The organism is Streptomyces sp. NPDC093544 (assembly GCF_040683495.1).
Classification (GTDB): domain Bacteria; phylum Actinomycetota; class Actinomycetes; order Streptomycetales; family Streptomycetaceae; genus Streptomyces.
Window position 1 is genome coordinate 55,321 of record NZ_JBFBEA010000029.1, and the last position, 53,328, is coordinate 108,648.

Annotated in this window: 50 protein-coding genes (1 of these 50 only partly in view); 33 read left to right on the forward strand and 17 right to left on the reverse strand. The window is 69.0% G+C overall.

Going from position 1 to position 53,328, the window contains the following annotated elements; translation table 11 throughout:
- Positions 1-468, reverse strand: partial view of an AIM24 family protein gene (locus AB0N66_RS34560; RefSeq protein WP_365442487.1) — the 5' portion only. Its footprint begins 210 nt before the window's first position; 468 of the gene's 678 nt are visible here — the first part of the coding sequence; the start codon lies at positions 466-468; the stop codon falls past the left edge of the window.
- 119 nt (positions 469-587) lie between these two features.
- The gene (locus AB0N66_RS34565; RefSeq protein ID WP_365442489.1) at positions 588-1,151 is read right to left on the reverse strand and encodes an NAD(P)H-dependent oxidoreductase; all 564 of its coding nucleotides are present in this window, start codon (positions 1,149-1,151) and stop codon (positions 588-590) included.
- A 116-nt stretch (positions 1,152-1,267) separates the two neighbouring features.
- On the opposite strand from AB0N66_RS34565, the gene AB0N66_RS34570 reads away from it, so the two are divergent.
- Complete coding sequence (locus tag AB0N66_RS34570) at positions 1,268-1,921, forward strand: helix-turn-helix domain-containing protein (protein WP_365442491.1); 654 nt, start codon at positions 1,268-1,270, stop codon at positions 1,919-1,921.
- A gap of 61 nt (positions 1,922-1,982) precedes the next feature.
- On the opposite strand, the gene AB0N66_RS34575 is transcribed toward AB0N66_RS34570, so the two are convergent.
- Positions 1,983-3,146 (reverse strand): glycoside hydrolase family 64 protein, encoded by a 1,164-nt coding sequence (locus tag AB0N66_RS34575; protein WP_365442593.1) that lies wholly within the window; start codon positions 3,144-3,146, stop codon positions 1,983-1,985.
- A 256-nt stretch (positions 3,147-3,402) separates the two neighbouring features.
- Here AB0N66_RS34575 and AB0N66_RS34580 point away from each other — a divergent pair, with 256 nt between their 5' ends.
- Positions 3,403-4,041: a hypothetical protein gene (locus tag AB0N66_RS34580; RefSeq protein WP_365442493.1), complete on the forward strand. Its 639-nt coding sequence runs from the start codon at positions 3,403-3,405 to the stop codon at positions 4,039-4,041.
- Positions 4,042-4,075: 34 nt separating this feature from the next.
- Complete coding sequence (locus AB0N66_RS34585; RefSeq protein ID WP_365442495.1) at positions 4,076-4,198, forward strand: hypothetical protein; 123 nt, start codon at positions 4,076-4,078, stop codon at positions 4,196-4,198.
- A 6-nt stretch (positions 4,199-4,204) separates the two neighbouring features.
- Here the strand turns inward: AB0N66_RS34585 and AB0N66_RS34590 are convergent, their stop codons facing one another.
- Positions 4,205-6,313 carry an alpha-galactosidase gene (locus tag AB0N66_RS34590; protein WP_365442497.1) on the reverse strand — a complete coding sequence of 703 codons (2,109 nt, stop codon included), beginning with the start codon at positions 6,311-6,313 and terminating at the stop codon, positions 4,205-4,207.
- A gap of 184 nt (positions 6,314-6,497) precedes the next feature.
- Between AB0N66_RS34590 and AB0N66_RS34595 the strand changes: the two genes are divergently transcribed.
- From AB0N66_RS34595 to AB0N66_RS34625, 7 genes are all read left to right on the forward strand, one after another.
- On the forward strand, positions 6,498-7,676 hold the full coding sequence (locus AB0N66_RS34595; RefSeq protein WP_365442499.1) for an ROK family transcriptional regulator: 1,179 nt from the start codon (positions 6,498-6,500) through the stop codon (positions 7,674-7,676).
- A gap of 66 nt (positions 7,677-7,742) precedes the next feature.
- A complete protein-coding gene (locus AB0N66_RS34600; protein WP_365442501.1) occupies positions 7,743-9,056 on the forward strand; it encodes an ABC transporter substrate-binding protein in 1,314 nt (437 codons plus the stop codon).
- 26 nt (positions 9,057-9,082) lie between these two features.
- Positions 9,083-10,018, forward strand: a complete 936-nt coding sequence (locus AB0N66_RS34605) for a sugar ABC transporter permease (RefSeq protein WP_365442503.1) — start codon at positions 9,083-9,085, stop codon at positions 10,016-10,018.
- A 29-nt stretch (positions 10,019-10,047) separates the two neighbouring features.
- The gene (locus AB0N66_RS34610; RefSeq protein ID WP_365442595.1) at positions 10,048-10,941 is read left to right on the forward strand and encodes a carbohydrate ABC transporter permease; all 894 of its coding nucleotides are present in this window, start codon (positions 10,048-10,050) and stop codon (positions 10,939-10,941) included.
- A 78-nt stretch (positions 10,942-11,019) separates the two neighbouring features.
- Positions 11,020-12,861 (forward strand): carbohydrate-binding protein, encoded by a 1,842-nt coding sequence (locus AB0N66_RS34615; RefSeq protein WP_365442505.1) that lies wholly within the window; start codon positions 11,020-11,022, stop codon positions 12,859-12,861.
- A 182-nt stretch (positions 12,862-13,043) separates the two neighbouring features.
- Positions 13,044-15,476, forward strand: coding sequence for a glycoside hydrolase N-terminal domain-containing protein (locus AB0N66_RS34620; protein WP_365442507.1), 2,433 nt, complete (start codon positions 13,044-13,046; stop codon positions 15,474-15,476).
- On the forward strand, positions 15,473-16,729 hold the full coding sequence (locus AB0N66_RS34625) for an SGNH/GDSL hydrolase family protein (protein WP_365442509.1): 1,257 nt from the start codon (positions 15,473-15,475) through the stop codon (positions 16,727-16,729). Before AB0N66_RS34620 ends, AB0N66_RS34625 begins: the two co-directional genes overlap by 4 nt.
- Before the next feature lie 25 nt (positions 16,730-16,754).
- Here the strand turns inward: AB0N66_RS34625 and AB0N66_RS34630 are convergent, their stop codons facing one another.
- Positions 16,755-18,551 (reverse strand): coagulation factor 5/8 type domain-containing protein, encoded by a 1,797-nt coding sequence (locus AB0N66_RS34630; protein ID WP_365442511.1) that lies wholly within the window; start codon positions 18,549-18,551, stop codon positions 16,755-16,757.
- A 437-nt stretch (positions 18,552-18,988) separates the two neighbouring features.
- Here AB0N66_RS34630 and AB0N66_RS34635 point away from each other — a divergent pair, with 437 nt between their 5' ends.
- Positions 18,989-19,861 (forward strand): universal stress protein, encoded by an 873-nt coding sequence (locus tag AB0N66_RS34635; RefSeq protein WP_365442513.1) that lies wholly within the window; start codon positions 18,989-18,991, stop codon positions 19,859-19,861.
- Between the two features lie 82 nt (positions 19,862-19,943).
- Here AB0N66_RS34635 and AB0N66_RS34640 read toward each other — a convergent pair whose 3' ends face one another.
- Entirely contained in the window at positions 19,944-20,498 is a 555-nt protein-coding gene (locus AB0N66_RS34640; protein ID WP_365442515.1) for a DinB family protein, read from the reverse strand.
- A gap of 215 nt (positions 20,499-20,713) precedes the next feature.
- Here AB0N66_RS34640 and AB0N66_RS34645 point away from each other — a divergent pair, with 215 nt between their 5' ends.
- Positions 20,714-21,709: a LacI family DNA-binding transcriptional regulator gene (locus AB0N66_RS34645; protein ID WP_365442517.1), complete on the forward strand. Its 996-nt coding sequence runs from the start codon at positions 20,714-20,716 to the stop codon at positions 21,707-21,709.
- Positions 21,710-21,869: 160 nt separating this feature from the next.
- Here AB0N66_RS34645 and AB0N66_RS34650 read toward each other — a convergent pair whose 3' ends face one another.
- Positions 21,870-22,007, reverse strand: coding sequence for a hypothetical protein (locus AB0N66_RS34650; protein WP_365442519.1), 138 nt, complete (start codon positions 22,005-22,007; stop codon positions 21,870-21,872).
- 24 nt (positions 22,008-22,031) lie between these two features.
- On the opposite strand from AB0N66_RS34650, the gene AB0N66_RS34655 reads away from it, so the two are divergent.
- The 3 genes from AB0N66_RS34655 (at position 22,032) to AB0N66_RS34665 (ending at position 25,429) form a co-directional block, all read left to right on the forward strand.
- Positions 22,032-23,924, forward strand: coding sequence for a discoidin domain-containing protein (locus tag AB0N66_RS34655; RefSeq protein WP_365442521.1), 1,893 nt, complete (start codon positions 22,032-22,034; stop codon positions 23,922-23,924).
- A gap of 148 nt (positions 23,925-24,072) precedes the next feature.
- On the forward strand, positions 24,073-24,675 hold the full coding sequence (locus tag AB0N66_RS34660; RefSeq protein WP_365442523.1) for a hypothetical protein: 603 nt from the start codon (positions 24,073-24,075) through the stop codon (positions 24,673-24,675).
- Positions 24,676-24,727: 52 nt separating this feature from the next.
- The gene (locus AB0N66_RS34665) at positions 24,728-25,429 is read left to right on the forward strand and encodes a fibronectin type III domain-containing protein (RefSeq protein WP_365442525.1); all 702 of its coding nucleotides are present in this window, start codon (positions 24,728-24,730) and stop codon (positions 25,427-25,429) included.
- Positions 25,430-25,432: 3 nt separating this feature from the next.
- On the opposite strand, the gene AB0N66_RS34670 is transcribed toward AB0N66_RS34665, so the two are convergent.
- A complete protein-coding gene (locus tag AB0N66_RS34670; protein ID WP_365442527.1) occupies positions 25,433-25,792 on the reverse strand; it encodes a hypothetical protein in 360 nt (119 codons plus the stop codon).
- A gap of 107 nt (positions 25,793-25,899) precedes the next feature.
- On the opposite strand from AB0N66_RS34670, the gene AB0N66_RS34675 reads away from it, so the two are divergent.
- On the forward strand, positions 25,900-26,571 hold the full coding sequence (locus tag AB0N66_RS34675; protein WP_365442529.1) for an NUDIX domain-containing protein: 672 nt from the start codon (positions 25,900-25,902) through the stop codon (positions 26,569-26,571).
- Positions 26,572-26,678: 107 nt separating this feature from the next.
- Here AB0N66_RS34675 and AB0N66_RS34680 read toward each other — a convergent pair whose 3' ends face one another.
- Together AB0N66_RS34680 and AB0N66_RS34685 are read right to left on the reverse strand one after the other, a co-directional pair.
- Entirely contained in the window at positions 26,679-29,207 is a 2,529-nt protein-coding gene (locus AB0N66_RS34680; RefSeq protein WP_365442531.1) for a SpoIIE family protein phosphatase, read from the reverse strand.
- Positions 29,208-29,397: 190 nt separating this feature from the next.
- Complete coding sequence (locus tag AB0N66_RS34685; protein ID WP_365442533.1) at positions 29,398-30,333, reverse strand: LysR family transcriptional regulator ArgP; 936 nt, start codon at positions 30,331-30,333, stop codon at positions 29,398-29,400.
- Between the two features lie 66 nt (positions 30,334-30,399).
- Between AB0N66_RS34685 and AB0N66_RS34690 the strand changes: the two genes are divergently transcribed.
- The 4 genes from AB0N66_RS34690 (at position 30,400) to AB0N66_RS34705 (ending at position 33,821) form a co-directional block, all read left to right on the forward strand.
- Positions 30,400-31,011, forward strand: coding sequence for a LysE/ArgO family amino acid transporter (locus AB0N66_RS34690; RefSeq protein ID WP_365442535.1), 612 nt, complete (start codon positions 30,400-30,402; stop codon positions 31,009-31,011).
- A gap of 114 nt (positions 31,012-31,125) precedes the next feature.
- A complete protein-coding gene (locus AB0N66_RS34695) occupies positions 31,126-32,436 on the forward strand; it encodes an MFS transporter (RefSeq protein WP_365442537.1) in 1,311 nt (436 codons plus the stop codon).
- 38 nt (positions 32,437-32,474) lie between these two features.
- The gene (locus AB0N66_RS34700; protein WP_365442539.1) at positions 32,475-33,290 is read left to right on the forward strand and encodes a methyltransferase domain-containing protein; all 816 of its coding nucleotides are present in this window, start codon (positions 32,475-32,477) and stop codon (positions 33,288-33,290) included.
- Positions 33,291-33,452: 162 nt separating this feature from the next.
- A complete protein-coding gene (locus AB0N66_RS34705; protein ID WP_365442541.1) occupies positions 33,453-33,821 on the forward strand; it encodes a DUF6479 family protein in 369 nt (122 codons plus the stop codon).
- Between the two features lie 63 nt (positions 33,822-33,884).
- Here the strand turns inward: AB0N66_RS34705 and ligD are convergent, their stop codons facing one another.
- From ligD to AB0N66_RS34725, 4 genes are all read right to left on the reverse strand, one after another.
- Positions 33,885-34,826 (reverse strand): non-homologous end-joining DNA ligase, encoded by a 942-nt coding sequence (gene ligD / locus AB0N66_RS34710; RefSeq protein WP_365442543.1) that lies wholly within the window; start codon positions 34,824-34,826, stop codon positions 33,885-33,887.
- A 314-nt stretch (positions 34,827-35,140) separates the two neighbouring features.
- The gene (locus AB0N66_RS34715; RefSeq protein ID WP_365442545.1) at positions 35,141-36,124 is read right to left on the reverse strand and encodes an NADPH:quinone oxidoreductase family protein; all 984 of its coding nucleotides are present in this window, start codon (positions 36,122-36,124) and stop codon (positions 35,141-35,143) included.
- A 25-nt stretch (positions 36,125-36,149) separates the two neighbouring features.
- Positions 36,150-37,043 carry a Gfo/Idh/MocA family oxidoreductase gene (locus tag AB0N66_RS34720; RefSeq protein ID WP_365442547.1) on the reverse strand — a complete coding sequence of 298 codons (894 nt, stop codon included), beginning with the start codon at positions 37,041-37,043 and terminating at the stop codon, positions 36,150-36,152.
- Between the two features lie 126 nt (positions 37,044-37,169).
- Complete coding sequence (locus tag AB0N66_RS34725) at positions 37,170-37,973, reverse strand: response regulator transcription factor (RefSeq protein WP_365442549.1); 804 nt, start codon at positions 37,971-37,973, stop codon at positions 37,170-37,172.
- A gap of 349 nt (positions 37,974-38,322) precedes the next feature.
- Between AB0N66_RS34725 and AB0N66_RS34730 the strand changes: the two genes are divergently transcribed.
- The 13 genes from AB0N66_RS34730 to AB0N66_RS34790 all read left to right on the forward strand — a co-directional run bounded on the left by AB0N66_RS34730 (position 38,323) and on the right by AB0N66_RS34790 (position 49,183).
- Positions 38,323-39,453, forward strand: a complete 1,131-nt coding sequence (locus tag AB0N66_RS34730; RefSeq protein ID WP_365442551.1) for a histidine kinase — start codon at positions 38,323-38,325, stop codon at positions 39,451-39,453.
- Between the two features lie 101 nt (positions 39,454-39,554).
- Positions 39,555-40,457 carry an ABC transporter ATP-binding protein gene (locus AB0N66_RS34735; protein ID WP_365442553.1) on the forward strand — a complete coding sequence of 301 codons (903 nt, stop codon included), beginning with the start codon at positions 39,555-39,557 and terminating at the stop codon, positions 40,455-40,457.
- A complete protein-coding gene (locus AB0N66_RS34740; RefSeq protein WP_365442555.1) occupies positions 40,450-41,202 on the forward strand; it encodes an ABC transporter permease in 753 nt (250 codons plus the stop codon). The genes AB0N66_RS34735 and AB0N66_RS34740 overlap by 8 nt, the downstream gene beginning before the upstream one ends.
- Positions 41,203-41,321: 119 nt before the next feature.
- Positions 41,322-41,453 (forward strand): aborycin family tricyclic lasso peptide, encoded by a 132-nt coding sequence (locus AB0N66_RS34745; protein ID WP_266822533.1) that lies wholly within the window; start codon positions 41,322-41,324, stop codon positions 41,451-41,453.
- A gap of 60 nt (positions 41,454-41,513) precedes the next feature.
- Positions 41,514-43,325, forward strand: coding sequence for a lasso peptide isopeptide bond-forming cyclase (locus tag AB0N66_RS34750; RefSeq protein WP_365442557.1), 1,812 nt, complete (start codon positions 41,514-41,516; stop codon positions 43,323-43,325).
- The gene (locus AB0N66_RS34755) at positions 43,322-43,585 is read left to right on the forward strand and encodes a lasso peptide biosynthesis PqqD family chaperone (RefSeq protein WP_365442559.1); all 264 of its coding nucleotides are present in this window, start codon (positions 43,322-43,324) and stop codon (positions 43,583-43,585) included. Before AB0N66_RS34750 ends, AB0N66_RS34755 begins: the two co-directional genes overlap by 4 nt.
- Positions 43,582-44,010, forward strand: coding sequence for a lasso peptide biosynthesis B2 protein (locus tag AB0N66_RS34760; RefSeq protein ID WP_365442561.1), 429 nt, complete (start codon positions 43,582-43,584; stop codon positions 44,008-44,010). Before AB0N66_RS34755 ends, AB0N66_RS34760 begins: the two co-directional genes overlap by 4 nt.
- Positions 44,007-44,972 carry an ATP-binding cassette domain-containing protein gene (locus AB0N66_RS34765; RefSeq protein WP_365442563.1) on the forward strand — a complete coding sequence of 322 codons (966 nt, stop codon included), beginning with the start codon at positions 44,007-44,009 and terminating at the stop codon, positions 44,970-44,972. The genes AB0N66_RS34760 and AB0N66_RS34765 overlap by 4 nt, the downstream gene beginning before the upstream one ends.
- Entirely contained in the window at positions 44,969-45,844 is an 876-nt protein-coding gene (locus tag AB0N66_RS34770) for an ABC transporter permease (RefSeq protein ID WP_365442565.1), read from the forward strand. The genes AB0N66_RS34765 and AB0N66_RS34770 overlap by 4 nt, the downstream gene beginning before the upstream one ends.
- 20 nt (positions 45,845-45,864) lie before the next feature.
- A complete protein-coding gene (locus AB0N66_RS34775) occupies positions 45,865-46,338 on the forward strand; it encodes a MauE/DoxX family redox-associated membrane protein (protein ID WP_365442567.1) in 474 nt (157 codons plus the stop codon).
- A 2-nt stretch (positions 46,339-46,340) separates the two neighbouring features.
- Positions 46,341-47,090, forward strand: a complete 750-nt coding sequence (locus AB0N66_RS34780) for a thioredoxin domain-containing protein (RefSeq protein WP_365442569.1) — start codon at positions 46,341-46,343, stop codon at positions 47,088-47,090.
- Positions 47,087-48,409, forward strand: coding sequence for a lasso peptide C-terminal Trp epimerase (gene mslH / locus AB0N66_RS34785; protein WP_365442571.1), 1,323 nt, complete (start codon positions 47,087-47,089; stop codon positions 48,407-48,409). The genes AB0N66_RS34780 and mslH overlap by 4 nt, the downstream gene beginning before the upstream one ends.
- A gap of 99 nt (positions 48,410-48,508) precedes the next feature.
- Complete coding sequence (locus AB0N66_RS34790; protein ID WP_365442573.1) at positions 48,509-49,183, forward strand: response regulator transcription factor; 675 nt, start codon at positions 48,509-48,511, stop codon at positions 49,181-49,183.
- A 15-nt stretch (positions 49,184-49,198) separates the two neighbouring features.
- Here the strand turns inward: AB0N66_RS34790 and glgB are convergent, their stop codons facing one another.
- The 3 genes from glgB to AB0N66_RS34805 form a co-directional block, all read right to left on the reverse strand.
- The gene (glgB, locus tag AB0N66_RS34795) at positions 49,199-51,382 is read right to left on the reverse strand and encodes a 1,4-alpha-glucan branching enzyme (RefSeq protein ID WP_365442597.1); all 2,184 of its coding nucleotides are present in this window, start codon (positions 51,380-51,382) and stop codon (positions 49,199-49,201) included.
- A gap of 103 nt (positions 51,383-51,485) precedes the next feature.
- Positions 51,486-52,859: a maltokinase gene (locus AB0N66_RS34800; RefSeq protein WP_365442575.1), complete on the reverse strand. Its 1,374-nt coding sequence runs from the start codon at positions 52,857-52,859 to the stop codon at positions 51,486-51,488.
- A gap of 103 nt (positions 52,860-52,962) precedes the next feature.
- Positions 52,963-53,328 (reverse strand): alpha-glucosidase C-terminal domain-containing protein (locus tag AB0N66_RS34805; RefSeq protein WP_365442577.1); only part of this gene is annotated, 366 nt, incomplete at its 5' end.

Sequence of the window (53,328 nt, forward strand, 5' to 3'; positions counted from 1 at the left end):
GATGACCAGCGGACTTCCCTCGCAGACCAGGCCGAGTCTGCCGTGGCCGGTGAAGACGCTGTTGAAGAGGCCGCCGCCCGTGATGCCCGCACCCTTCACGGTCTTTATCTCGTACGACACCGTGGCGTCGAAGCACAGCACATTGCGCCCGTTGACGGTGAACACGTCGCCCGGCTCGATGTCGACGATGAAACAGTTCTGCGCCTCGTGCGCGAACCAGGCCTCGCCCAGCCCGCGGACGGTCATCAGTGGCAGCCCCTCGCCGGTGACGGCCCGCTTGAGCATGCCGCCGACGCCCTGGCCCTTGCGCTCGAACTGCAGATTCCCCCGGTAGGCGATCATCGCCCCCTGGCGCGCAAGCATGTCGCCGTTGACGGCGTACTTGATCGACTTGGCGTTCTGGATGGTCATGCCCGGCGCGACGGCGGGCTGCACCATGTGGTCACTGGAAAAGAGATCACCCTTCATGCGGGCATCTTGGCCCAGAGGGTGGCGTTCCGCCAGGATCTCGGTGACCGGGAAAGAGGTGACCGGGAAAGACATGAGGGGCCGGCCCGGGTGAACCGGACCGGCCCCGCACGGAGTTGTCAGACGGCGCTGGGCGTACCGGCGTGACCGAAGAGGGTGTGGATGACCTCGGTGAGCTGAGCGGCGACCTCGGCGTCGTCGACCGGGTGGGTCTCGGCGAAGCGGGTCACGGAGCCCGGGATGGACAGCTTGACGTCCTCCAGGACGGTGCCGCCGGCGATGCCCACGGCCTTGCGGGCCTCGTCCTGCGCCCACACGCCGCCGAACTGGCCGTACGCGGTGCCGACCACAGCGGTGGGCTTGCCGGCGAGGGCACTGGCGCCGTAGGGGCGGGACAGCCAGTCGATGGCGTTCTTCAGCACGGCCGGAATGGTGCCGTTGTACTCCGGCGAGAAGAGGAGGAACGCGTCGGCGCGGGCGGCGGCCTCACGCAGACGGACGGCGGCGGCGGGCAGGCTGCCCGCGACGTCGATGTCCTCGTTGTAGAAGGGGATCTCGGCGAGGCCCTCGAAAAGCTCCACCTCCGCGCCCTCGGGCGCGAGCTTGACGGCCGCCTCGGCGAGCTGGCGGTTGTGGGAGCCGGCGCGAAGGCTGCCGACGAGCGCGAGGATTTGTACGGACATGGATGACTCCCGAAGCTGAAACATTGCTGCAACAAAGCGGTCCAAGGTCCGTTTAAAGTTGTATCACCGAAGTGGACCGCAGTCCAGTTGTCCTGGAGTGCCGTTACGCTGGCTTCATGTCCACCCCACTGCCGCCCTTTCCGAAGCGACAGGAACCGACCGACGAGCCGGTCCTGATGGAACTCGCACCCCGGGGCGACGCGCCGCAACTGCGCGCCGACGCGGCGCGCAACCGTGCACGTCTGCTGGAGGCCGCCGCCCGCCTGGTGGAGGAGCGCGGGGTGGCCAATGTGACGATGGAGGCCGTCGCCTGCGCGGCATCGGTGGGCAAGGGGACCGTCTTCCGGCGGTTCGGCGACCGCACCGGCCTCCTGATGGCGCTCCTCGATCACACCGAACAGCGGTTCCAGACCGGCTTCTTCAGCGGCCCGCCCCCGCTGGGCCCCGGTGCCTCACCGGTGGAGCGACTGCATGCCTTCGGCTGCGCCACCCTGCGTCAGGCGTCCGAGCGGCTCGACCTCTACCTCGCCGCTGAACCGGACGCCTCGCGCCGCTTCAGCTCCGCCCCGTACCGCGTCCGCCTCATGCACGTCACCATGCTGCTCCGCCAGGCCGTCCCGGCCGCGGACACCGACCTCATCGCACAGACCTTGATGGGGTACCTGGAGCCAGCCCTGATCAACCACCTGACCCGCCAGTGCGGCATGCCCCTGGAGCGACTGGAGTCGGGCTGGCACGACCTCGTGAACCGGAGCACCTGCTCGGTCTGAAGCGGCTCAGCGCCGAGCGGCCGGGCGCATGCGCACCCGGCCGCCCGAAAGTGAGGATCTGTCAGCTGAACGGATCCAGTGTGATGTAGGCCTGCTGCGGATTGCCGTCGTGCACGAGCGACTCATGGGCACCGACGTCGTCGAAGGCGAACGCGTACGCCTTGCCGTCGGCCATCTGCGAATGGATCTGGCGGGCGTAGTGGTTGGTCACCCCGTCCAGGTAGAAGTTCGCCGAGCCGGTGTCCGGCTGGTTGGGATTGACCAGGAGGGTGGAGCGGTTGAAGCCCGCGCACAGGGTGCGGGAAATGGGGCCGCGCACCAGGTCGTTGGGGGCGTCGAGGAGCTTGTGGCAGCCGAAGATGCTGTCGGCGTCCGGCTTCTGGAAGCTGGTGACGACCGCTCCTGCGCTGTTGGTGAAGTTCATGACGTTCCCCGAGACCCGGCCGTAGTACTTGGTGTTCGGCTGGTCGACGAAGGGGGTCACCGTCAGCGTCGACGAACTGTACTTCGTCCACACGCGGTTGATGTAGTCGTCCATGACGTTGGCGGGCAGCACGCCCGACCCGACCGCGTGGCCGGGGGCGAGGGCTCGCAGGACGGTCCCGTCGGACCGGGTCTGGATCAGACTCGCCCAGCCGCCGGACTGACTGCGCAGGGCGTTGAAGACCGCGTTGTAGCCACCCGACTTGAGGTGACCGGTGCTCTTCGTCGTTCCGTCGGCGAGCTGGACTCCGACGGCGTACGGGGCCGAGAACATGTCCACCTGTGTGCTGTTGAGCCACAGGCCGGAGTCGTTGAGTGTGTACTCGGACCAGTTGAAGAGGATGTTGCGATTCGGGTCGCTCGGATTCTGCACGGCCGGCTGCACCAGACCGCCGGTGGTGAGCCGGAAGTCGAGCTTCTGCCCGTAGGAGAAGTAGACCCGGCCCGAGAACTTGGGCATCCGGATCGTCTTCGACTGCCCGTTCGCGGGTCCGGCGATCGACGCGTCCGGCGCGGGCGTCGGCGGGTTGCCGCCGGCGGGCCAGGCGTGGAACGTACCGTTCGCGTCGGCCCAGCCCTGCTGTCCGGTCGTCAGCAGTGTGCCGAGGTTGTAGATGTAGACCGCGTCGCTGCGGCCCGAGTTGTTCGTGAACTTCAGCGGGATGGTCGCCGGGACGGCGGCCTCGGCCCCGGTCGGGGCTCCGAACGTGAACAGGGCTGCGGCGAGGGTGGCCGCGGCCACCGCCAGGGACCGCCACCTGAGTCTTTTGAGCACGCTCTTATCCTCCTTCGGACGGGACGCCTCCGGTTTTCCTGAGAGCGCTCTCAGAATTGCGCCGGGCTGCGTACATGTCAACGCTTCGCGCAGGGTTGGTCCGGTCCAGTCGGGACGGCCCCCATCGAGGGCGGGGTACTCCAATGGGCCCACGGCGTTCGCGGAGCCCGGCATCGGCACGGAGCATGAAGGAGCCCCGTACGGCAGGAAGAGGACGAGCCCCATGACCAGACCCATCCCCTCCGGTCCCGGCCGGTCGAACCGATCCCGCAGGATCACCGCCGTTCTCCTGGCCACGCTGGCGTGCGGTGCCCCGCTCGTCTCGTGCAGCACGGACAGTGACAACGACAGCGGTGCGTCCGTCAGCGCGCGCCCCACCGCGCCGGACGAGTCCTCCTTCACGGGGTCGGCGCCGTCCGCCCTGGCTTCGGAGGCCGCCTCGGCCCTCGACTCCGCCCAGGCCTCCGCATCGGCGGCGGCCTCCTCCGCGTCCGCCGAGGCCTCCGCTTTCGAGGCCTCGGTCTCGGCAGACACGGAACGGGCCAGTGCGGCGGCTCAGGCCGAGCTGAAGAAGGTGCGGGGGAGCGGCAACGCGACGTCCGACGTCGCCATCACCGGGTTGCCCAGGGCGCAGACCGGCGGGCTGCTCGCCGTGCTCGTCGCCATCACGAACAAGACCGACCGGGAGGCCTCGTACGCCGTACAGATCGACTTCGAGGACTCCGACGGCAAGGTCGTGGAGACCCGGTTCGTAGGCGCGGAGGATCTCGAACCCGGCAAGCGGGCCGAGCCTGTCGCCATCAGCAGGGAGCCCGTCGAGCCCAGGCTGACCCCTCGGCTGGCGAAGGCCCAGCGGTACTGACGCACCGCCCGGCTCGCAGCCCGTCATATGCGTCGTGATCGTGACGGCGACGGACACCGCCCGCCCGACCGGCCTCATCGCGGTGGACCGCACCACGATCGGAGTCACGGAAAACGCCCTGGACGCGCTCAACAGCGAGCGCGTCCAGGGTCGTTGAGAAGACTCAGGCCGACGGCTCCCGTACCAGGTGCAGGGCGGCGCTGGACCAGTCGCCCTGCGGCAGGGCGACGTGCAACCCGTACCCGTCGAGTACGGCGGCGTGGTGCACGGCACCCGTGCGGGCGTCGCGGTAGCGGGCCCCGGGGGTCAGGCCGCGCAGCCGGACCGGCAGGTGCGGGGCGCCATGGCGGGCGACACGCCGATACACCAGGAGCAAGGTCTCCGAGGCGTCCGCGGCGGTGTACTGCACCGCGGAGACGGCGTCCTCGGCCGGTGGCGCCAGCCGGTCGAGCCTGCCGTGCTGCACGAGATGGCGCACCTGCTTGTACTCGGCCACCAGGGCCGCGCCTTCCAGCAGCTCCTCCTCGGACCAGTGGGTGAGATCGCCCCCGATGCCCAGTGCGCCGGCCATCGCCACATGGAAACGGAAGCGCAGCGGAACCGTACGGCCGGTGAGCTGGTTCGGCACGTCCGTCACCCACGCGCCCATCGTGCGCGCGGGATAGATCTGGCCGTAGCCGTGCTGGATCCCCATCCGGTCGGCGGCGTCGGTGTTGTCCGATGCCCACGCCTGGTCCGTACGGGACAGGATGCCCAGGTCGATCCGGCCGCCACCGCCGCTGCACGCCTCGATCCGCAGCTCCGGATGGTCCGCGCGGAGGCGGTCGATGACGCCGTACAGATTGCGTACGTACTGGGGTCCGAGGCGGTCGGCACCGTCGGGCCGGCCGGGCCAGCCGGCCTCGCTGAACGCCCGGTTCATGTCCCATTTGAGGAAGTCGATGCCGTGGTCGCCGACCAGTCGGGTCAGCCAGTCGTACGCCCAGTCCGCGACATCGCTGCGGGCGAAGTTCAGGACCAGCTGGTTGCGCAGCTCGGAGCGGGGACGGTCGGTGAAGTGCAGGACCCAGTCCGGGTGTTCACGGTAGAGATCACTGTCCGGGTTGACCATCTCCGGCTCCACCCACAGACCGAAACTCATCCCCAGCCGGTGCACCGCGTCGACCAGCGGGGTCAGCCCGTCGGGGAAGCGGTCGGGGGTGGGTGTCCAGTCGCCGAGGCCCGCGTGGTCGCTGCGGCGCGCCCCGAACCAGCCGTCGTCGACGACGTACAGCTCGACCCCGAGCTCCGCCGCCCGTTCGGCGAGTGCCTTCTGGCTGACCTCGTCGACGTCGAAGCCCGTCGCCTCCCAGGAGTTGTAGAGCACCGGCGCGACCTCGTCCGGATGCGGCAGGACATGGGCCAGGGTGTACGCGTGCCAGGCGCGACTGGCCGCTCCGAAGCCGCCGTCGGTGAACAGACCGGCGAACGGGGGAGTGGTGAACTCCTCGCCCGGCGCGAGCGGCACGTTCATGCCGTCGTGGCCGACGCCTCCGGTGAATCCGGCCCGGCCGTCGGGGGTGCGCTGGGCGGTGATCCGCCAACTCCCGCTCCAGACAAGGGCGGCGCTCCATACCCGGCCGTGCTCCTCGGTGGCCTCGCCCGCGTCGAGCATCACCCACGGGTTGGCGTGGTGGCTGGTGATACCCCGACGGCTGGTCAACACCGTTTCGCCGTACGGCAGTTGGTCCCGGCGCAGCTGGCTCTCGGCGGACCACTGGCCGGTGACGTGGCTGAGGCGGTAGTCCCGCAGCGGCGGCAGCGTCCACGCGGCCGAGTCCGTGCGCAACAGGGTGACGGGCTCGTCACCGGCGTTGCGGACGACGGTCCAGCGTTCGATGACGTCCGTGTCGCCCTGGACGCGGTAGTGGAGCGTCACATGCAGGGGGTAGTGGCGGTCGCGGAAGGCCAGCGCCAGCTCGTCGTCGGTGACCTGCAGGCCGGTGGACTGCCACTCGAAGGCGCGCGATCCGTCCGCGAACCGGACCTGGAGCGACGGGGGTCCGTAGCGTGTACCGCCATCGACGGGAAGCTCCTCCCCGACGGGCGAGATGCCCTCGAAACTGCTGACCGCCGGAGCCTGGGGTACGACGAGGGCCTCCGCCTCCGCGAGCGTCAGCCGTGGCCCCCACGCGAGATGGCAGGGCGCCCCGGTCTCGTCGACTCTCAGCGCGTACGACGTGTTCGGTGTGGCCAGCAGCCAGACCCCGGTGTCCGGGGCGAAGGAGATCATCTACAGGGGTCCTCACGTTCCAGTGGTGCCACGAGATGGTCGAAAGCCAACCGCGACCTTCGATCATGTGTCAACACCTTGCCCAGATCTGTCTTTTGCAGGCGAAGGGTCCTTCAGGGAAGGTGCCCAAGATAATCCTGCTTCTTTTATTGACAGCAGAAAATAAGGGACTTAGGTTCCGGCCATGCGCTCGACCAGTCGAACAGAGTCGTTCCCGGGTCATACGCCGGCCGTCTCGCAGATCTTTACCACCGTGCTGTCCCACGGCCCGCTCACGCGGTCGGAGATAGCAGGGCGGACTCAGCTGTCCGCAGCAGCGGTGACCAAGGCGGTCCGGCCCCTGATCGAGGCCGGGTACCTCCAGGAGGACGTCGACGAGGACGCGCGGCAGGCGTCCCTGGGCAGGCCGGCCAACCCGGTGCTGGTCGACGGAGGCAGGGCGCTGTTCATCGGCATCAAGATGACGGGCGACGAACTCATCGCCGTACTCACGGACCTGTGCTGCCGCATCAGGGTCGCCCGGCATGTGAAGCTCACCTCTCGCGACCCGAAGGCGGTGCTGGCCTCGACCGCGGGGCTGGTGCAGGAGCTGCTGACGGAGGCCGACGGTTTCGGGGTCCAGGTACAGGGCCTGGGCATCGCCGTCTCCGGCGACGTGGACCGTGCGGCGGGCGTGGTGCGGTACTCACCCTTCCTGGAGTGGCGTGACGTTCCGCTCGCCGATCTGGCCCGGATGACGACGGGGCTGCCGGTCACCGTCGACAACGACGTCCGGGCGCTGACCGTCGCCGAGCAGTGGTTCGGCGCCGGAGTCGGCCTGTCGGACTTCGCCGTGGTGACCGTCGGCGCCGGCATCGGCTGCGGTCTCGTGGTGCACGGGCAGGTCGTGAACGGCGCGTACGGCGTGGCGGGCGAGATCGGGCATGTCGCCATCGATCCGGCCGGCCCCCTTTGCCACTGCGGCAACCGCGGCTGTGTGGAGGCGATCGCAGCGGACTCGGCGATCGTCAGCAGGGTCCGGGAGGTCACCGGCGTTCAGGTCGCCGACGCCGCCGCGGCCCTGGACCTGGCCCACGACGGGGATCCCGGAGCGCGGGAGGTGTACGCGCGAGCGGGGGAGGCGATCGGCCGCGGTATCGCGACCGTGGCCAATCTGTTCGGCCCCGAGCGGGTGATCATCTCCGGCGAGGGGCTGGCGGCGTACGACCTGTTCGCCGAGCAGATCCGCGACACGTTCGCCGCCGCCGCCTTCGGGTCGGCCGGGCGGTGCGACGTACAGACCCGCCCCCTGCCCTTCGAGGAATGGGCGCGCGGAGCCGCGGCCACCGCGATCCAGTCCTTCATCCGAGCCGACACGTACTGACCTTCAGACTCGTCAACACCCCAACCCACCAGCAGTGACAAGCACTGATACGCACGAGGAGCAACGATGACGCAGCAGAGCCGCAATCCCTTGGCTGCGCGCGGACCCAGCCGCCGCAGAGTGACCGGTGGTCTGATGGGGCTCGGGGCCGCAGCCCTGGCCGCGCCCGTTCTGACCGCGTGCGGTGGGGGACCGGGAGCCGACCCGAAGACGGTCACCTTCGGGTCCAACGGCGCCGACGCCACTCCGAAGAAGGCCTACACCACCGTCACCGACGCCTTCACCAAGGACAGCGGGTTGACGGTCAAGACGAACACCGTCGACCACGACACCTTCCAGAAGAGCATCACCACCTACCTGCAGGGCACCCCGGACGACGTTTTCACCTGGTTCGCCGGCTACCGCATGCAGTACTTCGCCAAGAAGAAGCTCGCCAGCCCGATCGACGAGGTGTGGGACAAGATAGGCGGCGGCTTCAGCGATGCCGCCAAGCAGCTCTCCAAGGGCGAGGACGGCAAGTACTACTTCGTGCCGCTGTACAACTACCCGTGGGGGGTCTTCTACCTCAAGAGCGTGTTCGCGGACCGCGGCTACGAAGTCCCGCAGAAGTGGAGCGAGTTCGTCGCGCTCGCCAAGAAGATGAAGGCCGACGGCCTCGACCCGATCACCTCCGGGTACGGCGGCGGCGACACCTGGAGCATTCTCGGCGCCTTCGACTACATCGACCTGCGGGCCAACGGCTACGACTTCCACATGTCCCTGCTGCGCGGCGAGACCTCCTGGACCGACAAGCGCGCCGTCGCGATCCTCGACACCTGGCGTGAACTGACCCCCTACTACCAGGCGAGCGGCGGCGGCCGTTCCTGGCAGGACGCCGCGCAGAGCCTGATCGACAAGAAGTCCGGCATGTCGGTCACCGGCCTCTTCATCGGGCAGCAGATCACCGACGAGGCGGTCCGCAGCGACCTCGACTTCTTCCCCTTCCCCGAGATCGACTCCGCGTACGGGCAGGACGCCGTCGAGGCCCCCACCGACGGGTTCATGCTCAGCCGCAGCCCCAAGAACGAGGACGGCGCCACCAAGTTCCTGGAGTTCCTCGGCGGCGCGCAGGCCGAAGAGCTGTACGCGGGCGTCGACCCGAGCAACCTCGGTGTCAACGAGACGACCTCCACCGCCTCGTACAACACCCTGCAGAAGAAGTCGGCCGATCTCATCGGCTCCGCGAAGAACATCAGCCAGTTCGCGGACCGCGACAGCGACCCGGGCTTCATCTCCACCGTCGTACTCCCGGGCCTGACCGAGTGGCTCAGCCACCCCGACGACGGCACCGAGACGCTGAAGAAGATCGAATCCCAGCGCTCGCGCTACTTCACGGCCTGACCAGGACCGGAAAGGTCGCACGCACCGTGTCCTCCGTACCCCCCTCACTCCGCACCATCCGCAAGCGCGCCCGCAGTCTCGGTCGCGGCGACCGGATCTTCCTGACCGTCCTCATCGGCATTCCGCTTGCCGCGCTGCTCTTCTTCGTGTGGCTCCCCGCACTGGCCTCGATCGCGCTGTCCTTCACCACCTGGGACGGCATCGAACTGACCGACATCCAGTGGATCGGTCTGGAGAACTACAAGGAGATCTTCACCAACTACCCGCCGTTCTGGCCGGCGGTGCAGCACAACGTGATCTGGCTGCTGTTCACGGCCCTGCTGCCCACGCCGTTCGGCATCTTCCTCGCCTACCAGCTGGACCGGAAGATCCGCTTCACGAGGATCTACCAGACCGCGATCTTCCTGCCGATGGTGCTCTCCCTGGCTGTCGTGGGCTTCATCTGGGAGATCATCTACAACCCGGACACGGGGCTCCTCAATGGCCTTCTGAACTCGGTCGGTTCCAGCGAGCACATCGACTGGCTCGGCAACCCCGACCTCAACCTGTGGGCGGTGCTTGTCGCTTCGGCCTGGCGGCACACCGGCTACATCATGATCCTCTACTTGGCAGGCCTGAAGGGCTTCGACCCGGCACTCAAGGAAGCCGCATCGCTCGACGGCGCCAACGGCCGCCAGACCTTCCTGCGCGTGGTATTCCCGGCCCTCAAACCGGTCAACATCATCATCCTGGTCGTCACGGTCATGGAGTCCCTGCGGGCCTTCGACATCGTGTACGTCCTCGGTGGCGGCGTCGGCAGCAAACCCGGCATGGAACTGCTCTCCCTCCTCATCACCGACAACATCATCGGCGAGTCCAGCCACATCGGTTACGGGTCCGCCCTCGCGGTCATCCTGCTCCTGGTCTCCCTTGCCGCCATCGGCACCTTCCTCTTCCAGACCGTCCGCAAGGAGGACCAGTGACCACGACCGTGCCGCGTCCGGCCTCCCGTCTGCGGGCCCGGCGCGAACCCCAGTCCCATGACGGCCCCTCCAAGCCCCGTAGCCAGGTCGGCCGCCACATCATGCTGGGCGGCATCGCCCTGCTGTGGCTGATCCCGCTGCTGTGGGCCATCTACACCTCGCTGCGTCCCTACTCGGACACCGCGAAGAACGGCTATCTCTCCTGGCCGCACAGCCTGAGCTTCGGCAACTTCACGGACGCCTGGGAACAGTCCGGGATGCCGCACTTCTTCTGGAACTCGGTCCTCATCACCGTTCCGGCGGTCCTGGGCACCCTGCTGTTCTCGGCGGCGGTCGCCTTCTTCGTCTCCCGCTTCGACTTCCGGTGGAACGTCGTCCTGCTGATGCTGTTCACCGCGGGCAACCTGCTGCCGGCCCAGGTCCTCATCACCCCGCTGTACAAGCTGTATCTCCTCGTCCCGCTGCCCTACTGGATGACTGATTCGCTGCTTCTGTACAACTCGATCTGGGGCATCATCTTCATCCACATCGCCTACCAGTGCGGGTTCTGCACCTTTGTCCTCAGTAACTACATGAAGACGATCCCCAAGGAGATCACCGAGGCGGCACTCGTCGACGGCGCTCCCATCTGGCGGCAGTTCTTCCAGATCATCCTGCCGCTGTGCCGGCCGGCCTTCGCGGCTCTCGCGACCCTCGAATCGATCTGGATCTACAACGACTTCTTCTGGCCGCTCGCCCTCATCGAGACCGGCGACAAGCGCCCGATCACCTCCGCCCTGGCCAACCTCCAGGGTGCATACTTCACCAACCCCAACCTGATCGCGGCCGGTGCGCTCATGACCGCGATCCCCACGCTGCTGGTGTACTTCGCGCTTCAGCGCCAGTTCATCAGCGGACTCACGATCGGCTCCGGCAAGGGCTGAGCCGCCGGAACGCAAGGGCTTGAGCCGCCCTGTGCCCCCAACCGTCCCGTTGACAACGTCGTCCTGGAGGTCGGACCCATGCGGTCATCCTCGTTCTTCACCATGCCCGGAGCCACTCCACGCTCCGGCCGTCGTGCCATAAGAGCCGTGCTCGTCATCGCCCTCACCGCGGGCGTGGCGACTGCCGTCCCGGCGGCTCAGGCGGAAACACCCACTCCCGCCGCGGCGCCGGCCACCACCACCGCGCTGGCGGCCAAGCCGTTCATGGGCTGGTCGAGTTGGAGCATGCAGTCGTCGAAGTACCCGGGCCTCAACCCGGACGGCGACTACAGCTACCTCACCGAGGCGAACGTCCTCAAGCAGGCGGACGCCCTCGCGGCCAAGCTGAAGCCCTACGGCTACGAGTACGTCAACATCGACGCCGGCTGGTGGATGGACAAGAACTGGAAGTCAGGGTTCGACCAGTACGGCCGCCAGACGCCGGACCCGGTCCGTTTCCCCAGTGGTATGAAGTCGGTCGCCGACCACATCCACTCCAAGGGCCTCAAGGCCGGCATCTACCTGCCGGTCGGCCTGGAGAAGGGGGCGTACAACGACGGCAAGACGCCGATCTGGAACGCCGAGGGCTGCACCACGGCCGACATCGTCTACAGCGACCTGCGCACCACCAACGGCTGGGACAGCGCGTACAAGATCGACTTCTCGAACCCGTGCGCGCAGAAGTACATCGACTCCCAGGCGCAGCAGTTCGCCGACTGGGGCTACGACTTCCTCAAGCTGGACGGCGTGGGCCCGGGCTCGTTCAAGTCCGGTGACAACTACAACAACGTCGCCGACGTCGCCGCGTGGAACAAGGCCATCACCACCGCCGGGCGCCCGATCCACCTCGAGGTCTCCTGGTCGCTCGACATCAACTACGCCGCCGACTGGAAGAAGTACAGCAACGGCTGGCGCATCGACACCGACGTCGAGTGCTACTGCAACACGCTGGTCACCTGGGAGAACTCGGTCGAGGACCGGTGGGACGACTCCCCCGCGTGGAGCAACAAGGCAGGCCCGGGCGGCTGGAACGACCTGGACGCCATCGACGTCGGCAACGGCGAGATGGACGGCCTGACCAAGGCCGAACGGCAGAGCTACATGACCCTGTGGGCCATCAACAAGTCGCCCCTCTACACCGGTGACGACATCACCAAGCTGGACAGCTACGGCGTCTCCCTGCTCACCAACAAGGAAGTCATAGCCGTCGACCAGAGCGCCTCGCCCGTCGCGCGTCCGGTCACGTCGGTCAACGACCAGCAGGTGTGGGGCAGCAAGAACGCCGACGGCAGCTACACCGTCGCCCTCTTCAACCTCGGTGACTCGCCGGCCTCCGTCACCGCCAACTGGGCGTCCTTCGGGTTCACCGGCAACGCCACCGTGCGCGACCTGTGGAACAAGTCGAACCTCGGCACCTACAAGAACAAGATCACCGCGACGCTGCCCGCGCACGGCTCGCGGCTGTTCACCGTCAAGCCCGGCGGTACCACCCTGGCGACCACGAGCTACGAGGCCGAGGCAGCGGCCAACACCCTCTCGGGCAACGCCTCCGTCGGCGGCTGCGACGCCTGCTCCGGCGGCAAGAAGGTAGGCAACCTCTACACCGGCGGCAAGCTGCAGTTCAACGACATCACGGTGAAGAAGGACGGGATCTACACCGTCAAGATCGCCTACGTCAGCGGCGACGCCCGCTCGGTGAACGTCTTCTCCAACACCGGTAACGGCACCAGCCAGAAGTTCCCCTCCACGGGCGACTGGAGCACGGCCGAGACCATCAGCGTCCAGCTGGCGCTGAAGGCGGGCACCAACACGATCACCCTGGACAGCGGCAGCGGATACGCACCGGACATCGACAGGATCGTCGTCCCGCAGTCCGTCTGAGTTCAGCAGTCTGTCCGATCTGCTTCCCCGCGGGGCCCGGTGACCTGAACCCGGGCCCCGCGGGGAACCGCCCCAACGCCGACGTCGCCTGCGGTGATTCCCCCCTCAGCCGTTCCGCAGCGGTCGTCCTCCCACCGGCTGTTCCTGCATGAGCCGTTCCCGCACGAGCCGTTCCCCCGGATATGGAGTGCACAACCGTGGACATCCAGCACACCGAACCAAGCGACAACACGCCCAGCCGCAGAGGCTTCCTCGCCCTCGCCGCAGCTGCCGGCGCGGGCACCGCACTTGGCATTCTGCCCACCTTCACCGCTTCGGCGGCCCCCCTGCGCCCCACCGAGTCGCCCATGCTCTCAGCGGCCGACGCCGCGAAGAACCAGCTGTGGTGGCAGGCTCCCGGCTCCCCCAACTCGATGATCGAGCAGGGGCTGCCGGTCGGAAACGGGCGCCTCGGTGCGCTCGCGAGCAACGACCCCTCCAGCGAGCTTCTGGTGATCAGCGACGCCACCCTGTGGACCGGCGGTCTCAACGACAAGCTGGAGAGCGACGGCCAGTTCCCCTACGGCCGCGCCGACTTCGGCTCCCTGACCCTGCTGGCCAAGCTCACCGTCGCCATCCCCGACCACGACCTGGGCAACGTCAACAACTACCGCCGCACCCTCGACGTGGCCCAGGGCCTGATCAGCACCTCCTACGAGATCTCCGGCGTGACCTACAAGCGACAGGTCTTCGCCAGCCGCCCGGACGACGCCATCGTCCTGTACTTCTCCCAGCAGGGCGGCGGTTCCTACACTGGTACCGTCGACCTCGCCGGCACCCACGGTGAGTCCACCACCGCCAACAGCGCGGGACGGTACGCCTCGTTCGGCGCCGCCTTCGCCAACGGCCTGAAGTACGGCGCCGCCGTCACCGCCTACAGCGGCACCGGCCGGGTCCGCGTCGACGGTACGTCGATCACCTTCAGCGGCTGCAAGGACCTCACCGTCGTGTTCAGCGGCGGCACCAACTACGCGCCCGACGCCGCCGCGAAGTACCGCGACCCGTCCGTGAACCCGCAGCGTCTGGCCAGGACCAAGGTCCTGGACGCGGCCGGCCAATCGGCGAGCACCCTGCTGCACACTCATGTCGCCGACTTCCGTCCCCTGTTCGGACAGCTGGACATCAACCTCGGCACCTCCTCCGCCGCGCAGCGCGAGCTCGACACATGGGAGCGGGTACAGGCACGTTACCGGGACGACGTTCCCGACCCGGAACTCGAGGCCGCATACCTGCAGTTCAGCCGCTATCTGATGATCTCCGGATCGCGGGGCAGTCTGCCGATGGGTCTTCAGGGCCCGTGGCTGGACGGCAACGACCCGGACTGGATGGGCGACTACCACACCGACATCAACATCCAGATGAACTACTGGATGGCCGACCGGGCGGGCCTCTCCGAGTGCTTCGACGCCTACACGGACTACTGCGTCGCGCAGCTGCCCGACTGGACAGAGGTCACGCAGCGGCTGTTCAACGACTCGACCAACAGGTTCCGCAACTCCAGTGGCAAGGTCGCCGGCTGGGCCGTGGCCTTCTCCACCAACCCCTATGGCGGAAGCGGCTGGTGGTGGCACCCGGCCGGCAACGCCTGGCTCGTCCAGAGTTTGTTCGAGCATTACGAGTACACCCAGGACCGCGCCTACCTCAAGAAGATCTACCCCCTGCTCAAGGGAGCCGTGGAGTTCTGGGAGGCCCGCCTCATCACCACGACGGTCACCGACGCGTCAGGGGCCAAGCGCGAGGTACTGATCGACGACAGCGACTGGTCGCCCGAGCACGGCCCGCAGGACGCCAAGGGCCTCACCTATGCCCAGGAACTGGTGTGGGGCCTCTTCGGAAACTTCCACACCGCTTCCGAGCTGCTCGGCAAGGACGCCGCCTACCGGAAGACCATCGACGGTCTGCGCACGCGTCTGTACCTGCCCGTGGTCAGCCCCACCAGCGGCTGGCTGGAGGAGTGGATGTCGCCCGACAACCTCGGCGAGACCACGCACCGGCACCTCTCCCCGCTCATCAACCTGTTCCCCGGCGACCGTATCCGCCCCGACGATTCGACGCCGAAGGACATCCTGGACGGCGCGACGGCGCTTCTCACCGCGCGCGGCATGACCAGCTTCGGCTGGGCGCAGGCCTGGCGCGCCCTGTGCTGGGCGCGGCTGAAGGACGCGGACAAGGCGTACCGGCTGGTCGTCAGCAACCTGAAACCGTCGGTCAACGGCAGCAATGGCAGCTCGATGAACCTCTTCGACATCTACGAGGTCGAGCAGGGGCGCGGCATCTTCCAGATCGAGGCCAACTTCGGTACCGCCGCCGCGGTCATCGAGATGCTGCTCTACTCGCGCCCGGGACACATCGAACTGCTGCCCGCGCTGCCCGCCGCCTGGGCGGCATCCGGCTCGGTGTCCGGCGTGGGCGTCCGCGGCGGTTTCGTGGCCGACCTCAGCTGGAAGAAGGGCAAGGTCACGCAGCTGAAGCTGAAGAGTGTCGGCGGCCGTGCCACGACGCTCGTCGCGGGCGGCGACTCGCGGAAGATCAGTCTGAAGCCCGGTGAGTCCGTCACCTTGCGGAACCTCGGATGAGGGCCTCCTCTTTCCGGCGCCTGGTGACGGGGGCAGTCTCCGCGCTGGTCATGGCGGTCTGCGTCCCCCTGGGATCGGCGTCGGCGGCGCAGTCGCAGTCTCCGCAGCAGGCCCCGACGGGCACCGTGGCGGCCCCGGTCGCCGCCAAGGGCAAGCACTCGGTGGTCACCTGGGGCGCCAGCGCCGACCGGCAGGGTGAGGGGCCGGCCGACCGCAGCTACCGGCTCATCGTGCGCACCAGCGTGGGTGGCTCGAACATGCGGATCCGGCTGTCCAACGCCTTCGGCGAGAACCCGGTGACCTTCGCGAGCGCCTACGCGGGACTGCAGAAGCAGGGCGCGGAGCTGGTTCGCGGCTCCAACCGGAAGCTGTCCTTCGGCGGGGCCGCGTCCGTCACCGTCCCGGCCGGCCAGACCGTGCTCAGTGATCCGCTGCCCGGAAAGCTGGCCGCCCAGAGCAATCTGGTCATCAGCCTGTACGTGACGGGCGCCCAGGGACCGACGACCGGTCACGGCATGGCCATGCAGACCAACTACGCGACCGCGGGCAATCACGCGGCCGAGGAGGGCGCGGCCAGTTGGACCGATCCGATGGGGTCCTGGTACTGGCTGGACGCCGTCAACGTGGAGACCTCCACGTCCATCGGCTCGCTGGTGGCCCTCGGCGACTCCATCACCGACGGGTGGCAGTCCAGCACCGACCTGAACCGGCGCTGGCCTGACTACCTCTCCCGTCGGCTCCAGGCGGCGGACACCCCCGTCAAGGGCGTCGCCAACGAAGGGATCTCCGGGAACAAGGTGCTGGAGGACGGCGCCGGGCAGAGCGCGCTGAACCGTCTGCAGCGCGATGTGCTCTCCCAGCCCGGCGTGCGCACGGTCTTCCTGTTCGAGGGCGTCAACGACATCAAGGCGCACTCGGGAGTCACGGCCCAGGACATGATCGAGGGCTACCGGAAAATCATCGAGCAGGCCCACGCGGCCGGCAAGTGCGTCGTCGGCTCCACCATCGCCCCCTTCAAGGGCTGGTCCGAATGGGACGCGGCGGCGGAGTCCGTACGCCAGGAGATCAACGAATTCGTCAGGAACAGCGGCGAGTTGGACGCGGTCACCGACTTCGACAAGATCCTGCGCAGCCCCTACGACCACGAAAGGATCTCGCCGTTCTTCGACAACGGCGATCACCTGCACCCGAACGACGTGGGGATGGGCGCGATGGCCGACGCGGTCGACATCGGGAGCCTGACCTCCTGCTGAGGCCAGGCTCCGGACAGTGGCGCGGTCAGGGGAAGTTGACCACCACCGACGGAACGGTGGTGGTACCGGAGGTCGGCGAGCCCGTGTCGTTGATGACGCGCTCGTACTGCCCCTGGCCGCCCAGTGAGACGACCATGATGTTGTGGAACTTCACGTTCGCGTTGACCGGCGTCGCGAATCCGTGGTGCTGGAGGATCGCCGGATTGACGTTGTAGTAGCAGTAGCTGCCCATGCCCCACGCCTCGTGCGTGGTCACGGAGTCGCCTACCTTGTAGGCCGCGTACCCCTTGATGGAGCCGTTCTGGATGGCGGCCTGGTTCGGCGCGTCGTACGCCTTCTCGTTCTGGAAGAAGATCGTGCGGCCGCCCTGCCCGTACCACTGGACGTCGTACTTGTTGAAGTGCTCGACGAACAGCCCGGTGGCCAGCACGTTGTTGCCGTTGACGCGGAGGCCGTAGTCGGCCCGGTTGGTCTCCCAGCCGACTCCCGTGCCGTGGTCGGCGCGCCAGATCCAGGTGTGGTCGATGATCGTGTTGCGGCTGTTGACGACGATGCTGGTGGTGGCCTTGCCGGCGCCCGCGCCGCCGATGCGGACGAAGACGTCCTGCACCGTGGTGGGGTTGACCGAGTGGTCCGCCGAAGCCCCGGTGGGCCCGACCTCCAGCAGGGTGGTGGAGTTGACGGTGCCGGCGTCGATGAGGAAGCCCGCGAGGCGGATGCCGTCGACGTCGGCCGTCTTGAGCGCGGTGACGCCGTTGTCCGGGATCAGGGTGGCGTAACCGAGGCCCAGGATCACGGTGTTGGCGTTGTTGACCTGGATCGGCTGTTCGAGGTGGTAGATCCCCGGCGTCAGCAGCAGGTGGAGACCTTGCGTGAGTGCCTGGTTGAGGGTGGCGGCGGTGACACCTGGCTTGGCCACGTAGAACTGCGTCAGCGCCAGTGACGTACCGCGAGGCGTCCCGGCTCCCCAGGTGGTGCCGCGCGCATTGACACGCTTCTCCGGCAGGAAGACGCGGTACTCGGCGCCGTTGAGGTAGAGGAACGGCTTCTCGCGGGAGATCGGTGTGTAGGTGAGCGTGGTGTACGGCGGGTTCGGGAAGGTCTGCGCGGGGGCACCCTCGACGCCCGAGAACACCATGTTCCAGACGGCGTTGAGCCAGCCGCCCACAAAGCTGTCGCGGGTGTACCACTGCTGCTGCGAGTACGGGCCGACCGTGCCGTCGATGCGGCTGTCGGCGATGTAGCCGCCGCTGGCCCAGCCGTACCCGTTGGGGGAGAGGTTGAGGCCGCCCCTGACGTGTATCCGCCGGAAGGGAGCGGCCTGCGCGACGGCCCACCGGTTGGTGCCGTTGACGGGAGTGATCGCGAGGTTCTCCGCCGAACGCCAGAAGTTCTGCGTGGCGTTGCCGCCGAACCAGCCCGCGTCGACGGTGATGTCGCCGTTGATCGACGTGTCGTCGGGGGACAGCCCGAGGCCCGAGATCGAGGTGTAGAAGCCGAGTTGGGCGTTGAGCCCGTTGTAGGTGCCCGGCTTGAAGAGGAACTGGTAGCGGCCCGTGCCGAACTGGGCCGTCTCCTGCTGCGCGAACACCTGGTCCAGTCTGGCCTGGATGCCGGGGGTCGAGGGGTCGAAGACGATCACGTTCGGGCCGAGGTCACCGCCGCCGGGCAGGGCCAGCGGCTTGACGGGTGCGGCGGATGCCGGTGTGGACAGGCCGATCAGAGCGGGCGCGGCCGCAGCGGCGGCCATCGCTCCGAGAACGGACCGGCGAGCGGGCGTGGAGGGGACGGAGTCCGAGGAGTCTGTGAAGGCAGAGGGCATGGGGGCGACTCTCCTGGTTCAGGAAGTGAACGGTGGAAGGTGCGGGGAGCGCTCTCTTGGCGATGCATGCTTCATCCGTGTGAACCGGGCGTCAAGAGTTGTGACCGGTATCTCGAATGTTGTTGCCGAGTGAACGGTCAAGTGGGCGGCATTGTGCGGGAGTTCATGCCCTTATGTGACCGAGCGGCTCCTCGTGCGAGGGCGGCGATCGCGTTCAAGAGGTGCGCGAACGGCGGGCTCTGCCCTGGGCGCGACCCCTCGGAGTGCTGGCGCCGCGGCGCCTTGCGCGCCTTTCCCGAGAGCGCTCTACGCCGGCCTCGACAAGCGGGCCGTTAGGGTGCGGGGGCAGGCTCCCACTCTGACGGATGCCCCCAGCAGGCCGACGGCTGTGGAGAGGTCGGCAGGCCCTTGTGAGTAGGCGAAAGAGAGGCGGATGTATGACGCACCCGATCACCGTGGGCGTGGACGGATCGGACGAGAGCCGGGCCGCCGTGGCGTGGGCCGGCAGGGAAGCCGTCCGGCGCCAACTGCCCCTGCGGGTGGTGTACGCCTGGCACGGGCAACCGCACGAACTGGCCGGCGGCCCAGGCCGTGAGGAACAGGCTCAGTGGGCACAGGACTTGGCGAAGGAAGCCGCGCGCACGGTTGCCGAACGGCATGCGGACCTCTCCGTTTCGGCCGAGGTGCTGGACGGCGCCGCTGCCGACTCACTGGTCGCCGCGGCCTCGGACGCCGAGACACTGGTCCTGGGTTCGCGCGGGTACGGAACGATCGTCGGCTTTCTGATCGGCTCCATCGGACAGCAGGTGATCGCCGAGGCCGCCAGTCCCGTCGTGCTGGTGCGTGCCGACGACCGTGCCGCGTCCGAGGCGGCCGGCCGCGAGATCGTCGTGGGACAGCACGGCGGCCCGGACGACAGCGCAGCCGGCCTCCGGTTCGCGTTCGAGACCGCGGCGGTCCGCGGCGCCTCGGTGCGCGTCGTACGTGCCTGGAGCCTGCCGCCCTTGTTCGCCTACAGCCCCGGCTCGCTGAAGCTGCTCGACGAGGCCGGGGGCCTGGAGCCGTTCGAGAAGAAGGCTCTCGCCGAGTCGGTGAAGCCGTGGCGCGAACGGTTTCCCGAGGTGTCCGTCACCGAGTACGTCGAGATGGGCAGTGCCGGACAGGTGCTGCTCTCGCTGGCCGCGCGGGCCCAGCTGATGGTCGTTCAGCGCCGCGCCGAACGCTCGGCGGTGGGGTCACGGATCGGGTCGGTGGCGCACGCGCTGATGCACCACGCGCCGTGCCCGGTGGCGGTGGTCCCGCACGCTTGAGCGGCGCCCGGAGCCGGTTTCGGGTGGCTCGCAGGCCGAGGCCGGCTCACGGGCTGAGGCGGGCTCACAGTCCGAGGTCGGCTCACAGTCCGACCGCTCCGTCGATGCGTTCGCGGAGCAGGTCGGCGTGGCCGTTGTGGCGGGCGTACTCCTCGATCATGTGGATCAGCACCCAGCGCAGCGACACCGCCCCGAGCCAGGAGTCCTGGCCCTCGACGTCCAGACCGGGCGCCTCGGTGACGAAGCGTTCGGCGAAGGTCACCTCGCAGTGCCAGGCCTCCCAGGCCGCGGCGACGACCGCGGGGTCGGGCACCGCGCCGTCGAAGTCCCCGTCAGGGGCGGCCGCGGTGGCGAACCGAGGCGGCGCGTCCTGACCGGCCAGCACGCTCCGGAACCAGCGGCGCTCCACATCGGCGAGGTGTCTGACCAGCCCGAGGAGTGAAAGCGTCGAGGGTTTCACGGACCGCTGGGACAACTCCGCACCCAGGCCTGCGCACTTGAACTCCAGCGTCGCGCGCTGGGCCGCCAGCACGGACACCAGCATGGCGCGCTCGTCCCCGGTCGTACGGGCATTGAGACGGCGGCGCCCCTGGTCCGGCGCGGTGAAGAACTCGGCTCTTCGCTGTGGGCTGCTCATACGCACAATTATCGGCACAGGGCGCCACGACGTCCGAGAGTGTTCAAGTCCCGTAAGCAGTAGCCGTGTTGGGGTAAAGGAGAAGCAGTTTTGGCGTGAACTATTGACGACAACATGACAGTCCGATTGACTCGCCGCCCAGCGCCGGAACCGGTTCCGGTACCGGTACCGGCCCTGGGCGCGAAGACGCGATCCCCGTGTTCCGGGAGGCAGTCATGGCTGTGACCATCGCCGACGTGGCGCACGCCGCGGGCGTGAGCAAGACGACCGTGTCCCGGGTGCTGAACACCCGGGGCGAGGTCGACGCGTCGACGGCTGCCCGGGTCCGCGAGGTCATCAACCGCATGGGCTATGTGCCCAGTTCGGGCGCGGTAGGCCTGGCACGGGGCAGCAGCCGGACCGTGGGCATGCTGGTGCCCTCGCTGACCTGGCCATGGATGGGCGAGGTACTGCAGGGCGTCGTCGACACCGTGGAAGCCGCCGACTTCGGCCTGCTGCTGTTCACCTGTAACCGGGGCACGGAATCCGTCCGTCGCTTCACCAGCCAGGTGTCGGCGCGCGCCTTCGATGGGCTGCTTGTGGTGGAGCCGGAGAACACCCTCGACATGCTGACGGCGCTGCACCGCGAGGGCCTGCCCGTCGTCCTGATCGACGACCGCGGGCACCACCCCGAGTTCCCCTCCGTCACGGCCACCAACTTCGAGGGCGGGGCCTCAGCGGCCCGCCACCTCCTGGCCGGTGGCCGACGCAAGCCACTGGTGCTCACCGGGCCTTCACGGTTCGGCTGTGTACGCGACCGCCTCGCCGGGTTCCGGGCCACCTTCGCCGAGCACGGCGTCGGGCTCGACCTGGTCGTCGAGGGCGACTTCACCGAAACCGGCGGCCGCAAGGTCGTGCGCCGACTGCTCGCCGAGGGACGGGAGTTCGACGCCGTCTTCGCACACAACGACCTCGCGGCGGTGGGCGTCCTTGGCGCCCTGCGGGACGCCGGGATCCGGGTCCCGGGCGACGTCTCCGTGATCGGCTTCGACGACATCCCGATGGCCCCGCACACCGAGCCCTCACTGAGTACGGTCCGCCAGCCCATGCGGGAGATGGGCGAGACGGCCGCACGCATGCTCCTCACCCGTCTGGCGGGCGAGGAACTGTCCACCGCTCCCGTGGTCCTGCCCACGGAAATGATCACGCGCCGGTCGGCGCCGGCGGCCTAGGGGGTGTCGTTTGGATCACTTCGGATCAGGCCGCGGCGCATGGTGCGGTGCATCGCAAGGCGGAGCATGACCCGCGTACTGGGCGTACTCGGGTGATGCGACAACGCGGCGAGGTGCCGTGCCAGGCGTCGCGGACCCGGGGTGACCCAAACGACACCCCCTAGCCCTCCGCCGAGCACCCCACGCACTGCCGGGCGGAGATCACCGGCAGCACCAGAACACGTCGACGTCCGAGCTTCCGGCAGGACAGGAAGTCGACCTCGGCGAACCACCGCACACCCGCACGGAGCACTGGCACCCCCAACTCCCTTAGGAGAGCCGCATGCCATCCCGTACTCCACCTCCACGCGCGTTCATGACCGCGCTGGCCACCTTGTCCGCCCTGTCGCTGCTGGCGGCGGGACAGGCCTTCGCCGGCCCGGCGGCCGAATCCGTCGCGGCCGTCGCGGCCTGGGACGCCGACCAGGCCGCTGCCGCCTACACCGTGAACCCCGCCGCGGTCACCGCCTCGGGAAGCGAGAACGCCGGCACCGGCCCGGGCCTCGCCTTCGACGGCAACGCCGCCACCCGTTGGTCGAGCCAGTTCGCGGACGACGCCTGGATCCGCGTCGACCTCGGCTCCACCCTCCGCATCGACCGGGTCGTACTGGACTGGGAGGCCGCCTACGGCAAGAGGTACGTCCTGGAGGTGTCCAAGAACGGCACCGACTGGACGCCCTTCTACACCGAGACCGCCGGCACCGGAGGATCGGTCACCGCCCACACCTACCCGCAGGAAGCCACGGGCCGCTATGTGCGGTTGCGCGGCGTCGAACGTGCCACGGCGTACGGGTACTCGCTGTTCGCGTTCAAGATCTACGGCGGCGAACCCGCCCCGGCCTCCACGACCCGTACGAACCTTGCCCTCAACCACCCCGCCTACTCCAACCTCTACCAGCACGCGGGCAATTCACCCGCCTTCGTCACCGACGGCGGCTGGCCCGCCGACCTCAAGGCCGACCAGACCCGCTGGTCCAGCGACTGGAACGCCAACCGCTGGGTCTCCGTCGACCTGGGTGCCACCTCGACCATCAGCTCCGTCGACCTGTACTGGGAGGCGGCCTACGCGGTTGACTACCAACTCCAGGTCTCCGACGACAACACGAACTGGCGCACCGTCTACCAGCCGTCCGCCGCAGAGGTCGCCGCCCGCCGCGCGGACGTGAAGGCCCCGGCGGACGCGGTGGGTCGCCGCGACACGGTCACACTGCCGACGCCCACGACCGGACGGTATGTGCGGATGCTCGGCAAGGAGCGCCGCTCCTTCTACAACCCGGCGCCCGCGACCGCCCAATTCGGCTACTCGCTCTACGAGTTCCAGGTCTGGGGCACCGGAGGAAGCGCCGCGGCCGCGTACCCCGCCCTGCCCGGCGAGCAGTCGGGGACGTACCAGACGACGTTCTTCGACGACTTCACAGGGGCGAGCCTGGACCGCTCCAAGTGGCGGGTCGTGCGCACCGGTTACGAGATGGGCCCGGTCAACGGGGAGTCCCAGGCCTACGTCGACTCCACCAACAACATCGTCACACAGAACGGCAGCCTCCTTCTGAAGTCCAGGTACTGCAACGACTGCACCTCGACCCCGGCCGGGACCTACGACTTCACCTCCGGCCGCATCGACACCAACACCAAGTTCGACTTCACCTACGGAAAGGTCAGCGCCCGTATCAAGCTGCCGGTCGGCGACGGCTTCTGGCCCGCCTTCTGGCTCCTCGGCAGCAACGTCGACGATCCGAACGTCTCGTGGCCCGCGTCGGGCGAGACCGACATCATGGAGAACGTCGGCTACGCGGATTGGACAAGTACCGCGCTGCACGGTCCGGGCTACTCGGCCGACGGCAACATCGGCGCCCGCACGATCTTCCCTGCCGGCGGCCGAGTGGACGCGTGGCACAACTACGCGGTGGAGTGGACACCGACGGGCATGCGCTTCTACATCGACGACGTGCTCGTCCAGGAGACGACGCGGAACAAGCTGGAGTCGACCCGTGGCCAGTGGGTCTTCAACCACAACCAGTACGTCATCCTCAACCTCGCCCTGGGCGGCGCCTATCCGGCGGGCTGGAACCAGGTCACCACGCCCTACTGGGGTCTGCCGCAGTCGAGCGTGGACAAGGTCGCGGCCGGGGGAGTGCAGGCGGAGATCGACTGGGTGCGCGTCGAGCAGAAGAGGTGACCCGGACCGCCGTGAGGCCCTGAAGTCGGGTGCGTGCAGGGCCTCTTGACGAAAACTTGGTCCAGTCCTACCTTCCAGTCAACCGTTCAAAGACTGGGCTGAAGTTCACTCACCTGAACGTCAGTAACCCCCACTCAAGGGAGCTCGGATGCTCACACGTCTTCGAACACTCGGTGTGGCCGGCGCGGTGTGCGCCTCATCGCTGCTCGCCGCGCCGGCGGCTTTCGCCGAAGTGGAACCCGGCGGCTGGACATCTGTCTCGCCCACGTACACCGTGCAGGAGCGCGGTTGCGGCACGGTCTCCGGCCTGACGTTCACGCTCACCTGCTCCACCGCCAGCGGAGACCAGCGGGCCGAACGGCGGTACGCCACGTACACCGGCGGCACGCGGCAGTTCGAGGGCTACTTCAGGATCTCCAGCCTCAGCGGCACCCGGATCAGCCTCAAGCAGACGTTCAACGAGTCGGCGGCGGGCCCGTACTTCATGCTCGCGGTCGAACGCGGTGGAAGGCTCTACGCGGTCCACGGCGGCGCCACGCTCTCCAACGCGGGCACCGTCGGGGCCACGGTCCGCGTCAACACGGTCCACCAGGTGGGCACTTCGCACCGCACCTACATCAACGGCTCGCTCCAGCACACCTACGCCAGCCCCTCCGGAAGCTTCTACGACAAGTTCGGCGCCTACCGCACCGACAGCGGCACCGGACCGGCGACCGTCGTCTGGAGCAACGTCAAGTTCTGGCGCAAGTAGCGGTCACCGCATGCGGATATCCCTGCGTATCGCAGCGCCGACAGTGCTCCTGATGGCACTGTCGGCCTGCTCCGCGCCACAGACGACAGACGAGGCCGGTCGCGACGCCGCCGTCGCCGCCGCAGCGGGCTCCGTGCTGCGCGCCTCGCTCACCACTCCCACGGACATCGATCTCAGCTGGCAGGAGGACAGCTCAGGAACATCCGGTCACGCACTGGAGTTCGCGACCGAGCAGTCGGGTCCCTACACCGTCCTCCAGTACCTGCCGCCGGGCGTGACGACCTACCGGCACCCCGATCTGATGCCGAACACGACCTTCTTCTACCGGCTCCGCGCCTTTCACGGGCCGGCCTCGGCCCCGCTGAGCGTCTCCCTCCCGCCCGGGGAACTGACACAAGCGGACGAGGACTCGGGCCACGACTGGCTCCCCGCCCGCAAGGACCCGGCACGCGTCGTCGCGGGCCGGCCCCTCAAGGATTCCGGTGCGGGCGCACCCACCGGATTCAAGGCCGTGGTCAAGCATGCGAACGGCATCCTCTTCACGTGGACGGACCACGCAGCCGACGAAACAGGCTTCCTCCTGGAGGCTCGTACGCCGGAAAGCTCCGAGTACGCGCCCCTCGTAGTCCTCGACCCTGATGTCAACTCCACTGGATTGATCACCCTGCCCACGGAGAAGCAGGCGTCGTACCGCGTCCGGGCCTTCACCTACGGCGAACTGTCCAATGTGGTCCGGCTGACCACTGGCGAATGACTCCTACGCGTTGTCGGCCCTGGACATACGCAGGGCGAGATCCTGAAGCAGGTCGGCCGCCTTGACGTCGGTGCGTCCGGAGTCGTGGAGGTCGGCGAGTTCGGAGAAGAGGAACGCGAAGGCACCCACGAGCGAGATGGTGGCGGGCAGGTAGGCATCCGCGACGGCCTGGCCCGCCTCGGCGGGTCCGGCGTCGGAGGGCACTTCGACCCTGGGGAAAACCTCCGTCACGAGCGCGCCGAGCTGGGTCTCGGTCGACTCGACCTCGGTGTCGTCCTCGTCAGCCTGGGCGATCCTGCGGACCATGGCGTTGGTCTCGGTGAGGACGCCGATGGCTCGCAGGATGATCTCCGTCTGTTCCATGCCGTGAGCCTAGACGGACGATCCCCAACTGTGGGTTCGGTGTTCGGGTCGTGATGGTAGACAGTGGGCGTGAACAACCTTTCCCGCTCCCGCCAGGATCGCGCCCGATGACCGCCGGCATCGACACTCCGGACCGCCGAGGTCGCACCGGACTCGACCAGATCGGCCGCGACCTTACCGGCAACCCCCGGATCAAGATCCGGGATGTGACACTCCTGTCCAGCCACTGGTACGTGGAGCGCACCACGACCTTCGACTTCCAGCACGCCGACGGCACCTGGAGCACCCAGGAGCGCGAGACACACGACCGCGGCAACGGGGCCACCCTCCTGCTGTACGACACCGAGCGCGGAACGGTGCTGCTGACCAGGCAGTTCCGCTACCCCGTGTACCTCAACGGTCACCCCGACGGGATGCTGGTCGAGACACCGGGCGGCCTGCTCGACGAGGACGACGAGCAGCCCGAGGTCGCCGTACGCCGCGAGGTCATCGAGGAGACCGGGCACACCGTCGGAGCGGTCCACCATGTCTTCGACGTCTACATGAGCCCGGGCTCGGTCACCGAGCGGGTCAGTTTCTACGCCGCCTCCTACGGCCCCTCGACCCGTACCCACGAAGGCGGAGGGCTGGACGAGGAGGGCGAGGACATCGAGATCGTCGAACTGCCCTTCGGCCGGGCCCTGGAGATGATCCGCAGCGGCGAGATCGCCGACGCGAAGACCATCATGCTGCTGCAGTGGGCGGCTCTGGAGGGCCCGTTCAAGGGTTCCGTGTGGTGACACGAAGCCTGGCGCAGTTGGAGGAAAACCTGGCCGCCGTGGGGCTTGAACTGACGGCGGATCAGCGGGTCCGACCGGACGCTGTCCACTGACGGGCGGGACCCGGCCTACCTGTCGTCGTCGTTCGGGGACCGGCGTGTGGTGAGGAGGAGGGCGATGTCGTCGGGGCGCTCGGTGGCCTGCCGTGCCTCCGCGGTGAGCAGGTCGGCCGCGGCGGACACGGAAGGGCCGCCCGCCCGGCCGCGCCGCATGGCCGCCCTGGCCAGGTTCGCGCGAAGGGTTTCGACGCCCTCGTCTATGTCGGTGCCGGGTCGCTCGACCAGACCGTCCGTGTAGAGGGCCAGGACGGCACCGGGCTCCAGCAGCAGGTCGGTCACCGGATAGCGGGCGTGCGGATCCACCCCGAGTACCACCCCGCCGGGCAGGTCCAGGATCTCCGTACGGCCGTCGGGGTGGCGCAGCAGGGGCTGCGGATGCCCGGCCCGGGCGGCCCGCGCGATGCCCGTGACCGGGTCCAGGCGGACGTAGCAGCAACTGGCGAACTGGCCGGGGTCGAGGTCGATGAGCAGCCTGTTGGTGCCGCTCATCACCTCGTCCGGGGACCGGTCACTGAGCGCGAACGCCCGTACCGCACTGCGAAGTTGGCCCATGGTGGCCGCGGCCTGGACACCGTGCCCCTGGACGTCGCCGATGACCAGGGCCAGCCCGTCGCCCGCCTCCACGACGTCGTACCAGTCGCCGCCCACGTCCATGCCGAGGGTGCCGGGCAGATACCGCCCGGCGGTGGTCACCAGGGGGTGCGCGGAGAGGCGGTGCGGGAGCAGGGCCTCCTGGAGACCGCGGGCGAGGGCGGCCTCGTTGTCGTAGCGCCGGGCCCGCTCCAGGGCCTGGGCGATCAGCCCGGCGAGCGCCGTCAGAACCGTACGCTCCTCGGCGCTGAAGGCACGGGCACGGTCGAAACCGAGGATGCAGGAGCCGACCGGGCGCCCCGAGGCGATCAGTGGCAGGAAGGCCCGGGATCCCTCCTCGGCGTCCAGTGCGATGCCGGGATAGGCCGCCTCGAGCTGCTGCATGGACTCGTAGAAGAGTGGCCGGCCAGTGGTGAGCGTTTCGACGCCCGGCAGCCGGGTGTCGAGGCCCACGCCGTCGAAGGGGGCGAGGAACCCCTCGGGGAAGCCGGTCTCCCAGGCCAGGTACAGGCGCCGGTCCTGGAGCAGATAGATGGCGAGCCGACGGCCGCCGAACGCGGGCAGCAGCTCCCGCATCACCACCTCGGACACCTGGCGTGCCGTCACCGCCTCGGTCAGCGCGATGGCGAGGACGATGGGCCGGTACAGCGACGCCGTCGCGGGGGCGCCGTCCGTCGGCTCGTCGACGTCGGCCCAGCGGCCCGTCGTCTCGAACGGGTCGCCCTCCGCGGCGTCCGCCACCCGCCCCATGGGCACGAGCTTGCACGTCAGGCTGCCCGGCCCCGCGTAGATGGACATCGTGAGCCACTCACCGCCGTGCCGCCCCGGTGTCTGCCCCTGACCGTTCCCGCGCGGGCGTCTGACCTGGAAGTGCACCGGATCCGGCGACAGCAAAGCGCCGCGCACATGATCCTCGTACGACGGCCGGTTCAGCCAGGGCACGGCCTCCCACAGCGGCCGCCCCAGCAGCTCCGTGCGAGGCCGTCCGAGCAGTTCGGCGGCGCGCGGGTTGGTGTAGGTGATCATCCCGAGCCGGTCGAGTGCGAACACTCCCTCGGGGAGGAGATCCGCCGCCCGGTCAGCGGTCAGGCCCGGGCCCGGATCGATGACCGTGCCACTCACCCGGTACGGCGGTCCGGGCGCCGTGGCCGAGGTGCCCAGAGCCAGCAGACGCAGCTCGGCGTCCGCGGTGCGTACCGGCACCGGCTGAGCGGGCGGGCGGCCGGCGGCCGTCTCCCGTAGGGCGGTCAGCATCAGGCGCGGATCCTCGTGGGACAGGGCGTCGGCCAGTGCCTCCGGCGTGCCGGCGAAGCCACCGGGTGTGGTGCCGAGCAGCGCGTCGTCCGCGATGACCGTGCCGTCGCGCGGATCCCAGGTGAATCCTCCGACACAGCGTACGGAAGGACCGTCGGAGGGCGCCTGGACACACAGGGGCTCGTCGTCCCAGACGACGACTCCGGGCCCGTCCTTGTCCAGCGCCGCCAGAGCGGCACCCAGCTCCTCCGCCACCGTCGTCATCCGGTCACGGTCGGGCAGCACCTCGGTGGCGTCCGAGGCCGACGGACGCAGCACCGTCAGGACGCCGAAGGATGTCGACGCGCCCACGACGGGGACGTACAGGGAACCGAACGGGAACGGCAGCCCGGCCGCCAGCTGCGGGTAGCGGCGCATCGTCTCCGTGGCATCGGTGAGAAGCACCTCCTCGCCGAGCCTATGGACGTCCGCGACCGGGAACGGCAGGTCCACATGCATCCGCCACCAGGAGCGGAACAGCTGACCCGGCAGGCCCGCGAGTACGGCCATCCTCAGCAGTCCGGGCGTGCTCGAACGCAGATAGATGCCTCCCGCGAAGCCGCGGGCCGCCTGTACGGCGTCCGCCACGGCCCCGGTGAGCAAGGTGGGCAGGCTTTCCAGCGCCTGGACCTCGTGCTCGGCGCTCCCAGTCATCGGTCTGCCCTCGTCCGCCCGCCGCCAGGGAGGTATCACAGCAAGAATGCGCCTGACAGGCCCCTGACCGCACCTCGACGCCCACCGGAGCACGGGTCGCGCCGGTCGCTTTCGGCCGTGGCGATCTGCTGTGCCCAGCGCGAAGATACCCGGTTCACAGGATTTCAGGAGCCGCTCGACAGTGAGTGATTCAGGAATCGGGCCCGGCGGAGAGTGTCTCGGGGGTGAGCGTCTCGGCGGCGACGGCCGCCACGGCCTCGGCCACCGCGGCGAGCGCGGGAAAGTCGAGCTTCCACTGCTGCCAGAACAGCGGAACGTCGACCCCCCGGTTCGGCGCGATGTTCACCAACTCTCCGGTGCGCAGCAGTGGTTCGGCCTGCACCTCGGGCACCATGCCCCAGCCCATTCCGGCGGCGACGGCGGCGACGAACCCCTCCGAGGTGGGCACGAAGTGCCGCAGCGCGCTCGCACCCAGGCCGCCCCGCAGGCCGCGGACGAAGTCGTCCTGGAAGTCGTCGATCCGGTCGAAGGCCACCACCGGAGCGTCCGCGACCAGGTCAGGCAGGGACGCGTCCGTCCCGGCGCCGAACCAACGCTCGGCGAAGCCCGGGCTCGCCGTCGGCACGTACCGCATGCGGCCGAGGGCGCGGACGGAGCAGCCCGGCACGGGATCGGGCGACGACGTCACCGCCGCCATCACCACGCCCTCGCGCAGCAGCGCGGCCGTGTGGTCCTCGTCCTCCCGGCGCAGCTCGAAGCAGAGCCGCAGCTCCTGCGGCACACGGGTGAGGGCCGGCAGGAACCAGGTCGCCAGCGAGTCGGCGTTCACCGCGATCGACAGCCGCGTCGGCTCCCCGGAGCCGGTCATGCCCAGCTCGGCATGCGCGTCGCGCTCCAGTCGGGCCAGCTGGCGCGCGAAACGCACCACGACCTCGCCGGACTCGGTCGGGCGCACCGGCTTCGTACGCATCAGCAGCACCCGGCCCGTGCGCTGCTCCAGCGCCTTGACGCGCTGGCTGACCGCCGACGGCGTCACATGGAGCGCACCGGCCGCCGCGTCGAAGGTGCCCTCGTCGACGACCGCGAGGAGCGTACGGACCTGATCGAAAGGGAGTTCTGTCATCACGAGCGCTAATGATACGTAAGAATCTTTAGCTGTACTCTTGACAGTCATCTTTCTAGCGTCGGTGTCATGACAGACGCGCTGGCCGCCGCGGCCGCCGGATTCGGTACCGGACTTTCCCTCATCGTCGCCATCGGCGCCCAGAACGCCTTCGTCCTGCGCCAGGGCATCCGCCGCGACGCCGTACTCGCCGTGGTGGGCATCTGCGCACTGTCCGACGCGGCGCTCATAGCCCTGGGCGTCGGTGGTGTCGGCGCGGTGGTCGTGGCCTGGCCCGCGGCGCTCACCGTGGTCGCTCTGATCGGTGGCGCGTTCCTGCTCGTCTACGGCTTCCTGGCGGCCCTCCGGGTACTGCGCCCCTCGGCTCTGGAGGCGGCGGCCGTGCCGGCGGGCTCGCGCCGCCGCGTCCTGCTCACCTGCCTGGCGCTGACCTGGCTCAACCCGCACGTCTACCTCGACACCGTGTTCCTGCTCGGCTCCATCGCGGCCGACCGCGGCCCGTTGCGCTGGACCTTCGGGCTGGGGGCGGTCCTGGCGAGCGTGTGCTGGTTCGCCGCGCTGGGCTTCGGCGCCCGGCTGCTCGGCCGCTTCCTGGCCCGGCCGTCGGCCTGGCGCGTACTGGACGGCCTGGTCGCCACGACGATGGTCGCCATGGGCGCGGTGCTGATCGCGGGAGCCTGACGCTCGTACGCCTGGCATGGGCACGCGAGTGTGAACCCCGCCGACACACCCGGACCCCGCTCGGCGATAGTGATCCCTGCAGGCAAAAAGATGTAGCGAGCAACCAGGACGAGTGTGGACACGAGCAAGAGCGATACGGACAGCGACTCCGCGACGGACGACGAGACACCGGAACCGGTGCCGGCGAACAGCCGCGGATGGCGCCGCTGGGCGATGGACACCACGCCGTTGCGGCGCCCGGCGTTTCGCAGGCTGTGGTCCTCGACCATCGTCACAGCCGTCGGCAGTCAGCTCACCGCGGTCGCCGTGCCCAAGCAGATCTACGACATCACCGGCTCCTCGGCATGGGTCGGCTATGCGAGCATCGCCGGCCTGTTGCCCCTCGTGGTCTTCGCCCTGTGGGGCGGTGCGATCGCCGACAGCATGGACCGGCGCAAGCTGCTCCTCATCACCAACACCGGCATGGCCGTCACGTCGGTGCTCTTCTGGATACAGGCCGCCGCCGGACTCGACTCGGTTCTCGTCCTGATGGTGCTGCTCGCCCTCCAGCAGGCGTTCTTCGGCCTGAACTCCCCGGCCCGCCAAGCCTCCATCGCCCGGCTGGTCCCCAAGGACGAACTGCCCGCGGCGAACGCGCTCGGCTCGACCGTCATGCAGACAGGTCTGGTCGCCGGACCGCTGCTGGCCGGCGCCCTCATTCCGGTCATCGGCCTGGCCGAGCTGTATCTGATCGACGCCGTGGCCCTGTGCGTCACCGTGTGGGCGGTCGTACGGCTTCCCGCGCTGCCACCTCTGACGCAGGCGGCGTCCAAGCGGGCCGGATGGAGCGAGGTCGCCGCGGGATTCCGCTACATCGCGCTGCACAAAGTGCTGCTGCTGTCCTTCCTCGCCGACATCATCGCGATGGTCTTCGGCATGCCCCGCGCCCTGTTCCCGCAACTCGCCTCCCAGACGTACGCGCCCTACGGCGAGGGGCTCGCGCTGGGTCTCCTCTTCGCGGCGATCCCCATCGGCGCGGTGCTCGGCGGCCTGGCGTCGGGCACGTTCTCCCGGATCCCGAGGCACGGCCTCATGGTCATCGTCGCGGTGGTGGCCTGGGGAGCCGCCATCACGGGGTTCGGGCTGAGCACCAGCCTGTGGGTGGCGGTGGCCTTCCTCGCCGCGGCCGGAGTCGCCGACATGGTCTCCATGGTCTTCCGCGGTGCGATCCTGCTCTCCGCCGCCACGGACGAGATGCGCGGCCGCATGCAGGGCGTGTTCACGGTCGTCGTCGCGGGCGGCCCCCGTCTCGCCGACGTCCTGCACGGAACCGCCGGCGCGGTTTTCGGGGCCCGCGCCGCGGTCGTGGGCGGCGGCCTGCTGGTGATCGCCGCCACGCTGGTCCTGGCCACCGCCACACCGGCTCTGAGGCGTTACACGATCTGAGGGGCGGAGCGGCCCCCGTCGGTCATAGAGTGACCCGCATGGGGGAAACACGACCTACCTCGGAATTCCACGCGCCGAACGTCACCGCCGAGAGCGTTGGCCGGCTGGTGGCGGCCCTGGACGCCCAGGACACCAACGACGGCGTACGACGGCTGCGCGCGTGGGCGCACACCGCGGTCGCCGCGCGCCCCGGAGAGCGGGCGATCGACATCGGCTCGGGCACCGGATCGCAGACCCAGGCACTGGCGGCCGCCGTCGCTCCACACGGTGAGGTGCTCGGCATCGAGCCGAACAGCGGGCTGCGTATGGTGGCCGATCAGCGTGCGGTGGCGGCCGGCAGCCAGGCCCGCTTCGTGGACGGCGACGCGCTCGTTCTGCACCTGCCCGACTCCTCGGTCGACATCGTGTGGTGCGAGCGGGTACTCCAGCACCTCCTGGAGCCCGAGAAGGCGGTCGCCGAGATCGCGCGGGTGCTGCGCCCCGGCGGTCGTGTCGCCCTCCTCGACACCGACTGGGCGACCACGATCCTGCACCCCGGCGACCCCGAGATTGTCGCGGCGATCACCTCCGGCGCGCTGTCCGCGGCGGCCGACCCCTACTCCGGGCGCAAAGTGGTCGGCCGACTGACGGCGGCCGGGCTGGTGATCGACGACCGAGGATCGCAGGCGCTTCTCCAGGACCACACATCTGTGGCCTGGCCGCTGATCCGCATGCTGGGCGAGTCCGCCGTACGCCGTGAACTGATCACCGAGGAACAGCGCGACCGCCTGTACGCCGACGTCACGGAGGCCGCCGAGCAGGGGGCGCTGCACATGTCGGTGACGATGTTCGGAGCGGTCGCGCACCGCCCGTAGAAGAGATGCCTTGCACCGCCCGTAGGAGAGGTGCCGTGCACCGTCCGTAGGAGAGATAGCGCATCGGGCGGATAAGAGCGTTTGACGGAATATAATTGTTTCGCCGTCGCCGAACGGAGTACTCAGCGGGTTTTTCCCTGGTATTGGGGGTACTCGAGCAAAATGAACACGGCGAGCTATGAAGTAATCGCAGCGAGCGGGGCACTGAAAGCGGGCGCTGCCTTCATCGGGGGGCTCATCATCGTGGCGGGCCTCATCTGGGCGGTCCGGATGGGCATCAGGGTGCGGAGCCAGGAGTCGCGGCCGCCCACCGCGGAAGAACAGCCCACTCTTCCCGCTTCCGGAGCGACGCACGAACTCCGGGAGAGGCGGGAACCCGACGAGGTACCGCGCGCCGCGGACGAGAGCGAGCGGCTGAAGCCGACCCAGATGCACGCCTCGGGGAGCAAACACGCCGATGACCAGAGCCGACGGCGCTGGGGAAGCGGCTCCGGTCGTGACACTGGCGGCAGCGGCCCAGGTACGACGTAACCGGCGCGCGGCGCGTCCCACCCGGGCGGCACGACATCCCCTCGGCGCCGCCTTTCGTGTGTCCTAGGGGAAGTCGGCCGCCGAGTCCTCGGGAGCCACGTCGGAGCGAAGCCGGAGCCACGACGGCTGCCGCAACAGACCGGCTCTCGTACGAGTGCTGTAGCGGACCTCGCCGACGAGCCGCGGCGCGACCCAGTGCGCCGCGGCCACCGGCGGGACGTCGTCGAAGGGGCAACTGTCGGTCTCGGCGGCACGCAACAGCTCGGCGAGTTCCGCTCGCTCGGCCTCGCTCCAGCCGGTGCCCACACTCCCGGCGTAGCGCAGCCGTCCCGCTTCACGCTGGCCCACGAGTAGGGCGCCCGGCAGCCCCGACAGCCGTCCCCTGCCGGGGACCCAGCCGCCGACGATGACGTCCACGGTCCGTACATTGCGGATCTTGATCCAGGCGCGCGAACGCACCCCGGGCTCGTACACGGAGTCCAGCCGTTTGCACACCAGCCCCTCCAGACCACTCTCACGCGTCGCCCGCAACGCCAGCTCCCCATGGCCGACGAGCGCCGACGGCGTCGACCAGAAAGGGCCGCCGAGAGCGAGCTCCTCCAGCTCCCGCCGCCGCCGGACGTAGGGGAGTGAGGTCACGTCGCCCCGCAGATGCATGACGTCGAACAGGACGAGATGCGCGGGTGTTTCCGCCGCACGGCGGGCGGCCTTGGCCGGCGACCGGGCCAGCCCCATGCGGGACTGCAGGAGCTGGAAGTCACCTCGCCCCTGCTCGTCCAGGACCAGGACCTCACCGTCCAGAATCGCGGGGGCCGGGCCGAGGGCGCCGCCCAGCGCACCGAATTCCGGGTACGCGGCCGTGATGTCCTCGCCCGACCGCGCGCGCAGCACGACGCTGCCGTCCCCGGGCAGATAGATCACCGCCCGCTGGCCGTCGTGCTTGGTCTCGTACGCCCATCGTGTGTCCTGCCCGGCGGGCGGCAGGGCGCCGGGTGTGGCGAGCATGGGAGCGATCCGCGGCAGTCTCACAGGTGTGTTGTCGACAGGCCTCCGGTGGCCCACTCACCCTGGCCCGCTCTTTCGCCTGAACGGCGTCGCCCCGTGAACCCGGGACACGGACACCTGACCGTCCTCCGCCGCAGCTCAGCGCGCCGAACCCCGAACCGGTCGACGGGGCACGGCAGGCGTTCCGTCCGCCGCCGCGCACGGGGAGGTTGCGGCCTCGGTCGAGGAGGAGCGAACAGGTCCCACTCGCCCTTGTTGCTCAGGCGCCACCCGGACGACTGATTTGCCCGCCCCCGGGCCCGCCAGTTCGGCGATCATCGGACTTCGTCGAACCCGTACACCGTGCCCACCGGCGTGGTGATCGCACCCTGTTTCGCGAGGTTCGCCAGGCGGTCCCACGCAGCGGTCTCCGTGTCCGGGTCGTCATGGGGCGTGGCCAGCACGCCGACCGCCGTGTAGTTCCGCAGCAGCATGTCCATCGAGTCGAGAGGAACGGGCGCGCCGCTCGCAACGCCGATCATGGCGATACGACCGTTGCGGGCGATGCTCTTCAACGCCGTGGCCGCCGTGTCACCGCCCACCGGGTCATAGATCACGTCCACGCCACATCCGCCCGTGATCTCATCGATCCGCGTCGTCACATCGTCCGTGCGGTAGTTCACGACGTGATCTGCTCCGTACCGCGTGCAGAACTCCAGCTTCTCCTGACTTCCCGCGACCGCGATCACCGTGGCGCCGACCGCCTTGCCGAGTTGCAGGGCGCTGGCACCGCTGCTGCCCGCAGCGCCCAGAACAAGCAGGGTCTGTCCGGCCTCCACCGGAGCGCGCTCAACGAGGCCCGCGTACGCCGTGCGGAACCCGATGGGAAAGCCGCCGGCCTCTTCATCCGTCATGTCGGCCGGAATGCGGATGGCCGACTCCTCACGCACATACGCGTACTCTGCGTACCCGCCCCGCCCCTCCAGGAACGCGGTGATGCCCGTCACCTGGTCGCCGACCGCGAACCGAGAGTTCGGCGGCACGGCGACGACCTCCCCCGCCGCTTCCTCCCCGAGGCCGAAGGGAGGTGCGCCGAGCAGCGGGAAATGGCCTGCCGTCATCATCACGTCGGGGAACCCGGCACCCGCGGTCCGTACTCGGATCAGCGCCTGCCCGGACGGTGGCTCACCCCAGGTCATCTCCTGGAGCTCGACCGCTTCCTTCGGCTCGCCGAACCTCAGCACACGCCACGCACGACCAGAGAACATCACGGACCTCGCGATGCAGTTGGTGACGATCTTCAAGACGAGATACTGCACGACGAGCTTCACTACCGGTGGGAACTCAGATGCCCAGCGCCTGGGACATCAGGGTCTGGAGGTGCAGCCCGCGATGGACATCGAACTCGCCCGACTTTCCCGTGCGTACGGCGGTCGCGAACTCCTGGCGCAGCACGGGCCAGCTCTCCTCGTGGTCGAGTTCGGCGCCGTCGTACACGAGCTCGGGATGCGGACCGAACAACTCGATCCGTGTGATGCCCTGCTCGACATTGACCGACCCCGACAGCGACGCCTGGCTCACCGCTCCGCTCGCGTGTTCGCAGGTGAGCTCGATCCAACGGCGTGGGTCTCCGGTGCCGCGCACCCGCACGATGGGCCCCATGGCAGCGTCCAGCAGATCGAGAACGTGCGGCCCGAGGTCAAGGAGCGCGCCGTGTTCCAGACGCCAAGGGGTCGCGAACTCGCCGCCCAGGAAGGCGCCGGTCACCATGCATGCACGTGCTCCCACGGCGTCGACGCTCTGTGCGGCTGCCAGGAACCGCCGGGTGGTCGGGTTGTAACGGCTCGTCAGAACGAGCTGGGAGACGACGCCTGCCGCGTCGACGGCATCGACGAGACGTTGCGCCGAAGGCAGATCCAGCGCGAGCGGCTTCTCCAGGAGCAGTGCCTTGCCCGCCTCGGCAGCGCGGATGGCGAGTTCCGCCTGAACGGAGGGCGGAACCGCGAAGGCGACCGCTTCACAGTTGTCGAGCAGGTCCTCGAAGCGGGCGGCGACCTCGGCTCCGTAGGGTGCGGCTGTCTCACGGGCCGCCTCGGGGCGGCGTGCCCACACCGAGGTCAGCTGGGTCTCGGGCCCGGCGGCAAGCACACGCGCGTGTACGGCACGCGCCCATGGCCCGGCGCCGACGAGCCCGACCTTGACTGGTGAATGGTTCCAGGGAATCGAGGCGCCGGTCACGAGAAGTCTCCTTTGTGGTGTGAGCGCACCAACTTCACCACGTTGGCTGCGGCTTCGACCAGGAGGGTGTCGTTGAGTGGACCGGCCCCGCCCCGTGTCCCGTCAGGAGCCGGACGGCCCGCCGTTTCACCGAAGCTCTGCGTGCGCATCCTTCACGAGTGCGAGGGCGCGATCCTCATGGCGGCCGAACTCCAGGACTGCTGGTGCTTCGCCATCGCTCACCTGCGCTTCGACTCCAGAACTGTCGTTCTGCCCGCCGAAACCGGCGTCGCGTGCTCGTACCGCCGCTGTGGCGCGGTCGTGCACCTCCAGTTTCGCGAAGATCCGCGAGACATAGTTGCGCACTGTCTTTTCGGCCAGGAAAAGCCGCCGTGCGATCTGCTGGTTGCCCAGGCCGCCTGCGAGCAGTTCAAGTATTTCCAGCTCTCGGCTGGTCAGATCGGAGAACCCCGTCAGCTCCGGCAGGCTCGGCATGGTGGAGAAGTATCTGCTGAACCGGGCGGCTATCGACGGACTGAAAGCAGCGCCTCCCTTGGCCACTATCCGAATGGAATGAAGCAGTTCCTCGGACGACCCGACCCGCGCGAGATAGCCGTTGACGCCGATGCGCAAGGCGGCGACGATCACGTCGTCGTCATCGTTCTGCGACACGACGATCATTTTGGGCCGGGACTTCTCGTGGCGGTATTTCGAGAAGATCTGCTGGACGTTCTCGCAGATGGTTCTTTTCGAGGGCGGCTCGCCAATGATGATGACGTGGGGCTGTAACTCGGTTTTTTCGAGACATCGTATGCCGTGTGCGCCATCCACCGCACGACCGATCAGGCTAACGTTGTCATCCTGATCGATAATCGCCTCCAGCCCGGCAAGAGTGACCGTGTCTTCGCTGAGAATGAACAGGTTGATTTCAGAGCAAGAATTCGGTTGCACAATTCTCCTTCTGGTCGTCATTCATCTGCGGGGGAGAGGAAGGGTGGATGGGCACGATTGGTGCCGAGTATGCGTAGGTGGTTGAGGGGAACGCAAGTACGCCTCTTAAGCGAAGTGTGCTGTTCCACTTCATGGGCGACTTTCGGCCGATACACAGGAAATCCGCAGGGAATCCCCAGGAATTTGAAGGCTGCCTCGACCTCATCGACGCACAGTCGTGGCCCGGCGCACGGCGGAGCGGTTCACGGCGGAGTCGGTGGGTACGCGACCGCGCGCGTGCACCCGTCCGGTCACCGCCGGCCCACGAACGCGTTGGACGTACGGCGAAGGGAACGAATACTTTCAAGGCATGGTCGATATCCCGCGTCGGCGCCTGATCATGCTCGATGTGCCGGCCGCACTCGGGTTCGCGCTGCTCCCGCAGTTGGCGCCGCTGCGGCCGTACATCAGCGGCGAGGTGAACAACACCACCGTGTGGCTGCTGGCGTTGAGCACCGCGCTGCCGCTCGTCGTCCGGCGGCTCTGGCCCGTGCCGGTCTTCGTGTTCGTCCTGACCATCGCCTGCGTGTCCCTGCCGTTCGGTCTCGCACCGACCTCGTTCCTGGCCGCCGCCTACGCCCTGTACCTGGTCGCCGTGACGCGGAAGCGGCCAACAGGACGGTCAGCGGTCTTCGTTGGCGGGGTGAGCGCGGCGGGCGCCGCCGGACTGACGATGACGGGCGCTCAGGGCTATCAGGGCGGGACCCAGGCGGTGCAGGTCGTGCTCGGCCTGCTGGTCCTGGGCGCCACCTGGGCGGCGGGGTCGGCCGTCAGGGAGCGGCGCGAGAGCATGCGGCGCGTCATCGAGCAGACGGCCGAGCGGGCGAAAGTCGAAGAACGCCTCCGCATCGCCCGTGACATCCACGACGTCGTCACGCACAGCGTGGGCCTGATCGCAGTCAAGGCAGGTATCGCCAACCACGTGGTCGACACTCACCCCAAGGAGGCGCAGGAAGCCCTGGCGGTGATCGAGGACGTCAGCCGCAGGGCGCTGCGCGACATGCGGGCCACCCTCAAGGTGCTGCGCCGGGACCAGGAGGGGGCCCAGGACCTCCGGCCGGTTCTCGGACTGTCGGACCTGCCCTCCCTGGTACGGACCGCCGAGGCGGCGGGCGTGCACGTCGACCTGCGGTCCAGCGGCACCGAGGAACCTCCGGACGGTGTCGCGCTGTCCGCGTTCCGGATCGTCCAGGAGGCCCTGACCAACGTCATCAAGCACGCGGCACCGACCCGATGTCGGGTGCAACTCGTCGCGGAGCATGGCGAGTTGACGATCGACGTCGCCGACGAGGGCCCCGCATCCGCCGGGCGGCCGACCGTGCCCGGCGGCGGACTTGGCCTCGTCGGGATGCGGGAGCGGGCCGCCGCGCACGGCGGCACCATCACCGCCGGACCGCGGGCGGGCGGCGGTTTCCGGGTCGCGGCGACACTGCCGTACTGAGCCGGACTCATCCGCAGGTATGGCTTCGGCCCGCGAAGGACGTCCGGTACTCCCGCCCCGGGACCGATGCGGTGGGCGGGACGCCCGGCGAGACTCAGCGTGTGATTGACGTCCTGAATTTGACGAAGCGGTACGGGGAGAACACCGTCGTGGGTGGCCTCACCTTCACGGTGCGGGCAGGTGCCGTCACCGGATTTCTCGGCCCCAACGGAGCCGGGAAATCGACCACGATGCGGATGATGCTCGGCCTGACCCGTCCCGACGAAGGCTCCGCGCGGATCGGCGGGCACGCCTATCACGAACTGCGCTACCCCGCCCGGCACGTCGGCGCCCAGCTGGAGACATCGGCTCCGCATCGCAGCCTGACCGCCGCTCACCACCTTCTGTGGCTGGCGCAGAGCAACCGGATCGCCCGGCAACGGGTCGGAGAGGTCCTTGAGATGGTCGGCCTGACGGGCGCTGCCCGGCGGCAGGTCGGCACGTTCTCCCTCGGTATGGGCCAGCGGCTCGGTCTGGCCGCGGCGCTGCTCGGCGACCCGCCCGTCCTGGTGCTCGACGAGCCGGTCAACGGCCTCGACGCGGAGGGAATCCGGTGGCTGCGCGAACTGCTGCGCGCGATGGCCGCCGAGGGCCGGACCGTTCTCGTCTCCAGCCACCTGATGGCCGAGATGTCCGTGGTCGCGGACCATCTGATCGTCATCGACCACGGGCAACTCCTCGCGGACACCAGCATGTCGGACTTCATCCAACGCCACGGAAGGACGTACGTACGCGTGCGAACAGCGGAACCCGGTCTGCTCGGCAGGGAACTGGAACGGAAGGGAGCCTCGCTGACACTCGCGCCGGACGGCAGCCTGGAGGTCGGCGGGATGCCGGCGGCCGAGATCAACCGGCTGGCCGCGGCGGGCGGGATCCCGCTCGACGAACTGAGCACCCACACGGGGTCACTCGAGGACGTCTTCCTCGGACTCGTCGGCAAGGGAGGAAGGAACACCCGTGTCTGAGACGGTCGCGGCCATCCACGCCGAGTTCACCAAGCTGCGCTGTGTCCGCAGTACGTTCGTCGCGCTGCTGTTGTTCGTCCCCATCAGCATCCTCATCGGCGCCCTGGGCGGCTGGTCCGCGAGGTCCGCGCTCGAATCGGACAACCCCGGGCTCCGGTCCGACTTCACCCCCCAGCAGGCCGGTCTGGACGGCATCCTCTACGGCCAGCTCGCGCTGATCGTTTTCGGTGTGCTCATCGTCACCAGCGAGTACGGGTCGGGCATGATGCGTGTATCGCTGCTCGCCGTACCCCGCCGCGGCCGGCTCTACGCGGCGAAGATGGCCGTCACCGCTGCCGCCGCCGCGTGCGTCGCGATCCCGGTCACCGTCGTCAGCTATCTGGCCACCCAACTCGCCCTGGGATCCCACGGCGTCTCGATCAGCGCGTCCGGGGTGCCCCGCGCCCTGGCCGGCGCGGTGGTCTACCTGACGCTGATGTCCCTGTTCGCGGCGAGTACGGCCGCGATGGCCCGCAGCGCCATCGTTCCGCTGGCCGTTCTGCTGCCGATGGTGCTCGCCGGGACCCAGATCCTGTCCGTCATCGGAGCCACGAAAGAGGTGGCACGGTACTTCCCCGACCGGGTCGGCATGGAGATGCTCACCGTCAACTCGCCCGACGCGTACACCGGATTCGCCGTGCTGGTCGGGTGGACCGTGGCGGCGCTTGCCTGTGGCTACCTCCGGCACCGTCGCTGGGACGCGTGACGGGACTCGGTTGAGGCTCCTGCCCCATGCCCGTGGGACAGGCCGCGCCGTAACTTCCCAGACAGATCACGGACCGAACTGGTCGGCCCGAACGATCTGACCCAACTGGGAGGTAACACATGTCTGTTGCGATCTACGAGCCCCCGACCCTGCAGGAAGTCGGCGACTTCGACGAGCTCACCAAGTGCCTCGGCGTCGGAAGCTGCAACGACTTCGCGGGCTGTGGTTACGCCATCGTCTGCTTCTGGTGATCACGCCCGGTGCCGGTGCGCTCAGGCGCACCGGCACCGGGCCCGGGGGAACGAGGCGACATGGAATTCGTAGTGCTTCCGGACTGCCCGGCCGGTGCCGCGTCGGCCGCGCGTCTGCGGGCGACACACCGGATCGACCACCCGTCGGGGCGGCCCTGGATTCTGGGCGACTGGCCCCAGGGCGAGGCCACAGTGGTCGAAGCGGGCCCGCGGCGGATGGTGCTCCTTGGCCACACCCGGCTGGACGAGGCGGCCATGGCGGCTGCGCTCGGCCTGATGGGTTCGCTCCACGACGTGGACGCGGTCGTGTCCCGGCTGCCGGGCGTCTTTCACCTGATGGCTTCGATGGACGGCAGGACCCGGGTCCAGGGTTCGGTCGCCGGCGTACGGCAGATCTTCACGGCCGTGGTCGACGGTGTCACGCTGGCGGCAAGCGGCGTGGAGCCGCTGCTGCGGCTCACCGGTGCGGGCATCGACGAGGCGGTGCTGGCCGCCCGGCTGCTGGCGCCGGGCGGAGCGCCCTGGCCGCTCGCCCAGCGTCCGGTCCGCCGGGGAATCGACCCGCTCGACACCGGCCATTGGCTTCAGCTGGATGCCAACGGCCGTTCGCAGCACCTACGTTGGTGGGAGCTTCCGGAAGCGTCCCACTCGCTCGACGAGGGCGCGGCGGCCGTGCGCTCGGCGCTGTCGGAGGCAGTCGCCACAAGGGTGAGCTCGGGCGGAACGATCAGCGCCGACCTGTCCGGGGGGCTGGACTCCACCAGCCTCTGCTTCCTCGCCGACGCGGCAGGCGCCGACCTGGTCACCTTCCACGTCGCGCCACTCGACAGCGCCAACGAGGACACCGCGTGGGCGCACAAGGCCGCCGCGCTGCTCCCGGCGGCCCGGCACCACACGCTGGCCGCGGACCGCGCCGAGAACCTGTTCGATGTCGGCTATACCGCCGACCACCCGAACATGGCCCCGGAGGGGCCTTCGACCTGGGCCTCAGGGCTCGCGCACATCCGGGACCTCGCGAAACGGGCCACGTCGGAGGGCGCGTCCCTGCACCTGACGGGCTTCGGCGGGGACGAGCTGTTCGGCCGGATGCCCGCCTGCGCATGGTCCCTGGCCCGCGCCCGGCCGGTCGACGGCCTCCGGCTGGTGAACCGCTACCGGCTGGCCAACCGCTGGTCGTGGGGCGCGACCGTGCGAGCGCTCATGGACCGGTCGACGTTCGCGGAGAACCTCACCGCGGTCGCCACCCGGATCGACGCCCCGCTCCCGCCGCTCAACGAACCCGACTTCGGCTGGGTTTCCGCGCCCCGCATGCCGGCCTGGGCCACACCGGACGCCGTGACGGCGGTCCGGCAGCTGCTCACCACGACGGCCGCGGAGGCGCCCGAACCACTGGACGCCGACCGGACCCGGCACCAGGCACTCGCGTCCCTCGTCTTCGAGGGAGCCACGATCCGCCACCTCAACACGGCCCTCGCGGGCACGGGCATCCACTGGGACGCGCCCTTCCTCGACGACCGCGTACTGGCGGCGGCCCTTGCCACCAAGGTCGACCAGCGCCTGGCGGGCGGGCGGTTCAAGCCACTGCTGACCACCGCACTGCGGGGCGTCGTGCCCGCCGACATCCTCGACCGCCGCGACAAGGGCGAGTTCAGCGCGGAGACGTTCCGGGGCATCGAGCGCAACCGGGCCCGGCTCCTGGAACTCTGCGAGGACTCGCACCTCGCCCGGCTCGGCCTCATCGACCCGGCGGCGTTCCGGTCCGCGGTCCTCAACCCCGGGCCGATGTCCCACCACCTCCAGCCCATCACGACCACCGTGGCGTGCGAGAGCTGGCTCCGATCGCACACCCAGGACACGGGAGAACGCCGATGAAGCTGAGCCTTGCCCGCGACGTCACCCTCACGCCCGTCGAGTCGGGGGCCGTACTGCTCGACGGACGCCGAGGCCGCTACTGGCAACTGAACGCGTCCGGCTCCACCATTCTGCGGAAGCTGCTCGACGGAGACACCCCCGATGTGGCCGCCGCGAGCCTGTCCGCCGCCGCCCCGGTGAGCGACGACCAGGCGCGCCAGGACGTGATGGCGCTCATCGACTCACTGAGCGCGGCCAACCTCCTGGAGGTCTCGCAATGACCACCCCCGTCGTCGCCGAGCAGGCGGCACGTCTCCCGTGGCGTCGACAGCTCGAGCCCAGATGTGCCGCCGGCGTCGCACGTCTCCTGGTCCGGCTGCCCCCGGCCCGGCTGCAACGAGTGCTGCGCCTGGTCAGCAGGGGAACCCGACCCGCCGGTCACGCCGAGGTCACGCGAGCCCGGCGGTCGGTCGTCTCGGTCAGCACGCGCTGCGCGGGCCTCGGTTGCCTCCAGCGGTCCGTGGCCACCGTCCTGCTGTGCCGAGCGCGGGGCCGGTGGGCCGACTGGTGCACCGGGTTCAGGACCCAGCCCTTCGGCGCGCACGCCTGGGTCGAGGTCGACGGACGTCCGGTCGACGAGCCCGGTGAACTGAGCGCCTTCCGTACGGTACTCGCGGTGCGCTGTCCCGACGGGAGCCGCTCATGACGGCGATCAGGGCCGAGGGCCTCTACGCCTTCTACGGCACCACACCGGCCGTCAACGGTCTCGACCTGACGGTGCCCACCGGCGCGACGTACGGCTTCCTCGGTCCGAACGGCGCCGGCAAGACGACCACGATCAGCATGCTGACCACGCTGCTCAAGCCCACGGCGGGCCGGGCCGAGGTGGCGGGCTTCGACGTCGCGACCCAGCCTGCCGAGGTCCGGCGGCGGATCGGCATCGTCTTCCAGGAGTCGACGCTCGACCTGGACCTCACGGCGGCCGAGAACCTCCGTTTCCAGGCCGACCTGTGCGGGCTTCCCCGCCGCGAGGCACGCGGCGCCATCTCCGCGATGCTCGACCTGATGGAACTGTCCGAGCGCGGCAGGATCCCCGTACGACAGTTCTCCACAGGACTCCGCCGCCGGCTGGAGATCGCCCGGGGCCTGCTCGGCGCTCCCCGGGTCCTCTTCCTCGACGAGCCGACGACCGGCCTCGACACACAGACCCGCGCGGCCGTCTGGGACCACCTGGACCGGTTGCGGCGGGAGTTGGGCATCACTGTCTTCTTCACCACGCATCAGCTGGAGGAGGCCGAGCACTGCGACCGGATCGCGATCATCGACCGGGGAAAAATGATCACCGAGGGGTCGCCCGCGGAGCTGAAGTCCATCATCGGATCCGATGTCGTCGTGCTGCGCACGGAGGACGACTCGCGCGCCGCGGACGCCGTGTCCGACCGCTTCGGCCTGGCGGCGGAGCTCACCCCGGACGGACTGCTGCTCCGGGTCGCGAACGGCTCCACCCTGGTGCCGCGGCTGTGCACCCAACTCGGCCTGACCGTGCACTCGGTGACCGTCGTGCCACCGACGCTCGACGACGTCTTCCTGCACCACACCGGGTCCGCCATCCGGGAGAGCGGGACGGGCGCGCACACGCTCAGCAACATCGGGGAGGGACTGCGATGACCGGGACGGACACGGTGCTGGAGACGCCCGGCGGCAGGTCGGTCACCGTCGGCCCGCCGCCCATCGGCAGGCCACGGCATGCCCTCAGACCGATCCTGCTGCTGTGGCGGCGGGAGATGACCCGGCTGCGGCACAACCCCGTACGGCTCGCCATGGGCCTGGTGACGCCACTGTTGTTCCTCGTCGTCCTCGGTACGGGTCTCGACGCGGCGTCGTCCAGCCTCGGCAAGGCGCAATTGAACGACTACCGGGCCTACCTCTTCCCCGGCGTGCTGATCATGTCCGTGCAGGCCCCGGCGATCGCGGTCGGCATCTCGCTCGTGTGGGACCGTCGGCTCGGCGTGCTCCGGCAGATGCTCGTCGCGCCGTTTCCCCGGTCGAGCATCGTGCTCGGCCTCGCCTTCGGCGGAGCCACCACGGGCGCGATCTACGGCCTCCTGGTCCTGTCGGTCGGAGGCATCGCCAGCATCCGGTACACGCCGATCCTGCTTGTCGTGCTGGTGGAAGTACTGCTCGTCTCACTGATGTTCACCTCGCTCGGGCTGCTCGCCGCGGTGACGATCAGACAGGTCGAGACGTTCCAGATCGTGGTGAACCTGAGCCTGATGCCGCTGATGTTCTTCTCCGGCGCGATGTTCCCGCCGAACGGGCTGCCGGGCTGGCTCGCCATCGTGGTCAAGCTGAATCCGCTCACCTACGGCGTCGACGCGGTCCGCCGGACACTGCCGGGGCCCGAGTCCCTGAGCTCGGAACAGACGCGCCTGCTGATCGGGGGCTGGAACCCACCCGTGGTCGCGGAACTGGGCCTGCTGGCGGCCATCGCCGCCGTCACGCTCGGCCTGGCCACGTACCGGTTCTCGCGTACGAAGTGAGCAGAAGGATGGTGCGCACAGTGCGTGTCACGAAGGCATGGACGGGAACGGCGGCACGGCTGTTCCTGGCGGCGGTGCTGGGCTATGCGGGCCTGGTGAAGATCAAGGACCTCAGGGAGGCCGGCCGCTCGGTTGCCGTCTACCAGATCGTGCCCACCGATGCCGCTCAGTTCGTCGGCGGGGCACTGCCGTTCGTCGAGGTGGCGGTCGCTCTGCTGCTGATCGCCGGGCTGGCCACCAGGGCGGCGGCGACCGTCACGGCCGCCCTGATGGCGATGTACATCGCCGCCATCGTCTCGGTATGGGCACGGGGACTATCCATCGACTGCGGCTGCTTCGGCGGAGGAGGCACCCTCACGGACGGGGCCGAGCGCGGCTACGTCATCGACATCTCGCGGGACCTCCTCTTCCTCGGCGCGGCCGTCCTCCTCATCTGGAATCCGCGAACTCGCTACGCGCTGGACCGCTGGGTCCTGGAAGTGAAGGAGGGCTAGGCATGCAGTCAACGGACACCCCAGGTACCGCGGAGAGTGCGGACACCCTGGTACGGGAGATGGTGCTGAGGCGGTACCGGCGGCGGCGCACCCTCGTGGTGTCGCTCGTGGCCACGGTCGTCATCGTCGCCGCCGCATTGGTCGGCGCAGGCCTGGTCAGGGCCACCAACTCCGATGCCGGCGAGGCGCCGAGCCGGGTGCCCGCCGGGACGACGGGAGACAAGGCAGGGCTGGTCTTCTCCAGTGGTGCGGTACGGATCGACCTCTACGTCGACTACCTCTGCCCCGAATGCCGCAACACCGAACGGGCCCTGGCCGCGGACCTGTTGACCTTGAAAGAGAGCGGGAGCGTGACCGTAGTCCATCACCCGGTCGCCTTCCTCAACGACTACAGCAGCCCCAGCGGCTATTCGACGCGGGCCGCCTCCGCCGCGGCGTGCGCGGCGGACGAGGGGAAGTTCGAGCAGTACTCCGCGGTGCTATTCGAAAAGCAGCCCGCGGAACGGGGCCCGGGGCTCAGCGAGGCCCAACTCGTCGCCGCGGGCCGGGACGCGGGAATCACCGAGGACTCCTTCGCCACCTGCGTTCACGACGGTACGTACGACCCCTGGGTGACGTACGTGTCCGACGTGGCCGCCTCGGACAACGTGGCGCTGACCCCGGTCGTCATGGTGGACGGCCGGCGCGTCGACGTCACCGGCTCGGACCCGGGCGCCTCGCTCGCCCGCGCGGTGGACGAGGCCGGCCGATGACGCGGACGCGGCTGACCGTGGCGCTCTCCGGGGACTTCATGGCGACCAGAGGAGCGTTGATCACCTCCGATCCCGCCGCCGCGGAACTCCGCGAACTGCTGCACGGCGCGGACTTCGCCTTCACCAACCTCGAGGTGGTCCCCAGCGACGGGCGCGGCCACCCGGTGCACAACGCGGCGGGCGGCGGCGGCCTGATCGCGGACTCCCGCGTGCTCGACGAGATCGTGAACGCGGGCTTCACGGTGCTCGGCTGCGCCAACAACCACGCGCTGGACATGGGCGTGGACGGTGTGCTCCGCACGGCGGAGCTGCTGACGGAGAAGCAGGTCCCCTTCGCCGGGATCGGCGCCGACCTCCCCGCCGCCCGGCGACCCGTCTACGTCGACCGCCCCGGCGGCAGCCTGGCCCTGATCTCCTGCAGCTCGACCTTCCTGCCCGGGCAGGAAGCGGCCGCCCCGTCACCGGAGTTGCCGGGCAGGCCCGGACTGAATCCACTGCGGCACAGCTCCACGCTGGAGGTGACGGCCGCCCAGATGGGCGTGCTCCGGGAGATCGACGCCGAGACGGGGCTACGGGCCCGGCGGGCCGAGGCGCGCACTCTGCTCGGCATCGATCCCGCCATGCCCTCGCCCGAGTGGCTCACCCTGTTCGGCGCCCGCTTCCGTGTGGCGGACGAGCCGGGCTTCACGACCGTGTGCGACCGGACGGACCTCGACGAGATCTCCCAGTGGGTGGGCGAGGCCAGGCGCCGCGCGGACCTCGTCATGGTCAGCGTGCACTCCCACGAGCCCGGCCCGACGCCGGAGACGCCGGGCGAGTTCCTCCGCGCGTTCGCCCACCGCATGATCGACGAAGGCGCCGACATCGTGGTCGGTCATGGCCCCCACTTTCTCCGTGGCGTGGAGCTCTACCGGAACAAACCGATCTTCTACAGCCTGGGCAACATCGTCAGCCAGATCGAGCTCGCCGACCGCATACTGGCCGAGGACTATGCGAACGTCGCCGCCCCCGGGCAGCTCACACCGGGACGGTACTTCGACGAACTCAGCGGCCACGGGCGACGGTTGTTCGCCCCGCACCGCCGGTACTGGCAGTCGCTCGTGCCGCTCCTCACGTTCGACGACGGGGTGCTCGTCGGGGCCCGCCTCTATCCGATCGAGCTGGGTTTCGGCGAGCCCGTCCATCGCCGGGGTCGGCCGCGTGCGGCCGGACCGGCCGAAGCCAAGGAGATTCTCACCGACTTCGCCCGGCTCGCGGAGCCGTACGGCACGACTGTCACGGTCGGGGACACGGGCACGGGCGAGTTGCTGATGGACTAGACCCCAACAGCCCTGGACATCAAGGTCGTTGAGAAAACGGCACTGCTAAAATAACGGAAATCGATGACCCGGGAATGAGCAGTATGCGAGGAAAACGGGATGGCCGAAGTGGTCCGGGTGCTGATCGCCGACGATCAGGCACTGTTGCGCGGGAGCTTCCGACTCCTCGTCAATTCGACACCCGGAATGGAAGCGATCGGCGAAGCGAGTGACGGCGCCATGGCGGTAGAACTGGCCCGCCGACTCAAACCGCATGTCGTTCTGATGGATCTACGCATGCCGGTCATGGACGGTATCGCGGCCACGCGGGAGATCTGCTCCGACGAGACGATGTCCGGTGTACGGGTATTGGCCCTCACCATGTTCGACATGGATGAGTACGTTTACCCGGCCCTTCAGGCAGGTGCGAGCGGATTCATGCTGAAGGACGCCTCGCCGTCCGACCTGGTCGCCGGAATTCGCGTCATCGCCACCGGCGAGGGTGTGCTGGCGCCTACAGTCACGCGACGCCTCATCGGAAACTTCTCGCGCCGTAGTGAAGCGATCCAGCCTGCCCCAAGACTGGTCGGGCTCACCAAACGGGAACAGGAAGTGCTCGTCCTGATCGCGAATGGATTGTCGAACGCCGAGATCTCCGAGCAGTTGGTGATCAGCCTGCCGACCGTGAAGACCCATGTGAGCAGCCTCCTCGCCAAGTTGCATGCCCGTGACCGCGCGCAGCTCGTCATCATCGCCTATGAGAGCGGTCTCGCCGAGCGCGGAATGCCGACCTGACGAAGCTCGGGGGCTTCAGGCGGGTCGCAGCCAGACCGTTGCCAGTGGTGGCAGTGTGAGTTGGATGCTGGCGGGGCGGCCGTGGGCGGGGTGGGGTTCTGGTTTGACGGGGTCGGGGTTGGTGACGTTGCTGCCGCCGTAGCGGGCGGTGTCGGTGTTGAGGATTTCGTGCCAGGCGGGGATGTCGTCGGGGACGCCGAGTCGGTAGCCGTGGCGGACGACGGGGGAGAAGTGGGAGACGGCCAGGAGGGGTGTGCCGTCGGCGTCGTAGCGGAGGAAGGCGAAGACGTTGTCGTCGGCGGCGTCGCCGGCGATCCAGGCGAAGCCTGTGGGGTCGGTGTCGCGTTGCCAGAGGGCGGGTTCGTGTTGGTAGGTGGTGTTGAGGTCGCGGACGAGGTCGCGGATGCCGCGGTGGTCGGGTTCGGCGCTGTAGGCGGGGTCGAGGAGCCACCAGTCGGGTCCGTGGGCTTCGGACCATTCGGCGCCCTGGGCGAATTCCTGGCCCATGAAGAGGAGTTGTTTGCCGGGGTGGGCCCACATGAAGCCGAGGTAGGCGCGGAGGGTGGCGCGTTGTTGCCACCAGTCGCCGGGCATTTTGGACACGAGTGAGCGTTTGCCGTGGACGACTTCGTCGTGGGAGATGGGCAGGACGTAGTTCTCGCTGTAGGCGTACACCATGGAGAAGGTCATCTCGTTGTGGTGATACTTGCGATGAACGGGCTCATGCTCCACATACTCGAGCGAGTCGTGCATCCAGCCCATGTTCCACTTCAGACCGAAACCAAGACCACCGTCGGAGGTCGGCTGCGTCACCCCCTCCCAGGCCGTCGACTCCTCGGCGATCATGATGACGCCGGGGTTGCGGCGGTAGACGGTGGCGTTCATCTCCTGGAGGAAGGCGACGGCGTCGAGGTTCTCGCGGCCGCCGTGTTCGTTGGGGGTCCACTGGCCGGCTTCGCGGGAGTAGTCGAGGTAGAGCATGGAGGCGACGGCGTCGACGCGGAGGCCGTCGATGTGGAACTCCTCGCACCAGTAGACGGCGTTGGCGACGAGGAAGTTGCGTACTTCGCGGCGGCCGTAGTCGAACTCCAGGGTGCCCCAGTCGGGATGGGCGGCGCGCAGCGGGTCCTCGTGCTCGTAGAGGGGGGGTCCGTCGAACTCGGCCAGGGCCCAGTCGTCGCGCGGGAAGTGCGCGGGCACCCAGTCCATGAGGACGCCTATCCCGGCCTGGTGGAGTGCGTCGACGAGGTATTTGAAGTCGTCGGGGGTGCCGAGCCGGGCGGTGGGGGCGTAGAAGCCGGTGACCTGGTAGCCCCATGACCCACCGAAGGGATGCTCAGACACTGGCATGAACTGCACGTGGGTGAAGCCCAAGTCAGCCACGTAGGAAGGGAGTTCGTCCGCCAGCTGACGGTACGTCAACCCCGGCCGCCACGACGCCAGATGAATCTCATACACCGAGAACGGTGCCTCGTGAACCGCACGCGAGGCCCGGCCCGCCATCCACGCGGCGTCCTCCCACACATACGACGACGACGTCACGATCGAGGACGTGTTGGGTGGCACCTCGGTGCGTCGGGCCATCGGATCAGCGCGCAAGGTACGCGAACCGTCCGGGCGGGTGATGTCGAACTTGTAGAGCTCGCCCTCGCCGATCCCGGGGAGGAAGAGTTCCCACACCCCGGAGGAGCCGAGCGACCGCATCGGAAATCCCGCGGCGCCGTCCCAGTGGCAGAAGTTCCCACAGACCCTGACCCCCTGGGCGTTGGGTGCCCACACCGTGAAGCGGGTGCCGGCGATGCCCTGGTGGGTCATAGGGTGGGCGCCGAGCGCCCGCCACAGTTCCTCGTGTCGCCCTTCGCCGATCAGATGCAGATCGAGCTTGCCGAGCGCGGGCAGGAAGCGGTACGGGTCCTGCACCTCGGACTCTGTGCCGTCGTACGTCACCGACAGCGTGTACTCGGGGATCGTGTCGAGGGGCAGTACGCCTGAGAAGAGCCCGTCACCCACGTCTTCCAGCTCACTGCGCAGCCCGTTCACCACGATGGCCACGGCCTGGGCGTACGGACGCAGCACGCGGAACAGGACCCCGTCCGGCACCGGGTGCACGCCGAGCAGCGCGTGCGGATCGTGGTGGGTGCCTGACAGCAGGCGCCCCCGGTCCGTCGCGTCCAACGGAGTGTCCAGCAGTGCGTTCATCGAAGTGGCCGGCCGTACGCCGACCGATGCGGTGCGGACTGTCACGGCTTCAGCCTCCTCAAGGGGGTAAAGGGGATGGGTGGGGATGGTCGCCCGGCGCATGTCAGCGGCCCTCGGCGAGGCGCTTGACCGCCGCCATCGGCACAGGCAGCCAGTCGGGACGGTGCCTCGCCTCGTACAGCACCTCGTACACGGCCCTGTCCGTCTCGTACGCGCGCAGCAGCTCGGGCTCCTCGCGCGGGTCCCAGTCGGCCTCGGCGGCGTAGCCCGCGCAGAACGCCTCCCGGCAGTGCTGCGCCCACTCGGGGCGCCACGGATGGCGGGACAGGGCGGCGTAGTCGAAGGAGCGCAGCATGCCCGCGACATCGCGTATCGGGGACTGCACGCGGCGGCGCTCGGCGAGCGGGCGGGCCGGCTCCCCCTCGAAGTCGATGACCGACCACTGCCGGCCGGCCCGCAGCACCTGCCCGAGGTGGAGATCGCCGTGGATCCGCTGTGCGGGACGGACCGCCGATTCAAGGTCGCCGAGCGTGTCGAAGGCGGACCGCAGCCCGGCCGCGTACGGCCGCAGTTCGGGGACGGAACGCGCGGCCGCGTCGAGGCGCTCGCTCATTCCCTCCGCGAGCCGCCGGTTCTGCCGCCGGCTCGGTGCGTCGACGGGGAAGGCCGTGGCCAGTGCGAGATGCACCTCGGCGGTGGCGCGCCCCAGTTCGTACGCCTCGGACGTGAACTCCCCTCCCGAGGCCAGGGACTGGAGCGCCAGGGTCCAGCCGTCGTCGGCCTCGCGCAGGAACGGCTGGAGGACGCCGAGCGTCGCCTCGCGCGGGTACGAGGTCCGGATCCAGGCCGCGGGTGCGGGTACGCGGGTGCAGCCTTGCCGGGCCAGTGCCGCCGGCACCTCCAGGTCCGGGTTGATGCCGGGCTGGACGCGGCGGAAGAGCTTCAGGATGAACGAGTCTCCGTACACCAGCGAGGAGTTGGACTGTTCGGCGTCGAGAAGGCGCGGGGCGAGACCGGCGGGCACGGCGAATCGCGCGTCGCGCTCGAAACGCAGGGGGCCGGCCGTTCCCGGAGTGCGCAGCCGCTCCAGGAGCATTCCCGCCGCCTTGGGGTCGTGGAGGGCGTCGTACACGATCAGATCGGCGAGCGGACCCGCGCTCGGGCGTCCGATGACGGCGTGGGAGAGGCGGGGAGGCAGCGACTTCTCCACCCCGAGGAGCAGTTGATAGCAGTCGTCGGGCGGGGGGGTGCCGGTGCCGCCGTGGGCCGGCAGCCCGAAGTGTTCGGTGCGGACCAGGAGGTGCAGGCACCCCGGGTACAGCTCGGTCGTCGACACCAGGGTCAGATCCGTGACGCGACGGCCCTTGCCCGCGAACCAGCGCTGCCGCGGCAGCCATGCGTGCAGCAGCTCGGCGAGCGAGGTGAGCAGCGGAGCGGGGCTGAGGCCGCTCGGACGGTGCGGCGCGGTCTTCTGCATGGCGACACGTCCTTTCAAGGGCAGGTGGTCTTCGGATCAAGGGCGGGCGGTCTTCGAAAGCACTCGGTCGGAATGAGAGGCATTCGGGATGAGAGGCATACGGTCAAGATCGCCTGATGACGGTGGGGGCGACTGCGCGGCGGAGCCGGAACCAGTAGAAGCCGTGACCTGCGAGGGTCAGCAGGTAGGGGAGTTCACCGATGGCGGGAAAGCGCACATCGCCGATGAGTTCGACAGGGTGGCGGCCGTCGAACTCCCGCAAATCCAGTTCTGTCGGTTGGGCGAAGCGGGAGAAGTTGTGGACGCACAGGACGAGGTCGTCCTTGTATTCGCGCAGGAAGGCGATGACGGCGGGGTTGGAGGAGGGGAGTTCTGTGTAGGAGCCGAGGCCGAAGGCCATGTTCTGTTTGCGGATCTCGATCATGCGGCGGGTCCAGTGCAGCAGTGATGAGGGTGAGGACATGGCGGC

Coding starts and splice junctions, on each gene's coding strand:
- AB0N66_RS34565 (WP_365442489.1), bottom strand. CDS start 1,151: ATGTCCGTACAAATCCTCGCGCTCGTCGGCAGCCTTCGCGCCGGCTCC.
- AB0N66_RS34570 (WP_365442491.1), top strand. CDS start 1,268: ATGTCCACCCCACTGCCGCCCTTTCCGAAGCGACAGGAACCGACCGAC.
- AB0N66_RS34580 (WP_365442493.1), top strand. CDS start 3,403: ATGACCAGACCCATCCCCTCCGGTCCCGGCCGGTCGAACCGATCCCGC.
- AB0N66_RS34590 (WP_365442497.1), bottom strand. CDS start 6,313: ATGATCTCCTTCGCCCCGGACACCGGGGTCTGGCTGCTGGCCACACCG.
- AB0N66_RS34595 (WP_365442499.1), top strand. CDS start 6,498: ATGCGCTCGACCAGTCGAACAGAGTCGTTCCCGGGTCATACGCCGGCC.
- AB0N66_RS34600 (WP_365442501.1), top strand. CDS start 7,743: ATGACGCAGCAGAGCCGCAATCCCTTGGCTGCGCGCGGACCCAGCCGC.
- AB0N66_RS34615 (WP_365442505.1), top strand. CDS start 11,020: ATGCGGTCATCCTCGTTCTTCACCATGCCCGGAGCCACTCCACGCTCC.
- AB0N66_RS34620 (WP_365442507.1), top strand. CDS start 13,044: ATGGAGTGCACAACCGTGGACATCCAGCACACCGAACCAAGCGACAAC.
- AB0N66_RS34625 (WP_365442509.1), top strand. CDS start 15,473: ATGAGGGCCTCCTCTTTCCGGCGCCTGGTGACGGGGGCAGTCTCCGCG.
- AB0N66_RS34630 (WP_365442511.1), bottom strand. CDS start 18,551: ATGCCCTCTGCCTTCACAGACTCCTCGGACTCCGTCCCCTCCACGCCC.
- AB0N66_RS34635 (WP_365442513.1), top strand. CDS start 18,989: ATGACGCACCCGATCACCGTGGGCGTGGACGGATCGGACGAGAGCCGG.
- AB0N66_RS34640 (WP_365442515.1), bottom strand. CDS start 20,498: ATGAGCAGCCCACAGCGAAGAGCCGAGTTCTTCACCGCGCCGGACCAG.
- AB0N66_RS34645 (WP_365442517.1), top strand. CDS start 20,714: ATGGCTGTGACCATCGCCGACGTGGCGCACGCCGCGGGCGTGAGCAAG.
- AB0N66_RS34655 (WP_365442521.1), top strand. CDS start 22,032: ATGCCATCCCGTACTCCACCTCCACGCGCGTTCATGACCGCGCTGGCC.
- AB0N66_RS34660 (WP_365442523.1), top strand. CDS start 24,073: ATGCTCACACGTCTTCGAACACTCGGTGTGGCCGGCGCGGTGTGCGCC.
- AB0N66_RS34665 (WP_365442525.1), top strand. CDS start 24,728: ATGGCACTGTCGGCCTGCTCCGCGCCACAGACGACAGACGAGGCCGGT.
- AB0N66_RS34670 (WP_365442527.1), bottom strand. CDS start 25,792: ATGGAACAGACGGAGATCATCCTGCGAGCCATCGGCGTCCTCACCGAG.
- AB0N66_RS34675 (WP_365442529.1), top strand. CDS start 25,900: ATGACCGCCGGCATCGACACTCCGGACCGCCGAGGTCGCACCGGACTC.
- AB0N66_RS34680 (WP_365442531.1), bottom strand. CDS start 29,207: ATGACTGGGAGCGCCGAGCACGAGGTCCAGGCGCTGGAAAGCCTGCCC.
- AB0N66_RS34690 (WP_365442535.1), top strand. CDS start 30,400: ATGACAGACGCGCTGGCCGCCGCGGCCGCCGGATTCGGTACCGGACTT.
- AB0N66_RS34700 (WP_365442539.1), top strand. CDS start 32,475: ATGGGGGAAACACGACCTACCTCGGAATTCCACGCGCCGAACGTCACC.
- AB0N66_RS34705 (WP_365442541.1), top strand. CDS start 33,453: ATGAACACGGCGAGCTATGAAGTAATCGCAGCGAGCGGGGCACTGAAA.
- ligD (WP_365442543.1), bottom strand. CDS start 34,826: ATGCTCGCCACACCCGGCGCCCTGCCGCCCGCCGGGCAGGACACACGA.
- AB0N66_RS34730 (WP_365442551.1), top strand. CDS start 38,323: ATGGTCGATATCCCGCGTCGGCGCCTGATCATGCTCGATGTGCCGGCC.
- AB0N66_RS34745 (WP_266822533.1), top strand. CDS start 41,322: ATGTCTGTTGCGATCTACGAGCCCCCGACCCTGCAGGAAGTCGGCGAC.
- AB0N66_RS34750 (WP_365442557.1), top strand. CDS start 41,514: ATGGAATTCGTAGTGCTTCCGGACTGCCCGGCCGGTGCCGCGTCGGCC.
- AB0N66_RS34755 (WP_365442559.1), top strand. CDS start 43,322: ATGAAGCTGAGCCTTGCCCGCGACGTCACCCTCACGCCCGTCGAGTCG.
- AB0N66_RS34760 (WP_365442561.1), top strand. CDS start 43,582: ATGACCACCCCCGTCGTCGCCGAGCAGGCGGCACGTCTCCCGTGGCGT.
- AB0N66_RS34765 (WP_365442563.1), top strand. CDS start 44,007: ATGACGGCGATCAGGGCCGAGGGCCTCTACGCCTTCTACGGCACCACA.
- AB0N66_RS34770 (WP_365442565.1), top strand. CDS start 44,969: ATGACCGGGACGGACACGGTGCTGGAGACGCCCGGCGGCAGGTCGGTC.
- AB0N66_RS34780 (WP_365442569.1), top strand. CDS start 46,341: ATGCAGTCAACGGACACCCCAGGTACCGCGGAGAGTGCGGACACCCTG.
- mslH (WP_365442571.1), top strand. CDS start 47,087: ATGACGCGGACGCGGCTGACCGTGGCGCTCTCCGGGGACTTCATGGCG.
- AB0N66_RS34790 (WP_365442573.1), top strand. CDS start 48,509: ATGGCCGAAGTGGTCCGGGTGCTGATCGCCGACGATCAGGCACTGTTG.
- glgB (WP_365442597.1), bottom strand. CDS start 51,382: ATGAACGCACTGCTGGACACTCCGTTGGACGCGACGGACCGGGGGCGC.
- AB0N66_RS34800 (WP_365442575.1), bottom strand. CDS start 52,859: ATGCAGAAGACCGCGCCGCACCGTCCGAGCGGCCTCAGCCCCGCTCCG.